Origin of the sequence: Microcystis viridis FACHB-1342, from assembly GCF_014698335.1 — a bacterium.
In the GTDB taxonomy this organism is placed as follows: Bacteria; Cyanobacteriota; Cyanobacteriia; order Cyanobacteriales; family Microcystaceae; genus Microcystis; species Microcystis ichthyoblabe_A.
Map to the genome: position 1 here is coordinate 1 of NZ_JACJSV010000001.1, position 57671 is coordinate 57671.

Annotated in this window: 50 protein-coding genes and 2 pseudogenes (1 of these 52 running past the window's edge); 34 read left to right on the forward strand and 18 right to left on the reverse strand. The window is 40.4% G+C overall.

Translation table 11 applies throughout. The features are described from left to right. From H6G40_RS00005 to H6G40_RS00025, 5 genes are all read left to right on the forward strand, one after another. Nucleotides 1-718, forward strand: a 718-nt coding sequence (locus H6G40_RS00005; RefSeq protein WP_242028685.1) for a hypothetical protein, incomplete at its 5' end; no start/stop codon positions are given. Then, complete coding sequence (locus H6G40_RS00010; protein WP_069474771.1) at nt 711-1532, forward strand: hypothetical protein; 822 nt, start codon at nt 711-713, stop codon at nt 1530-1532. The genes H6G40_RS00005 and H6G40_RS00010, both read left to right, overlap by 8 nt. A 9-nt stretch (nt 1533-1541) precedes the next feature. Continuing rightward, a complete protein-coding gene (locus tag H6G40_RS00015) occupies nt 1542-1754 on the forward strand; it encodes a type II toxin-antitoxin system HicB family antitoxin (protein WP_002753241.1) in 213 nt (70 codons plus the stop codon). A gap of 22 nt (nt 1755-1776) precedes the next feature. Continuing rightward, a complete protein-coding gene (locus H6G40_RS00020) occupies nt 1777-2016 on the forward strand; it encodes an antitoxin (protein ID WP_002793069.1) in 240 nt (79 codons plus the stop codon). Between the two features lie 9 nt (nt 2017-2025). After that, complete coding sequence (locus tag H6G40_RS00025) at nt 2026-2454, forward strand: type II toxin-antitoxin system VapC family toxin (RefSeq protein ID WP_069474772.1); 429 nt, start codon at nt 2026-2028, stop codon at nt 2452-2454. Between the two features lie 4 nt (nt 2455-2458). Here the strand turns inward: H6G40_RS00025 and H6G40_RS00030 are convergent, their stop codons facing one another. Then, nucleotides 2459-2725, reverse strand: coding sequence for a hypothetical protein (locus H6G40_RS00030; RefSeq protein WP_002753235.1), 267 nt, complete (start codon nt 2723-2725; stop codon nt 2459-2461). Between the two features lie 240 nt (nt 2726-2965). Continuing rightward, complete coding sequence (locus H6G40_RS00035) at nt 2966-5062, reverse strand: caspase family protein (RefSeq protein WP_069474773.1); 2097 nt, start codon at nt 5060-5062, stop codon at nt 2966-2968. Between the two features lie 534 nt (nt 5063-5596). Between H6G40_RS00035 and H6G40_RS00040 the strand changes: the two genes are divergently transcribed. Together H6G40_RS00040 and H6G40_RS00045 are read left to right on the forward strand one after the other, a co-directional pair. After that, complete coding sequence (locus tag H6G40_RS00040; RefSeq protein WP_069474774.1) at nt 5597-9373, forward strand: CHAT domain-containing protein; 3777 nt, start codon at nt 5597-5599, stop codon at nt 9371-9373. A 154-nt stretch (nt 9374-9527) separates the two neighbouring features. Then, a pseudogene (locus tag H6G40_RS00045) lies at nt 9528-10289 on the forward strand (CHAT domain-containing protein); the annotation flags it as partial. Nucleotides 10290-10543: 254 nt separating this feature from the next. Here the strand turns inward: H6G40_RS00045 and H6G40_RS00050 are convergent. Further along, the gene (locus H6G40_RS00050; RefSeq protein WP_069474775.1) at nt 10544-11731 is read right to left on the reverse strand and encodes a glycosyltransferase; all 1188 of its coding nucleotides are present in this window, start codon (nt 11729-11731) and stop codon (nt 10544-10546) included. 152 nt (nt 11732-11883) lie between these two features. On the opposite strand from H6G40_RS00050, the pseudogene H6G40_RS00055 reads away from it, so the two are divergent. The 5 genes and pseudogenes from H6G40_RS00055 (at nt 11884) to H6G40_RS00075 (ending at nt 19207) form a co-directional block, all read left to right on the forward strand. Then, nucleotides 11884-13106 (forward strand): annotated as a pseudogene (locus H6G40_RS00055) (NAD(P)/FAD-dependent oxidoreductase). A gap of 30 nt (nt 13107-13136) precedes the next feature. After that, the gene (locus H6G40_RS00060) at nt 13137-14351 is read left to right on the forward strand and encodes an S-layer homology domain-containing protein (protein WP_069474776.1); all 1215 of its coding nucleotides are present in this window, start codon (nt 13137-13139) and stop codon (nt 14349-14351) included. Between the two features lie 417 nt (nt 14352-14768). Beyond that, on the forward strand, nt 14769-16997 hold the full coding sequence (locus H6G40_RS00065; RefSeq protein WP_190537096.1) for a heavy metal translocating P-type ATPase: 2229 nt from the start codon (nt 14769-14771) through the stop codon (nt 16995-16997). A gap of 80 nt (nt 16998-17077) precedes the next feature. Continuing rightward, nucleotides 17078-18130: a uroporphyrinogen decarboxylase gene (gene hemE / locus H6G40_RS00070; RefSeq protein WP_069474777.1), complete on the forward strand. Its 1053-nt coding sequence runs from the start codon at nt 17078-17080 to the stop codon at nt 18128-18130. 129 nt (nt 18131-18259) lie between these two features. Next, nucleotides 18260-19207 (forward strand): NAD-dependent epimerase/dehydratase family protein, encoded by a 948-nt coding sequence (locus H6G40_RS00075; protein ID WP_123231035.1) that lies wholly within the window; start codon nt 18260-18262, stop codon nt 19205-19207. Nucleotides 19208-19503: 296 nt separating this feature from the next. Here H6G40_RS00075 and H6G40_RS00080 read toward each other — a convergent pair whose 3' ends face one another. Next, on the reverse strand, nt 19504-21231 hold the full coding sequence (locus tag H6G40_RS00080; protein ID WP_024969003.1) for an ABC transporter ATP-binding protein: 1728 nt from the start codon (nt 21229-21231) through the stop codon (nt 19504-19506). A 432-nt stretch (nt 21232-21663) separates the two neighbouring features. Then, nucleotides 21664-22209 carry an adenylyl-sulfate kinase gene (gene cysC / locus H6G40_RS00085; RefSeq protein WP_043999288.1) on the reverse strand — a complete coding sequence of 182 codons (546 nt, stop codon included), beginning with the start codon at nt 22207-22209 and terminating at the stop codon, nt 21664-21666. Nucleotides 22210-22525: 316 nt separating this feature from the next. Here cysC and H6G40_RS00090 point away from each other — a divergent pair, with 316 nt between their 5' ends. Next, the gene (locus H6G40_RS00090) at nt 22526-24694 is read left to right on the forward strand and encodes a lytic transglycosylase domain-containing protein (protein WP_069474779.1); all 2169 of its coding nucleotides are present in this window, start codon (nt 22526-22528) and stop codon (nt 24692-24694) included. 407 nt (nt 24695-25101) lie between these two features. Then, complete coding sequence (locus H6G40_RS00095) at nt 25102-25932, forward strand: energy-coupling factor transporter transmembrane component T family protein (protein WP_016514550.1); 831 nt, start codon at nt 25102-25104, stop codon at nt 25930-25932. A 9-nt stretch (nt 25933-25941) separates the two neighbouring features. Here the strand turns inward: H6G40_RS00095 and coaE are convergent, their stop codons facing one another. Together coaE and purC are read right to left on the reverse strand one after the other, a co-directional pair. Next, on the reverse strand, nt 25942-26523 hold the full coding sequence (coaE, locus tag H6G40_RS00100; protein ID WP_002739784.1) for a dephospho-CoA kinase: 582 nt from the start codon (nt 26521-26523) through the stop codon (nt 25942-25944). Nucleotides 26524-26584: 61 nt separating this feature from the next. Next, nucleotides 26585-27310 (reverse strand): phosphoribosylaminoimidazolesuccinocarboxamide synthase, encoded by a 726-nt coding sequence (purC, locus tag H6G40_RS00105; protein WP_002743721.1) that lies wholly within the window; start codon nt 27308-27310, stop codon nt 26585-26587. A 337-nt stretch (nt 27311-27647) separates the two neighbouring features. Here purC and H6G40_RS00110 point away from each other — a divergent pair, with 337 nt between their 5' ends. Next, nucleotides 27648-27944, forward strand: a complete 297-nt coding sequence (locus H6G40_RS00110; protein WP_002743720.1) for a DUF7219 family protein — start codon at nt 27648-27650, stop codon at nt 27942-27944. Nucleotides 27945-28205: 261 nt separating this feature from the next. On the opposite strand, the gene thrS is transcribed toward H6G40_RS00110, so the two are convergent. Further along, complete coding sequence (gene thrS / locus H6G40_RS00115) at nt 28206-30005, reverse strand: threonine--tRNA ligase (protein ID WP_002740114.1); 1800 nt, start codon at nt 30003-30005, stop codon at nt 28206-28208. 134 nt (nt 30006-30139) lie between these two features. Here thrS and H6G40_RS00120 point away from each other — a divergent pair, with 134 nt between their 5' ends. Further along, entirely contained in the window at nt 30140-31060 is a 921-nt protein-coding gene (locus H6G40_RS00120; protein ID WP_042791092.1) for a metal ABC transporter solute-binding protein, Zn/Mn family, read from the forward strand. Between the two features lie 302 nt (nt 31061-31362). On the opposite strand, the gene H6G40_RS00125 is transcribed toward H6G40_RS00120, so the two are convergent. Next, the gene (locus H6G40_RS00125; RefSeq protein ID WP_069474780.1) at nt 31363-32466 is read right to left on the reverse strand and encodes a CobW family GTP-binding protein; all 1104 of its coding nucleotides are present in this window, start codon (nt 32464-32466) and stop codon (nt 31363-31365) included. A 102-nt stretch (nt 32467-32568) separates the two neighbouring features. Then, nucleotides 32569-33006 carry a DUF4079 domain-containing protein gene (locus tag H6G40_RS00130; RefSeq protein WP_069474781.1) on the reverse strand — a complete coding sequence of 146 codons (438 nt, stop codon included), beginning with the start codon at nt 33004-33006 and terminating at the stop codon, nt 32569-32571. 4 nt (nt 33007-33010) lie between these two features. Here H6G40_RS00130 and H6G40_RS00135 point away from each other — a divergent pair, with 4 nt between their 5' ends. Beyond that, nucleotides 33011-35647, forward strand: coding sequence for a M1 family metallopeptidase (locus H6G40_RS00135; RefSeq protein ID WP_081330868.1), 2637 nt, complete (start codon nt 33011-33013; stop codon nt 35645-35647). A gap of 31 nt (nt 35648-35678) precedes the next feature. Here the strand turns inward: H6G40_RS00135 and H6G40_RS00140 are convergent, their stop codons facing one another. Continuing rightward, nucleotides 35679-36296 (reverse strand): 7-carboxy-7-deazaguanine synthase QueE, encoded by a 618-nt coding sequence (locus tag H6G40_RS00140; RefSeq protein ID WP_036400770.1) that lies wholly within the window; start codon nt 36294-36296, stop codon nt 35679-35681. On the opposite strand from H6G40_RS00140, the gene H6G40_RS00145 reads away from it, so the two are divergent. The 8 genes from H6G40_RS00145 to H6G40_RS00180 all read left to right on the forward strand — a co-directional run bounded on the left by H6G40_RS00145 (nt 36273) and on the right by H6G40_RS00180 (nt 41826). Further along, entirely contained in the window at nt 36273-36830 is a 558-nt protein-coding gene (locus H6G40_RS00145; protein WP_080601666.1) for a Ycf51 family protein, read from the forward strand. The genes H6G40_RS00140 and H6G40_RS00145 overlap by 24 nt on opposite strands. Nucleotides 36831-36849: 19 nt before the next feature. After that, complete coding sequence (locus tag H6G40_RS00150) at nt 36850-37959, forward strand: iron-containing alcohol dehydrogenase family protein (RefSeq protein WP_002740090.1); 1110 nt, start codon at nt 36850-36852, stop codon at nt 37957-37959. Nucleotides 37960-38237: 278 nt separating this feature from the next. Further along, on the forward strand, nt 38238-38435 hold the full coding sequence (locus H6G40_RS00155) for a type II toxin-antitoxin system HicA family toxin (RefSeq protein ID WP_024968900.1): 198 nt from the start codon (nt 38238-38240) through the stop codon (nt 38433-38435). Next, nucleotides 38435-38644, forward strand: a complete 210-nt coding sequence (locus H6G40_RS00160; protein ID WP_002739801.1) for a type II toxin-antitoxin system HicB family antitoxin — start codon at nt 38435-38437, stop codon at nt 38642-38644. The genes H6G40_RS00155 and H6G40_RS00160 overlap by 1 nt, the downstream gene beginning before the upstream one ends. Nucleotides 38645-38684: 40 nt before the next feature. After that, complete coding sequence (locus H6G40_RS00165) at nt 38685-38765, forward strand: type II toxin-antitoxin system HigB family toxin (RefSeq protein WP_370445040.1); 81 nt, start codon at nt 38685-38687, stop codon at nt 38763-38765. 4 nt (nt 38766-38769) lie between these two features. Next, the gene (locus tag H6G40_RS00170) at nt 38770-38991 is read left to right on the forward strand and encodes a hypothetical protein (RefSeq protein ID WP_002739743.1); all 222 of its coding nucleotides are present in this window, start codon (nt 38770-38772) and stop codon (nt 38989-38991) included. A gap of 91 nt (nt 38992-39082) precedes the next feature. After that, complete coding sequence (locus H6G40_RS00175; RefSeq protein WP_002740048.1) at nt 39083-39382, forward strand: hypothetical protein; 300 nt, start codon at nt 39083-39085, stop codon at nt 39380-39382. 1526 nt (nt 39383-40908) lie between these two features. Further along, complete coding sequence (locus H6G40_RS00180; RefSeq protein ID WP_002740064.1) at nt 40909-41826, forward strand: hypothetical protein; 918 nt, start codon at nt 40909-40911, stop codon at nt 41824-41826. Between the two features lie 67 nt (nt 41827-41893). Here the strand turns inward: H6G40_RS00180 and H6G40_RS00185 are convergent, their stop codons facing one another. From H6G40_RS00185 to H6G40_RS00200, 4 genes are all read right to left on the reverse strand, one after another. Beyond that, the gene (locus tag H6G40_RS00185) at nt 41894-42760 is read right to left on the reverse strand and encodes a hypothetical protein (protein ID WP_002739646.1); all 867 of its coding nucleotides are present in this window, start codon (nt 42758-42760) and stop codon (nt 41894-41896) included. A gap of 18 nt (nt 42761-42778) precedes the next feature. Further along, nucleotides 42779-43423, reverse strand: coding sequence for a hypothetical protein (locus H6G40_RS00190; RefSeq protein ID WP_002739853.1), 645 nt, complete (start codon nt 43421-43423; stop codon nt 42779-42781). Between the two features lie 3 nt (nt 43424-43426). Beyond that, entirely contained in the window at nt 43427-44455 is a 1029-nt protein-coding gene (locus tag H6G40_RS00195) for a GUN4 domain-containing protein (protein WP_002739598.1), read from the reverse strand. 73 nt (nt 44456-44528) lie between these two features. Beyond that, on the reverse strand, nt 44529-45737 hold the full coding sequence (locus H6G40_RS00200) for a hypothetical protein (RefSeq protein WP_002739520.1): 1209 nt from the start codon (nt 45735-45737) through the stop codon (nt 44529-44531). A 373-nt stretch (nt 45738-46110) separates the two neighbouring features. Here H6G40_RS00200 and H6G40_RS00205 point away from each other — a divergent pair, with 373 nt between their 5' ends. Beyond that, the gene (locus H6G40_RS00205) at nt 46111-46251 is read left to right on the forward strand and encodes a hypothetical protein (RefSeq protein WP_002740097.1); all 141 of its coding nucleotides are present in this window, start codon (nt 46111-46113) and stop codon (nt 46249-46251) included. A gap of 34 nt (nt 46252-46285) precedes the next feature. On the opposite strand, the gene H6G40_RS22950 is transcribed toward H6G40_RS00205, so the two are convergent. Next, nucleotides 46286-46522, reverse strand: a complete 237-nt coding sequence (locus tag H6G40_RS22950; protein WP_238560625.1) for a hypothetical protein — start codon at nt 46520-46522, stop codon at nt 46286-46288. Between the two features lie 82 nt (nt 46523-46604). On the opposite strand from H6G40_RS22950, the gene H6G40_RS00210 reads away from it, so the two are divergent. From H6G40_RS00210 to H6G40_RS00230, 5 genes are all read left to right on the forward strand, one after another. Continuing rightward, nucleotides 46605-47738 (forward strand): HetZ-related protein 2, encoded by a 1134-nt coding sequence (locus H6G40_RS00210; RefSeq protein WP_190537097.1) that lies wholly within the window; start codon nt 46605-46607, stop codon nt 47736-47738. A 110-nt stretch (nt 47739-47848) separates the two neighbouring features. After that, on the forward strand, nt 47849-48007 hold the full coding sequence (locus tag H6G40_RS00215; RefSeq protein WP_002776561.1) for a hypothetical protein: 159 nt from the start codon (nt 47849-47851) through the stop codon (nt 48005-48007). 2 nt (nt 48008-48009) lie between these two features. Next, a complete protein-coding gene (locus tag H6G40_RS00220) occupies nt 48010-49524 on the forward strand; it encodes a cryptochrome/photolyase family protein (RefSeq protein WP_190537098.1) in 1515 nt (504 codons plus the stop codon). A 108-nt stretch (nt 49525-49632) separates the two neighbouring features. Further along, nucleotides 49633-49974, forward strand: a complete 342-nt coding sequence (locus H6G40_RS00225) for a translation initiation factor (protein ID WP_002750167.1) — start codon at nt 49633-49635, stop codon at nt 49972-49974. A gap of 9 nt (nt 49975-49983) precedes the next feature. Further along, nucleotides 49984-50451, forward strand: coding sequence for a TspO/MBR family protein (locus H6G40_RS00230; protein WP_002739978.1), 468 nt, complete (start codon nt 49984-49986; stop codon nt 50449-50451). Nucleotides 50452-51202: 751 nt separating this feature from the next. On the opposite strand, the gene cobM is transcribed toward H6G40_RS00230, so the two are convergent. Beyond that, on the reverse strand, nt 51203-51991 hold the full coding sequence (gene cobM / locus H6G40_RS00235; protein WP_069474783.1) for a precorrin-4 C(11)-methyltransferase: 789 nt from the start codon (nt 51989-51991) through the stop codon (nt 51203-51205). A gap of 185 nt (nt 51992-52176) precedes the next feature. On the opposite strand from cobM, the gene dnaB reads away from it, so the two are divergent. From dnaB to H6G40_RS00250, 3 genes are all read left to right on the forward strand, one after another. Then, nucleotides 52177-53508 carry a replicative DNA helicase gene (gene dnaB, locus H6G40_RS00240; protein ID WP_069474784.1) on the forward strand — a complete coding sequence of 444 codons (1332 nt, stop codon included), beginning with the start codon at nt 52177-52179 and terminating at the stop codon, nt 53506-53508. Between the two features lies 1 nt (nt 53509). After that, nucleotides 53510-55087, forward strand: a complete 1578-nt coding sequence (locus H6G40_RS00245; protein WP_069474785.1) for a glycosyltransferase family 39 protein — start codon at nt 53510-53512, stop codon at nt 55085-55087. Between the two features lie 92 nt (nt 55088-55179). Then, on the forward strand, nt 55180-56496 hold the full coding sequence (locus H6G40_RS00250) for a family 10 glycosylhydrolase (protein ID WP_069474786.1): 1317 nt from the start codon (nt 55180-55182) through the stop codon (nt 56494-56496). A 371-nt stretch (nt 56497-56867) separates the two neighbouring features. Here H6G40_RS00250 and H6G40_RS00255 read toward each other — a convergent pair whose 3' ends face one another. Continuing rightward, nucleotides 56868-57671 carry the 3' end of a phosphoketolase family protein gene (locus H6G40_RS00255; protein WP_002739607.1) on the reverse strand. The gene runs 1617 nt beyond the window's last position, so 804 of the gene's 2421 nt are visible here — the last part of the coding sequence; its start codon lies off the right edge, out of view — the gene reads right to left on this strand; its stop codon occupies nt 56868-56870.

The window sequence follows — 57671 nt, forward strand, 5'->3', positions numbered from 1 at the left end:
TTGTAATGGGAGACTCTTTGTTTTCCTAGACAAAAATAATTACTTTTTCAAAAAAACACTTTTCTATTTTTTTGTTGGGTATTTTATTCTCTGGAAGTCCCTATCGGTGCGGATTATTTTTAATCAGCAGTGGCTTGATTTTCGCTTTGGACGGGTTAAGTTTGGTTTGCGGGGGGGAGAGTTACGCTTAAAACTGGAGAATGGCCAAATGCCTTCTGAGTTGAGAAATGAAGCGTTGAAAAAGATTTTAGCAAGGGAGTTGGAGATTGAACGTCAGTTAGGAGGAGAACAGGAAAGCAAGTCTCAACTAGAAGGCTCTATAACTCCTGATTTATCGAAAGCAAACTTAAAGGGAGTTAGAGAAAAGCGTCAAAAAAAGTCCCAGGGGGATAAGTTTCAGCTTAAAATAGCGCAAATTAGTCACAAGGGAGCAAATAATCAGCCTGTGTGGGTGTTCGAGAATAGGACAGGTGAGCCTGTTTTGATTGGGGAATTAGCGGATTCCCTGGGTAAAATGTTAATTGCGGGTGTTCCCTGGAGCGTTGAAGCGACATTTACTCATGAAATGCGTCAGGTTGTGATTACGGGTTTAGAAAATTTATTTAAAGATGATATTTCTGGACACAAATTAAACGTATTTGAGTTAGCAGTAGCTAAGTTATTTTTAAAGCATAAAACCCAACCCTATCTAAGTCGTCAGGTATTACGTTATGAGTGATGCAGATTTTATTCGAGAAGTTGAAGAACTGTACCTGCGTCTTGCTAATGCAGATACAGATGATCTGGTTGAGTTAGCTAAACTTGCGGGTTTAGACCCTAAAACAGATTTAGCCGACTCTGTTTGGGTTCCCTATCCCAGCTTTGGGGAATTTCGCCAAAACACCTTAGCGGCGGCGGTGCTGACAGATTATCTAAAAGAGCATGGGATAGAGGTAGATGCTGCGGCGGCTGATAATGCTCAAGTGGTACTACCCAAGCTAGGTAAACTGGAAGCTGTATTGATTCCTCAAGACTCTGGTGAAGAACTGTTAGATTTAAGCCAAATTAGGGTCGAAATTGACCTAAATCCGGCAACATTGGCCTATATTTTAGTCGAGTTAGGGGAAGGAGGAGCTTGGTTAACTGGGGTTCTGTTGAGTTCGGACCTGCGTCAGGATTTCCCAGAAGGCGGTGCGGTGTCTTTGTCCATGAGGAAACCTATATCGGCACTGTGGGAGGCTTACCGTCGGTGGGAAAACTGTCAGCAAATCATGGCGCAGTATATCGATAAACAAGGCTGGTCAGTGGAACAGCGATCGGAGGTAATCACAGTGTTAAACTGGGTATTGGACTATCGGCAGGACTATGAGCGTCCGACGCTATTAAAGGAGTTTTTAGAAGAGAAGGCCAGCGAGAATCATGAGAATTTTAAACCCTTAGTCTCGCGTCCGGAAGGGGTAAAGGAAGCAACGCCTGAGCCGTCTTCAGAGGGTGCGGTGGACTGGCTAGAGGTGGCGATGGATTTGCTTGATGAATTGGGAAAATGTATTTAAAAAATAATCATGAAAAGTATTAAAATAATTGTCGAAAAACACCCAGATGGCTATATTGCTTATCCTTTAGGTATTGAAGGTGTTGTCATTGGCGAAGGCGAATCATATCAAGAAGTGCTAGAAGATGCGAAATCAGCACTCCGTTTTCATATTGAAACCTTTGGAGTAGAAGTTTTAGATACTGAATATTCTGTCTTAGAAGCGTCTATTATAGTAAGGTGATCATTAAAAAAGAGGTCAACAGATGCAAAACTTACGTCAGGTTTCTTTACTAACAAGTGGACAAGAGCAAGTCTTAACTATTCCTCCTGAACTTGCCCTATCAAGCACAGAGGTTTTGTTACGCAAAGAAGGTCATCGCTTAATCATTGAGCCGATTTCTTCCGGTTCTCTAATTTCTTTGCTGACTACTTTGCCAGACATTACAGACAATTTTCCTGATATAGATGAAGGGTTGCTTCCCCTTGATGACATTACATTTTAGTACCACCCAATGACCTATCAATATCTGCTTGATACTAACATCCTATCACATTTGATCAGGTATCCCCAAGGTCAGGTTTTCCAGCATATTGTGGATGTCGGCGAAGAAAGCGTTTGTACGAGCATCATTGTGGCGTGTGAATTAAGATTTGGAGTGGTTAAAAGTGGTTCCTCCCGTCTGGTGCAGCAACTAGAACGCATCCTGGAGTTCTTGACAGTTTTGCCATTAGAATCAACTGTAGATAAGCACTATGCCCTAATTCGTAAACATTTGGAGCAAGCAGGAACCCCAATCGGTCCAAATGATTTACTGATTGCTGCTCATTCTCTAGCGCTTGATTTGACTCTTGTTACCGCAAATACTCGTGAATTTGAGCGTGTTCCTGGTTTAAAGTTAGAGAATTGGTTGATTGATTCTGTAATAATTTTTGGGGGATAATTTGTCATAAATGATCTTGCTGATGATGGTTTTGTATATATTCTGCCACTACTTTTTTGCGGTTTTCTCGCAATGACAAATCAGGTGGAGCATTTTCTAAAAGATGCTGAGGATGACCTCCCCGGCGTTGTAATAAAGTTTTACGCGGTTTTAAGCTTTGCCAATGTTCGTAAATGAGTTTTTTCAGAAGTTCTTCTGAGCTAATATTCTCTTCGGAAATGATGTCTGCTAGATAGCTCTCGGTTTCTCGATCTAGATTAATCGATAACATTGTTACTTCATGGGATAAATCAATATCTTTGATTATAGCTTAAAATCCATGATCGCACTCACCCCCCATCCCCAATTGAGTTTGCTAGAGAAAAATTCGGGGTACGGGCGAAGCATTCGGATAGGAAATCTAGGGTTTCAGTAATAGGTTATTGTCCGAATGCTTCGCCCCTACTAAATCATCTAACAATCCGTCGTAACGCACCACATCTATCATTAATTTAACTTTAATATCTAATCTTTAATCCCTAATCACCGTCACTTTTTTTTGTGTTGTTATCCATTTTTGACTAGGATAATTAGCCGGTTTTAAATTACGAATAGAGCTACCATTTTCATTAATAGTAGTTAGTAATACTTCCAAGGGGTTTTTAGCTTCTTCTAAATTTCTCAATTGCTTAGAAAAATGTGGCTGATCTAAACAAGGTAATTCTAACCAACGAAAATTAGTCGGATCAATAGTCGCAAAAGCTTTAATAATATCTACACCTTGCTTAAATCCTTCAGGAAGACTGGTTTGAAGTGTAATAATATCTTCTTGTCCTGGTTCAAATTCTTCAAATGAGCTAACTTCATCAGATGGATATATTTGAGAAATACTCCAATCTGGCTGTAAGACTAATAGAGTAACATTGAGACGTTTCGATGAATTATTTTTAATCCTCACAATAAACTGTTCATTAACCTTTATGTTTAACATATCACAAGGATTATGTAAGTCAGGACGGATTCCTGGTTGAAAATCGGGAGGAATTTCAAATAAATCGACTTGTAAAGCTTTTTTTAAAGGATTGAGTGAATCATAATTATTCAGTTCGTAAATTCCTTGATATTTTGCTAAGTGAATGAGACGATTAATGAGGGTAGTCGTAGCATTATGATCATTAAACTTTAGAACAGGTCTTAGATTAATTTTTTCTGTTCCTGAGTCCCAGATTTCATATTCTCCTGATTGATTGATAACTATTTGATAATGAGCATTTTCATTCTGTAAAACTAAATCTAACCAATTGGTTTCAGCTATTTTTTGATTAATCGTTTCTAAAAATGGTTTGAAATTGATACTTGAAAAATGGTAAGATTCTAAAAAAAGTAAGCGAACTTTTCGGACTAGGCTAATAGAGTTAGGATTGAGAAGAACCGCTTGATCTCCCTGAGTGATTTGTCTTAGCTGTTGTGGTTGCTCAGATAGAGGCTTAATTATAGCCCAAGAGGATGTTGCTCCCAAACTGGTAATATCAGCGATCGCTAATCGTTTTTCAATGCTAGTAAAATCTGTTCCTGACGGATAAACAGCTAACTGAGAACCCTGAACTAACCCATGTACTTGTCCTCCATTAATTTTAATTTGTTGTTGTTCCTCCTTCACCTCCATTATGGTAACAGCTTGATGTATAGGTCGTTTTTCATATCCAAATACTAAGCGGGTTCCCTCGCCAAGTAACATCGGTGTTTGTTTGGAAAACTGGCTGTTAATTTTTGCTAAAAGATAGTCATAAAGAACTTTGTAGGTTAACTCTGGATTGGGATGATCTAAAAACTTTAATAACCAATAAGTCAAGACTCCATTACGTTTATTTTCCTCAAAGGCATACTCATAAGCAGACTCAGAGGGACGACAAGCTGCAAGTAAAACATATCCCTTTGCATCAGGTAACATTCCACCATTGGCGGCAAGGTTTCGGGTAGGTGTTGGGCTGAGTTTTTGCCAAGCGGTGATTAATTCTTCTCTAGACGCAACTAAACTCTCACTGGATCGAATGGTCGTATCAATTGCGTTAATTCCTCGAATTTCTGTTTGATTTCCTCTAGTAGCCCCTCCTGAATGACAGCAATCTAGGACAAGTGTAACAATAAGTTGGCGATTGACTAAATTTTCCAGTAGAAAAGCTAGTTCAATATCCCGAATGTATCGGGTGTTAGGATTGCCAATATTAGTAGGCACTAGAGCTTCATCAATACCATCTTTTCCTTTAACCTCTGGATAGAGGGTAGTGGCGCGTCCTCCATGTCCTGAGTAGTGAATATAGACGCTGTCCCCCTGTTGTGCTATGTTAGCAAGCTGCTGAAATTTGGCTACTATATTTTCATAAGTGGGTAACTGTTCTGGTGGTTCAATAGGGTTATTAAATGTGTCCTGAGAAGCAGTAAGCTTGAGTATATTGTCAGACGGTAATTTAAGCTTGTGTTGAAGAAACGCTTCTACCTGATTAATATCTCGGACACATCCTTTTAAGTTCTGATATAAGCTTCCATCTGGGAGTTGATTGGGCAGATAGTGGTCAATTCCGATAAGTAGCCCATATAATTGTGGAGATTTTTGTCTTGAATCTGTCATAGTAAGGTTTGCAAGGCTCTCTTGGTCTTTGGCAATTATAAAATCAAATCTTGACAGAGGGACAGGCTGTTTAAGATATTTACGTCACAGGCTTTTTGGAGCATGGAGCATTCGATCAAAAAAGTTCGATAAGGGTCAGGTCCTACAAAAATCAAAAATCAGTCAAGCCCATGCTGTGTCATAATTTGGTTGAATTATAGCAAAATTATCCTTCTCTGGAAATTCGCATGATCGAAACGCTGAAAGTTTTAATTTTCGTGCTTATTGAGAAGGAAACTGTGAATTTGGCAAGTTCTGAGATTTTATAAGCCCCTCTGTGACTGTTTGAGGCATCTGAATCCTTACAGGTCGAGGTAGCTCCTTGACAATTTTGGAGAAGTTGAATATAATAGCATCCACATAATGGCTCTCTTGGGTTTTGTCTGTAAAATGTATCATTATAATACATTTTGATAGGAAGCCAGATTTTTCAGGTGGCTAAAAAGCCTTTTTTAATTCAACACTACTGACGGATTAAATCCGTTACATAAAAAAATGATTCCTAAGTTTTGGTTAAATATAGGTGGAATTATTGGGATAGCTGTATGTGGGCTGATCTCGATTTTTGCTGAAAGTTTTTCAATATCTCATGCCATTTTGTTGGTAGCTGGGATTTTAGTTTTTATTGTTCATTCTGTTGAACTCATCCCAAGATTTAGAGAGGTTGTTCTAACAAAAAAAATAAATAGCTTACTTAATTTATCATCAATTTTTAATTTAGGGTTGATTCCCTTTTCTCTTCTCTTATGTTACTATCAAATCATAGGCTGGTTATCTCGAAATTGGTATGATATTTATACTGGATTCCATGGGAATTATTCTATTCTGATAATGATGAGTGTCCCATTTGTTGTTTTACAGGTGCTTGTTTACTTATATATAGGTATGTTTGAAGCCAAAGGGGAGTTTCATTGGTCAAGAGGTGAATATCTGCAAGCCCTTAAAGTGACCAACAGTAACATTGAGCGGTGTAAGTGGGTTTATGGCCAAAAGCATTATAATACATCGACATTTATTTTTAACTTAGCTACTGTTTATCAAGAAATTGGAGAACAAGATAGTATAGATGTAAGGAGATTAGAAGAAGCCTTGAATAATTATACTAAAAGTAGTTTAGGTTATCGTAAAGATATATTAAAATTCTTATTATATATAGAAAAAAGATTGGATTTAGCTAATTTTTATATTTTGAGAAATAATGAATTGTATGGAAAACAGTATTTAGAAGAAACACTTCATGTGGTTCAGAAAGCATCTAACAATAAATGGTTGTCTCTCTTTGTTAAATTCGCTGTTATTTCGAGCTTAATTGGTCATTATATAACCCTTAATAATATAGATGATTGTCTAAGATTGATCTTCAACAAAGAAACAATAAAAGTTGAAAATGAGATTGAAGAAACTTTAACGCACTCCAAAAATAATTTATTAAAAAATATTTTATGCAATCCTTTTATAATGAGTTTTAAGGAAATAATTATAGCTTTAACATTAATTCTTCCATGTATTTACCCTTATCTAGATGAGAATGAAACTATTAGCGAACTATATATGTTGATCGTTCTTATACCAACTTTCCTACTTGTTCATATTCTTAATTGTTACTGGGATATAGCATATTTTGAATATCGTTTGAAAGTTCAGTTATTTTCACAATTTTTGAGTTGGATACAATTCAAAAATAACTTGGCTTCTATCGGAGAAAATGCTTCATTAATTGAGAAACAATATCAAAAAATTTCTAGATTTATACAAAAAATATCTAAAACTAAATTATTGTTTTCAGAGGCAATTAAAATCGTTATTCTTGCTGAATTGTATGTAATGATAGCTGAGTTAAAATTGAATCAAATTTCACATATTAATTTGTCTTTTCATGTTGCAGATGGAATGATTTATCCATCAAAAAAAATAGCCGAATTTTATCAAGAAGCCATAGAAAACTATGATAAAGCTCTCAGTTTTTATGAAAAAATTAATCACTCAAATATTGCCGAATTAAACATCAATTTATTTGGTGAGCCGAGCAAGCTTTCTGACAGCAAAATGATTTTCAAAAAACAACAATCTATGTCAGAAAGATATCGTACAGGATACGCCGAATGTCTTATAAACAAAGCTCTAGCTTATGCAGAGTTACAGGGTCTTAATGAGGAGGCAGAATCAATAATTACTACAAACTTTTCTAAAGCAAAGGATGTGTTAGAAATATCAACTAAAACTACCTCTATAGATAGTTATAGTTTTCAGTCTCGATTATCTCTATATGCTCAAGCCTTAAATAAATTAGGTTGGCTCTACTATGGTTTAAAAAGGTATGAAGATGCAGAAATTAAATATCAAGCAGCAGAGGAAATCTGTAACAATTTAGTTTCAATATTCTCTTTCGATTCGTTTTTATCGCCTAAATATTTGCTTGCTTTAAATCAAACATGGCTAGAAATAACGAAAGGCAATGCAGATGTAGCTCTTAACAAGCTTAAAGAGAGTCAAAAAAAGTTTGAGCAACTTGCTTGGCTAATGATTTCTATAAGTAATGAGAGAGTAAGGCTAGATTGTTGGATTCCGGTTCTTAAAGGTTGTGTATATCTTAGATTTAGTATTATCAATCGTTTTTTGCTTGGAGATATCTCAGAGATTAAGACACTCTTTGAAATTATTTTACAGGCTAAAGGAATCAGTGCAGAAATTCTAGCAGCTCAGAAAGATAAACTTTTAGAAAAGAAATATTCAAGATTGCAACCCCAACTTGAGCAACTTAGATTACTCCGCAAACAAATTGCTCATAAAGAAATTAATGGTCTTGCACCATTAGAAACTATAGCTGATTTTGAGAAGACTTTAGAGCTATCTTATCAAGAAAAAGAAAAATTAGAACAACAGTTAGCTGTTGAGATTCCAGAGTTAAATTTAAAATTAAAACTCAAAAATGTAACTTTAACAACAATTAGCAAAGCTCTTCCCAAAAATTATGCTTTGGTTGAATTTACCGTGTTATATGATTCAATAGAAGCGAAGGAAGTCAGAGAAGAATATTCTGATAATCCTCAAATGCTTTTAGAATATCAACCCTACTTTCGTTATGTAGCGTTTGTTTTATCATCGGAAAATCCTGAGAATGTTCAGATGATTGAAATAGGAGGAAGAGATCGAATTAACAAGATGATTGCCAACTTTAGGTCTTCAATTATAGGAGAATATGAAGAACGTAACTTAGAGGTTATTTCTTCTCAAAAAAACGATAAGAAAAAGCAAAATAGCAGAGAAAGTGGAATTGCTTTGCGTAAAGCTGTCTTTGATCCTTTAGTAAAAAATCTTGGAGATTGTCAACATATATTTATCTCACCTGATGGAGACCTAACGCGCTTACCTTTTGAAATTTTACCAACAGATAATGGTCAACGATTAATTGACAATTATTCTATTAGTTATCTAAGTTCGAGTAAAGATATTCTGCGTTTTGGCTTTAAAACTGATAGACAAGCCACAGATGCAATCGTCATAGCTGATCCAGACTTTGATTATGGTTTAGGTCAACATTCATTGGCAATAGATAAAGAACTAAATTCTTCTGGAAGACAATCTCGTGATTTGGATTTAGAGAAGCTAGAATTTAAAAGACTAGATGGAACTCGTCAAGAAGGAATTGAAATTGCTTCTTTGCTAGGTGTAGAGCCTTGGTTAGCAGAAAAAGCAGTCAAAGAAAAACTAGAATCTATTACCTCTCCCCTAATTTTACATATTGCAACTCATGGTTTTTTTGTAGAAGATAAACCAGAAATATTTCATCAAGAACAATTATTGAGTGCAGGTAAATCGCCAATTACTCAACAAGAAAATCCTTTATTACGTTCAGGTTTAGCCTTTGCAGGAGCTAATTGGAAACAGAAACAGTTTCGTCCTCCTTCAGAAGTTGGCAATGGAATTCTAACGGCTGAGGAAGTTTCTAACCTAGACCTTTCAGAAACAGAATTAGTGGTTCTTTCAGCTTGTGAAACAGGGTTAGGAGATGTTAAGACAGGAGAAGGAGTTTTTGGGTTGAGACGAGCCTTTGTCTTAGCAGGAGCAAAAACACTGGTCATGAGTCTCTGGAAAGTTCCCGATCAACAGACACAAGAATTAATGACAGAATTTTATCGTCGTCTGTTGTGGGGTGAAAGACGTGGAGAAGCTTTACGCAATGCTCAGTTAGAAATGAGAAAAAAATATCCAGATCCTTATTATTGGGGTGCTTTTATCTGTCAAGGCGAAATCAGTTCTATTTTGCGTTAAATGTCTATACCTAAACTTTTCTCATATAAATATACTGGTGAATTCACACAGCTAAAATAGTGTAATAGATAAGCTCAACTAAGGAGATCAATCATGGGAAGAGGTAGGCGAGATAAAGTTCATCTGACAGTCGAACAAAGACAAAACTTTGAACAAATCAGTCGCAGAGGATTTGCCCTATACTCCCCTAGAGTGTGAGTGGGTCGCCCAAACCTGGAACGTGCCTCGCCAACGGCGGCTGCAGGGGCGCACAGTCACCCCCGACTCTTATCTGCAATTGCTCAAACAAGTACAGGCTTTGCTCTCCAGCCACCACGCCACCAGCCGCGCCGATGATCCCCTCAACTCCCACCTCGTCCTAGACGGGGAGCAAAAAGTCACCCTCCGGGATTTACTTAGTCCCCTGTGGCGTTTCCCCGAATTGTCGGAAGTGTTTCTCTCCTGTTGTGAAACTGGTCTCAGTTTTGCCGGTTTCCGAGATGAAGAGGGAAACCTGCGACGGGAATTACTGGACGAACCCCTCAGCTTGGGTACAGGCTTTCTGTTGGGGGGCGCTCGTGCTGTGATTAGTAGTCATTGGGCGGTGGCTGATCTAGCGACGGCGCTGTTTTCCCGGGAGTACCATCGCGCCAGGCGGGCGGGAGAGGAACGTTTAACGGCTCTACATCAGGCTCGTCAAGCGCTGCGGGAGACTTGCCAAAAAGACTGGCGGGACCGTTTGACAGTCGATTATCAGCAGGCTTATCAGACTTGGCAACAAATGCGCCAAACTAAGGATCCCAACGTCAATGCTGCTGGGGCTAATTATCAGAAAATCGGCGAATTGATCAAGTGGCTTGGCAATTTTGCTCCCGACGCAGTGCCTTTTCAGGATTATCGTTACTGGGGGGCGTTTTATTGTCTGGGACTTCCTTAAAATTATGAATTATTTCCTTGTTGCAAGCGGGCGAAGCATTCAGATAGGAAATCTACGGTTTCAGCGATAGGTTATGCCCAAATGCTTCGCCCCTACTTTTTCAGCAATCTCTAATTAAGTAGATAAGTATTAAAAACTTTCAGATCACCCCGCCCCCCTTATTAAGGGGGGACTAAGGGGGGATCGGCACCCCCCTTATCAAGGGGGCAGGGGGGATCAAACCTAAAATCCATTTTTAATTTAATTATAACCAGCTAATTAGGATAAACTCGCCCTTTCCAACCTCCCCCTTGGCCGCGCCAATAACGCAGGGCAGAATCCACAGTCATTAAACTATAAAAGAGGGCAATTAGGGGTAAAGTTAAAGCCCGCAGGGGGGATAATTTATATAGTCTTAAAGTCGGGCTATAGGAAAGGGCGATTAGTAATAAAGTGACGGTGCTAATTATGATAATTGATGTTTCTTTTAAGACCAATCCCCAGATTAAGCCCAAGGGGGCGACTAAATAGGTTAAAAACATCCCGAAAATTGTGCCGATTAACCAAAGTGTTGAGTAATTTAGTTGCGTAAATGCGGTGCGGGCTACCATATTCCAAATGCTGGCTAAATCCGGATAGGGACGGAGACTATAGGTGCTTTCTGTTAATCCTAACCAGATGGAATTCTCGGTATTTTCGGGGTGATTTTGCAGATATTTTTTAACCGCAATCGCCAAAGAACAATCATCAATTAAAGCTTGTTTAAGAATCTCAATACCGCCAATTTTTTCTAGGATATCTCGGCGAATTAAAATGCAACCCCCGGCGGCGGCTGCTATCGGGGAATTAGGATTATTAACTAGGGGAAAAGGATAGAGTTTCTCGAAGAAAAAAACAAAGGCAGGAATAAGAAACTTTTCCCAAAAACTGTCACAGCGTAGCAACACCATCAGGGAAACTAAAGCTTGTTTTTCCTGTACTGCTTTAGTAACTAATTGGGTTAAATTATCTGCTGCGTGGGCAATATCAGCATCGGTGAAGAGAAAATAATCGGGTGCAAATTTCTCGGTAGCCTCTTTTATTCCCTGTTTCATTGCCCATAATTTACCCGTCCATCCTATCTCTAAAGGTTGTCCAGAAATAATAGTTATTTGTCCAGATTTATGAGATTGATCAGCAATTTCTTGAGCAACTTTTCCAGTGCCATCACTGCTTTGATCGTCAATTAAAATAATGGAAAATTCGCCTTGATAATCTTGTTTAAAGAGGGAAGCTAAACTGATGGGTAAAACGTCGGCTTCGTTTCGTGCGGGGATAATTGCCGAGACTTTTGGATAATTTTTTAAAGGAGAAGTGACAGGATTAATTTTTTGGTTAGATAGCCAAAATTGTCCCCTGGCTAAGATTAAATATAACCAAATTATCAGCGATAGGAAAGTAACTAATAATAATAAAAATGTCATAAGTTAGTCCGCATTTTGATGAGGGAATAGGGAACAGGTTAAAAAGAGTATCAAATTTAGATGCACAACAGCTTCATAAGTTTGGGGTTTAACAGAGGGCAAATTAGGGTAAAATAGAAGCAAGTTAGTAAGATTAGGCGAGGGAGTAAATCATGGATTATGATGTCGTAATTATTGGGGGCGGACCGGCGGGAGGTCACTGTGGTAGATTATTAAGTGAAAAAGGTTATCGTGTGCTTTTAGTGGAACAACATTCTAGTTGGCAAGATAATAACTTTTCTAGTGCCGCTTCTCCCCTAGAAATTTTAGAACAATTCAATCTCCCCGAAACCGTGGTGGCTAGGTTTTGGAAAAATATCGAAATTATCTCCACTAGCATACATCATTTTTGGTCATCACCGCAACCTTTAGGGGTAGTTTTTGATTTTGCCAAGTTGCGAGAGTTTTTAGCCGCAGAAGTGCTGCGTTGGGGGGTAGAAGTTCGTTTAGGTTGTCGTTATCTGAAATATGAACAAACGGAGAATCAGCTAACTGTTTTCTTGAAATCAAAAGGCGAGGAAATCGAGACAGTTACTACTCGTTTATTGGTTGATGCTACCGGATACGCTAGAGCAGTTATGTATAAATATAGACGAGAAAAACCTGATTTTTTAAAGGGGGTAGGTATTGAATATTTAATTGCTGTGCCAGAAGTAGATTTCAAAAATATCAAGATAATTTAGTATTTTTTATCGGTCATAAATGGAGTCCTAAAGGTTATGGCTGGATTTTTCCTATGGATAATCAGCAATTAAAAATAGGAGCCGCTTGGTTAGAGGGAGAACATCCTTATATTTCTGAAGTTAAGCCTTTAAAAAGTTATATTATCGAGATAATAAAAGACTACATGAACTTAGATAATTATGATCTAGTAGAGCAACACGGTTCCATCGTGGAATATTCCTCTGGACTGCAAGATATTTACTATAAAAAACCAAATATTATCGCCATAGGTGATGCAGTTTCAACTATTAATGCTTTAGGAGGGGAAGGTATTCGCCATGCTATGAAAGGAGCCGAAATTGCTTGTCAATACATGGAAGAATATTTACAGGGAAAATCGAGTAATTTTGCCGCTTATCAACGGAGGATGCAAGAATATTTTCAACCCAAATGGAATTTATCTGCTCGCCTCAGTCGCAAAGTTTATTTAAAATATAGTGATGCGCGTATTGATCAAGGATTATCCTATCTCAAGCACCTTTCCACCCAGGATATAATCGACTTTTTATTTTACTACAAATTTGAAAAATACACAAAAGGGTTAGGAGGATTTCTGCTGGGGAAATTACGTCAATGGTGGCGCAAAATTTTTCCTAGTCAAAAACCTGAGTAAATAGGCTAGGATAAAGCTAAGGAAACAATATTGGTAAAGACCGTGAGTAAGTTTATTCGCTACAGTACAATTATCACTCTGCTGGGCATTTTAGCAGCCTGTAGTGGCAATCCTGCCCTAGAAAATCGTCTGGCTGCCGATCCTAATCTACAAACAAATCCCATACCAGAAAACTCTCCTAATAACCAGCAATTACCCGCAAATTTTCCCGCAGAAATTCCTCGATATAGTCAATCAGAATTATTATCCGTGCAGACAAATCCTGATAATACTGGTGGACAAACCCGTTGGCAATCCAATGATCCCAGCAATGCGATCGAGGCTTTTTATCAACAGGAATTAGTTAATAATAATTGGGAAATTATCACTCCCTTTTCTGGGGAAGGAGTTAATAGTACCCTAACGGCCCGTCGAGATAATTTAGAGTTAACTATCACCATAACTGCCACTTCTCCCAATACCGAATATAGCCTCGATTATCGTCCAATAGGAACCCCGATTGCTTCTCCTAGTCCCTCCCCTAGTCCCTCCCCTATTTCTTCCCCATTGCCAAATCTTAATCCCACCAGTTTTAACGATCTCGAATCCTTACCTAATCCCTTAAAGAGCCACATTCAAGACTTAGCTAAATTAGGAGTATTAACAGGTAATAATAATCAGTTTAACCCTAATAATACCATAACGCGCCGAGAATTTGCTCGCTGGTTGTTACAGGCTAATAATGCCATTTATGCCAATGTAGCGGGTAAACAAATCCGTTTAGCTACTCCCAATAGTTCCCCAGCTTTTAGTGATGTTAAAAATAACGATCCCGATTATATTTATATTCAAGGATTAGCGGAAGCGGGGTTAATTCCCTCTCCTTTAACGGGAGATAGTAGCGCCCTTTTATTCCGTCCCAATGCTCCTTTAACCCGGGAAGATTTAATCGCGTGGAAAGTGCCATTAGATATTAGAAAAGCTTTACCGAGTGCCAATCTTGATACGATTAAAAATACTTGGGGTTTTCAGGATACCAATAAAATTAACCCGCAGCTGGTGCGCGCTCTTTATGCCGATTTTCAAAATGCCGAACAAGCCAATATTCGGCGAGTTTTTGGTTTTACTACCCTATTTCAGCCAAAAAGACCAGTAACTCGCGCTGAAGCTGCCGCTACTTTATGGTATTTTGGTTTTCAGGGTGATGGTGTTTCTGCTGCCGATGCTGTGCAGGGTCAAGATACGCAACAGAGTGGGGTTAATTAGGGTTTGCGGCAAAAAGTTTTTCCTGGGGGCAGGGTGTGGGGTGTGGGGTGTGGGGTGTGGGGTGTGGGGTGTAGGGTTTTACCGATTTTGAGGGGGTCAATTACCTAATTTTCAGGGAAAAAGTCCAGGAATTTTCCCCCCGATCACTCGCATATCCGGTACTTTTTGATTGACAAAAAGTCTAAAAGTCTTACCCAACAAGGTTTTTAGATTTATTCAGCAAGCCCTAATTGAAATTTGTCCATAAAAATTAAGGGTGTGTTAGGAAAATACAAGCACTCTTTTTGACATTTCTTCATATCTATTCAGAAAAATTAACAAAGGATTCTTGACCCGGCAGCTAGGGGAATATTTTATGCTAAAGATATAACTCTGCTGCAGGGGATTTTCTTGCTGACTTCCGCTGCTATTAACATTATGACCCATCAAACTCTCAAACTCGCCGGGATGAGTTGCGCTGGTTGTGCTGATTCGATCGAACGGATAATTAAATCTATCCCCGGAGTGATTCGATGTCAAGTTAATTTTGGCATGGAACAGGTGGATGTGGACTATGATCCCAAGCGTACCGATCTTAACACTATTCAAGCAAAAGTTAGGGATGCCGGTTTCCAAGCTACACCGATAACGGAAATTAATCTCGAATCCAGGCCAGAAAAAGAACTTCTCACTAAACTATCGATCGCTATTGTTATTAGCATTATACTTTTTATCGGTTCTTTGCCGATGATGACGGGTTTATCTCTATCTTTTATTCCCCACTGGTTACACGCTCCCTTATTACAATTAATTCTCGCTACTCCCGTCCAATTTTGGTGTGGTCAAAGTTTTTATAAAAATGCTTGGAAAGCCTTTAAAAATCGCACTGCCACCATGGACACTTTAGTAGTTTTGGGAACCAGTGCCGCCTATTTTTATTCCCTGTTTTTAACCTTCGGGAGCGATTTTATCGAAAAACAGGGGTTTAATTCCCATGTCTATTACGAAGCATCAGCTATCGTCATTACTCTGATTTTACTCGGTCGTTTCCTCGAAAAACGTGCCAGAAAAGAAACGGCCGCCGCTATTAAACAATTAATGGGATTACAGGCAAAAACTGCTAGGGTAATTAGGGAAGAACAGACGCTAGATATACCAATAGAAGAGGTGAAAGTAGGAGATATAATTTTAGTGCGTCCGGGGGAAAAAATTCCCGTCGATGGCATAATTATCCAAGGCAGTTCTAGCATTGATGAATCGATGGTGACAGGGGAAAGTTTACCCGTGCGAAAAACCGTCAATCAACAGGTAATCGGGGCGACAATTAATAAAACCGGTAGCCTACAAATGCAAGCGTTACGGGTGGGAAAAGATACGGTTTTAGCTCAGATTGTCCGATTAGTGCAAACCGCGCAAGCATCAAAAGCACCTATACAAAGATTAGTTGATCGAGTGACTGCTTATTTTGTGCCGGTGGTGATGATTATTGCCGTAATAACTTTCCTATTTTGGATTCTCCGCACGGGTAATCTCACCCTCGCTTTGATTACAATGGTGGAAGTCCTAATTATCGCTTGTCCCTGTGCGCTAGGATTAGCTACACCCACCTCGATTATGGTGGGAACAGGACAGGGAGCAAAACAGGGAATTTTAATTAAAAATGCCGAAAGTTTAGAATTGGCCCAGGGTATTACTACTATTGTTCTCGATAAAACGGGAACTCTCACCCAGGGGAAACCAACGGTGACGGACTTCTTGACTCGCGAGGGGGTGAGGGATGGACGGGAATTATCGCTGCTGCAGTTAGTCGTATCGGTGGAGAATCATTCTGAACACCCGCTAGGAGAAGCAATAGTTAGATATGGGCAGTTAAACCAGATTAAAACCCTAGAAGTAAGCGAATTTGACTCAATAACTGGGTCAGGAGTGCAGGGAAAAGTCGGGTCAGATTTCGTGCAAATCGGGACACAACAATGGTTAGAAAGTCAAGGGATCGAAACAAAAGTTCTTAAAAAAGTCGCCCACGATTGGGAATGGCAGAAAAAAACCGTGGCTTGGATAGCGGTTAACGGGCGTTTAGAGGGGGTGATCGCCATTTCCGACGTTTTAAAACCTTTTTCTTCCTTAGTGGTCGCCAAGCTCAAAAAAATGGGCTTAGAGGTGATGATGATGACGGGGGACAACCTCGAAACCGCAGAAGCGATCGCCAGAGAGTTGGGTATCTGGCGCTTTTTTGCCGCACTCCGTCCCGAACAAAAAGCCGAAAAAATTGAATATTTGCAGAAAAAAGGGAAAATTGTCGCCATGGTTGGCGATGGTATCAATGATGCGATCGCATTGGCGCAAGCGGACTTAGGTATTGCCATTGGCACGGGGACCGATGTAGCGATCGCCGCCAGTGATATAACCTTAATTTCGGGAGATTTAGAGGGAATTGTGACTGCTATTGAGTTAAGTCGGGCAACAATGCGAAATATCAAAGAAAATCTCTTTTTTGCTTTTATTTATAACCTGATTGCCATTCCCATCGCTGCCGGAGTCCTCTATCCTTTTCTGCTCAATCCGATTATTGCCGGTGCTGCCATGGCTTTAAGTTCCCTTTCCGTGGTGACGAATGCTTTACGATTGCGTCGAGTTCGTCCCAGGGTGGGGAATAATTTTCGTTAACAATTCTTAAGGAAAAACCAGAAAAATTAGCTGTACGGGGGATGATACCGTAGAAAAGGCAATAGAATAATCATCCTGATATGACTGACTCCCCTGAAATACCTTATTTATTACGCGCTGCCAAAGGAGAAATCTTACCCCGTCCTCCCGTGTGGATGATGAGACAAGCAGGACGTTATATGCAGATTTATCGGGAATTGCGGGATAAATACCCCAGTTTTCGGGAAAGATCGGAAAATGCCGATTTAGCGATCGAAATCTCCCTGCAACCTTGGCGTGCTTTTCAACCGGATGGGGTGATCATGTTCTCCGATATCCTCACTCCCCTAGCGGGAATTGGTATTCCCTTTGATATTATCGAAAGTAAGGGGCCGATTATCGATTCTCCCATTCGTACTCAAGCGCAGGTGGACCAACTTAATCCCCTCGATCCCGATCAGTCTTTACCTTTTATCAAAACGATTTTAAAAACCCTGCGTCAAGAGGTGGGAAATAAATCCACTGTCCTCGGTTTTGTCGGAGCGCCTTGGACTTTAGCAGCCTATGCAGTGGAAGGGAAAGGTTCTAAAAGTTATTCTGTGATTAAAGGGATGGCTTTTTCGGAACCCTCGGTACTGCACCAATTTTTAGATAAATTAGCGGATATGATTGCCACCTATGTCCGTTATCAAATTGATTGTGGGGCGCAAGTGGTACAAATGTTCGACTCTTGGGCGGGTCAATTAACTCCCCAAGATTACGATGTTTTTGCCTTACCCTATCAACAAAAAGTAGTTCGTTTGGTGAAAGAAACCCATCCCGATACACCGTTAATTCTCTACATTAGTGGCAGCGCCGGCGTTTTGGAAAGAATGGGTAAATCGGGGGTTGATATTATTAGCGTCGATTGGACCGTGGATCTGGCCGAAGCGAGACAGCGTTTAGGTAAATCGATGATGGTTCAAGGTAATATCGATCCGGGGGTTTTATTCGGTTCCCAGTCTTTTATTCGCGAGCGGATTATTGATACTATTCGTAAAGCAGGTAATCAAGGTCATATTCTTAATTTAGGTCATGGTGTTTTGGTGGGAACTCCTGAAGATAACGTGCGTTTCTTCTTTGAAACTGCTAAACAATTTAGTTATCAGGACTAGGGAACATGGGGTGGGGAAATGGGGAAATGGGGGAATTCAACTAAAACCCTAAAACCCTAAAACCCCAACACCCCAACACCCTTTTGACTTTCACACTGTCCCCTAAATTCTGCCGTATCAATTAAAATAATGAAAAAGATATTTCTAACGGGTGTGAGTGGCTGTATTGGGCATTATATCGCCGAGATTTTACTGGAAAATCCCGACTATGAATTATATTTTTTAGTTCGTAATCCAGAGAAGTTAAAATTTACTTATCAAGGGCGATCAAATGTTCATATACTTTTAGGCGATATGCAAAATATTGGGGTATATGCCGAGCTTTTAAAAACAATGAATATAGCGGTTTTAATCGCTACCAGTTGGGGAGGAGAGGAGGAAAGTTATCAAATTAATGTGGTAAAAACCCTAGAATTAATTAGTTATTTAGATGCTCAAATCTGCGAGAAAGTCCTCTACTTTTCCACTGCCAGCATTCTCAATCAAAATAATCAACCTTTGCCCGAAGCTGGGGAAATAGGAACTAATTATATCCGCACTAAATATATTTGTTATAGTAAATTTGCTCACCTAGAAATCGCCGATAAAATTATCACTTTATACCCCACTTTTGTCTTAGGTGGTGACGAAAATAAACCCTATTCTCATATCTATGGGGGTTTACCGGATGTGTTGAAATATATCGGTTTAGTGCGTTGGTTTCAAGCTGATGGCAGTTTTCATTTTATCCATGCCAAAGATATAGCTCAAGTGGTGAATTATTTAATCGAAAATCCCGCACCAGAAAGCAAAATTGTCCTAGGCAATCAACGCACAACAGCTAACCAAGCAGTGGAGGAAATCTGTACTTATTTAAACAAAAAAATCTATTTTCGCATTCCTTTATCTTTAACCATTGCTAACTTTTTTATCAAAGTTTTTAACTTGCAGATGGAAGCATGGGACCGTTTTGCGATGAATTATCGCCACTTCACCCACATTAAAACCTATACTCCTGCTGATTTTGGTTTAAAAAACCATTGTTCCACCCTCGATGATGTTTTAACCCTGCGAGGAATTCCCCGAAAAAAACCCTAAGTAGAGGGGACGGAAAAATATGTGTAATTAATTCTGTCTGGATACTTACAGCGTTTCCCTAAAGATGAAGTCTAACCTAATTCCGCGACTGACTCCCCAAAACGAAAACTTCCCACCTCACCATTAAGATAACTGCTCTATCGGTGATTCTTGAATTAGTACAAGTGTATGAACAACCGCGTGTAAGCATCCCACCGAAAAACTAATGCGCGGGGGGTTTGGGGGGTTCTACCCCCCAAAAACTTGGCTTGAATGATAAAATCAGAAATAACGCCCAACTCTTAACGCCAAATAGACTAATCTTGAAATTGTCTAGCATGAAATTGAGCGTAACGACCATTAAGATTTAATAACTCCTCGTGATTACCCACCTCGATAATTTCACCCTTTTCTAAGACTAAAATACGGTTAGCTTTTCTGACAGTTGCTAATCGGTGAGCAATAACAAATACCGTGCGCTCCGTCATAATTCTTTCTAAAGCTTCCTGCACTAAAGCTTCCGATTCCGAATCGAGCGCTGAAGTCGCTTCATCTAAAATTAAAATTCTCGGATTAGATAAAACCGCTCGCGCGATGGCGATTCTTTGTCTTTGTCCACCCGATAAATTAACACCCCTTTCTCCCACATAGGTATAGTAACCCTGGGAAAGTTCACCGATAAATTGATGAGCGTTGGCAATTTTTGCCGCTTTTTCCACCTCTTGCAGATTAAAATCTCCCTGACCAAAAGCGATATTTTGGGCTATAGTGCCAGAAAAGAGAATATTTTCCTGCAAAACTACGCCAATTTGTCGCCGGAGACTTTTTAAAGTCACATCACGAATATCCACCCCATCGATTAAAATCTTGCCGGCAGTGGGGTCATAAAAACGCAATAAAAGATTAACTAAAGTGGTTTTTCCCGCTCCCGATGCTCCCACTAAAGCAATCATTTCCCCAGCGTGTGCAGTAAAATTAATATTTTTTAAAACCTGTCTGTCCTCATTGTAAGAAAAATTTACTTGACAATATTCAACTTCTTTGCTATGAGGTGGCAACTCGATCGCATTCGGTTTTTCGGTAATTGTTGGCAAAATAGCTAACAATTCAAAAATCCGATCCATGGAGGCTTGACCCTGTTTAAATTGATTATAATTACTGGTAATATGGGCGATGGGATCGATTAACATTGCCACCGCCGCCACATAACTAACAAAGTCAATTCCAGTTAAATTCTTTTGGGAAATTTGCCAACCAGCGAGAAAGAATAAAAAGATGACACCGAGAGCTTGTAAGAATCCCACCACGACGTATTGTAAAGCTTTGGTGGATTCTGATAGGTATTGAGCGCGGCGATTTTCCTCCGCTTCTTGGGCAAAAAGCTCGGTTTGATAATCTTCAGCTGCGAAAGCTTGCACCACGCGAATACCGCCAAAAACTTCGGTTAATAACGAAGAAAGATTAGATATTTTCGCCTGGGCGCGACGAGCATATTGTAATAATTTTTCGCCAAAAAATCCCACCAAAACTCCCAACAAAGGAGCGATAATAATGACAGCGATCGTCAATTGCCAGTTAACAATAAACATATAGGCAAAGACGACAATTAACTGTAAGGCTGAGGGAATAAAATCATGGAAAAATTTGTTAATTACTTCCCCAATGCGATCGATATCTTCCGTTAAACGATAGGATAAATCACCAGTTTTTGCCGTTTCAAAGTAATTTAAGCCGAGGGTTTGCAGGTGTGCATAAACTTTTTTTCTTAATTCCAGGGCAATTTTTAAAGAAGCTTTTGCCATCAGGGAATCTTGCCCATACTGAGACATTCCCCGCAGTAAAAAAACCACTGCCCCCACCCCCGAAAGTGTCGCCAATGCCTGCACATTTCCCTCACCGATATATCTGGCCATTTGTCCGGCTAACCAAGCTAAAATCGGCCAAAATACCGTAAATCCGATCGTACAGATAAACGCCAAAATAATTGTTTGGGTTTGGGGACGGAGATAGGGAATGAGGTTCCAATAACTAGAGCGAGATTTCAAAATAATTTAGCACCTTTAAATATTAAGTATTCCTGCAAAATTAATTTGCTAGTCGAGACAGTTATCAGTTATCAATTATCAGTTATCAGTTATCAGTTATCAATTATCAGTTATCAGATTTAAGTTTTAAGTGAGCAGTATTAAATAGAAGTTTCCTACTGTCTTTTCACTGTTTACTGTTTACTGTTTACTGTTTACTGATCACTGACTACTGTTTACTGTTTACTGTTTACTGATCACTGTTTACTGATTACTGTTTAGGCACTCTTGCACTTTGACCAGAGGGTTAGGGAGAGGTATAATTAACCTTGCTTAGGTACTGAAGAAAAGGAGATTAACTAACAAATTTGCCTAAGGGGTTAATCGGGGTGTAGAGACGTTTTTAGTCCACGTCCCTACGATATTTTCCAATAATACAAAGTTATTCTGGGATTAAACCGCCACAGCTTGATGAATGTAGCCTAATTCCGTCAATTTGTTCCAGACTTTGGCGACACTTTCCTCTAAAGTCTCTAAATCAGTGCGGCATTCCACTTCCGGGTTAAAAGGTGGTTCATAGGGATCATCAATTCCCGTAAAAGACTTGATTTCGCCAGCACGCGCTCTTTTATATAATCCTTTCACATCGCGATCCTCACAGACGTTTAAGGGAGCATTCACGAAAACTTCGACAAAATTGCCGATTTTTCCCCGTACTTCCTCGCGAATCTCACGATAGGGAGAAATAGCCGAAACTAGGACAATCACACCGTGACGGGTGAGCAAATTAGACACAAAACCAATGCGACGGATATTTTCATCGCGATCCTCTTTACTAAATCCTAAACCTTTGGTGAGGTTCGTCCGTACTATATCGCCATCGAGAACTTCAATGGAATAACCTTCAGCGATTAATTTTGCCTGTAATGCCTCGGTAATCGTGCTTTTCCCCGCACCGCTCAATCCCGTTAACCAAACCGTCACGCCGCGCTGTTTCATAGTAATCATTAATAATACTTAAATCCTGTTTAGCGTACCATATCTCAGGGATCAGTGATCAGGAGTCAGGAGATAGGAGTCAGGAGTCAGGAGTCAGGAGTCAGGAGATTATTTTATTTATTCTCCCTACACCCTACACCCTACACCCCACACCCTACACCCCACACCCTACACCCTACACCCCACACCCTACACCCTACACCCCACACCCCACACCCCACACCCCACACCCCACTTCCCCAACCTGATTGAAACAAACAACCTGTCACCACGATCACTGATAATGTATGTTGAGTTACTGTCTTGAATTAAGGTAATGTTTAAGAAATTCCCCCCTCACACCCCGCTCATTCTTGGACTAGGTTCTGGGGTTGCGCTTTTTACTCTCACCAGTCTCTTTCTCTTTCACCCGAAAATTCTCGCTTGGCTCGATCGCAATAGTGCTTCGGTTCCTAGCCAAGATCCTAACCAATCCTCTGCCGTAGTTGATAGCGCTTCCCTACCACAAACCGAGCGAGATGTCAAGTTAAAAGATGTTGCTGATGCCAATGCGCCCTCTTTAGAGCGTAGTCGCGCCCGCTATCTCTTGGCTATGGATTTATTGAGAAAATATGAAGGCGGTCCGGCTTTAAAACAATTAGAAGGCTTAGAAAAACAATATCCTGTCCTCGCTCCCCAGATTCTCCTCAAACAGGGACGCGCCTACGAATTAAGCAATGATAGTGAAAGAGCGCGAGAAATTTGGCAAAAATTACTGGAAACCTATCCCCAATCGCCCGTAGTGGCGGAAGCTTACTACTCTTTGGGCAAATACGACCCCAGTTATCATGAAAAATTGCTCAAGGAATACCCCCGACACCCGCGCACTTTGGCTTTAATTCGCCAACGTCTTCAAGAAAATCCCGATCAATTTCCCTTATGGTTGCAGTTAGCCAAGGCTAATCCTTTTGATCCTACCCTCAATCAGGCCCGCGATCGTTTGGTGAAAGACTACGCCAATCAGTTAACTCCGGCGGATTGGGCAATGATTGGGGCGGGTTATTGGCAGTCGGGATTGTACGAAAAGGCCTATAAAGCCTACGCTAAAGCCACTCCTAGCCCCGAACAAGCCTATCGTTACGCCCGCGGGCTACAAATTGCCAAAAAACTGCCAGAAGCTCGCATCGCTTACCAAAAATTAATTAAAACCTATTCCCAAGCCCCAGAAACCGGTTTAGGATTACTGCGACTCGCCCAAATTTCTCCTAACCGCGATGCCGTAGCATATCTCGATCGCATTGTCAAGCAATTTCCCGATCGCGCTCCGGAAGCTTTGGAGGCGAAAGCCAAATTACTCAACTCAACTAATGCTCAGGCCGCTAGTCAAACATGGCAGACTCTATTAAATAAATACCCAAAATCCGACGAAGCCGCCGATTATCGCTGGTTAATGGCCCAAAGAGCTGCTAAATCCGGTGATTACGCCAAGGCGTGGCAGTGGGCGCAGCCAATTGCGGTTAATAATCCCGATAGTCAAATTGCCCCGAAAGCGGCCTTTTGGGTGGGAAAATGGGCGCAAAAACTGGGCAAAAACCAAGAAGCAAAACAAGCTTTTACCTATACTATTTCTCGTCATCCCCATTCCTATTATGCTTGGCGCTCGGCGGTTTTATTAGGTTGGGACGTGGGGGATTTTACCACTGTCCGCTCCTATAATCCTACCACCGTCAAACCCGCCACTCGTAACGATCCCCCCGCCGGTTCGGAAGCTTTCAAGGAATTATATCGAATTGGTGAAGATACGGACGCTTGGAATCTCTTCCAAGCAGAAATTGTCGATCCTTGGCATTTAACCGTTGACGAACAATTTAACCTCGGTGTCTATAAACTCTCTCGCAATCAAAATTTAGAAGGAATTAACCTGATTTGGCGCTTGCGAGAAAGAGATACCCCAGAGGAAAAGGAAGCCTGGAAAGTCCTGCGACAAAATGATAAATACTGGCACGCTTTATTCCCTTTCCCCTACTACGATAGCATCCTACAATGGTCTAAAGATAGACAATTAAATCCCCTGCTAGTGACGGCTTTAATCCGGCAAGAATCCCGCTTTGAAAAAGAAATTCGTTCTCCTGTGGGGGCAGTGGGATTAATGCAGATTATGCCCGATACAGGTAAATATATCGCGGGTAATACTGGCAATAAAAGTTATTCTTTAACCAATCCCGAAGATAACATTATGATGGGGACATGGTATCTCGATTATACCCATGGCAAATTCGCCGGAAATTCACTTTTTGCCGTGGCTAGTTATAACGCCGGACCTGGGGCAGTTTCTAAATGGAAACAGCGTTTTGATTTTAGCGATCCCGATGAATTTGTCGAGAATATTCCCTTTAGAGAAACTAAGGGTTATATAGAATCGGTGTTTGGTAATTATTGGAATTATCTCCAGATTTATAACCCTGAAATTCAAGAGCAAATGAAGAGAGTTGCTAACCCTTCCTAGGGGATTGATGGGGATGGGTAATTAACTCATTCCCTTAAAGTTATAATTAAATTGAAGATATATCCCCCCTTAATCCCCCCTTAATAAGGGGTGTGCCGATCCCCCCTGCCCCCCTTAATCTATCCCTTATAGGGATCTTTCTTAACAATTTTTGCAGTAAGCACTCCAACCCTTATCCTGACTTGATTTCAGTTTTTTCTTTGTCAGTAAGGGTGTCAACAAGGAATATTACAAATTGTTAACCGAGTCTTGAAAGCCTTGTGCTACAAAGGTTTGAAATGTTAAGAAAGATGTGACTAAAGGACAGCCCCCTTAATAAGGGGGGTGCCGATAGGCGGGGGGATCCCTATAAGGGGGGCATCTGACAGTTTTTAACACCTAGCTACTTACTAACTTTTTTCCTAATTATGCAATCATTTAACTGGCAAACCGTCGATCGAGATTCTCCTTTTACTCGCCTAGATTTTCGGACAAAATTAACCATGATGATCGTGGTTACTCTTATCGCTTTTACTTGGGAAAGTCCCCTCGCTGGCGGTTTGCTAACTCTTATTGTCGCTTTAGCTTGTCTCTGGGCTGGGGTAAAATGGTCTTATCTCCTCACCATTTTAAAATTCATGGCTCCTTTTTATCTATTCTTATTAATTACCATGGGATTTTTTAATGTGGAACAGGTAAAAGCTTTAACAGGAAAAACTGAATTAACTCCCTTATTAACTGTCGGTTCTGCTCAAATGACTGTGGAGGGAACCCTCTACGGTTTAAATGTGATCTTTAAAACTCTCACCATGGTTTTAATTATTCCCCTCGCTATTTTTACCACTGATATAAATCAGATGATGGTGAGTTTAACTAAAGCCAGAATTCCCTACAAAATAGTCTTTATTTTTTCCTCTACCCTGCGTTTATTTCCTCTCCTAGTAGAAGAATCTCGATCGATTATTTCTGCTCAAAGATTACGAGGATTAGCAATAGAAAAAATGGGTTGGCTGCAAAAAGGAAAAATTTACGCTTCTATCGCTGTACCTTTAATTCTAAACGCTATGGCTAAATCGCAAAAATTAGAGGTAGTTCTACAAGCTAAAGCTTTCTCTGGTGATCCCGATCGCACATTTTTACAGGAATCAATCTTAACCAATAAAGACTATTTATTAATTATTGGCTTTCTATTTTTATTGGTTTTGGCAATTATTCTCTATGTAAAATTCGGGGTGGGAAAATTTGCCTGGTTGTTTTAAAATTAATCCCTATTGTATAGCTCGATCGATCTGGGTATATAAAGCTTCTAAATCCCCGGAATTGTCCAAAACAATATCAGCTAAGGCAATTTTTTCGGCTAAAGGCATTTGATTATTAATCCGAGCGATCGCTTGTTCCCTAGTTAAGTTATTTCTAGTCATTAAGCGTTGAATTTGTTGCTCGAAACTGCAAGAAATCACCCAAATCTCTGTGACTAAATGGGTTAATTTGGCTTCAAACAATAAAGGGATAGAAAAAACAACTATCGGGGCTTCTAACTGCTCTAAATGCCGATTAAAACATTCTCTAACGTAGGGATGAATCTGACTTTCTAACCAGATTTTTTCCTGGGGATTATTAAAAATAATCTCTCCTAACTGTTGGCGATTAAGGGAATTATCCTCAGTTTTAACTTTTCTGCCATAACGCACAAAAATTCTCTCTAAAATTGCCGAACCTTTTTCCACTGCTTCCCGGGCATAAATATCCGCATCAAGGACAGGAATTTTGTAGATATTTTCTAAATAATTGGAAACCGTGGATTTACCACAGGCTATTCCCCCTGTTAACCCGATAATTCTTCTTGACATAAATTATTAAATTGCTAATCTCAATTAAGGTGCGTTACGCGCTCGCTAACACACCCCACAGTTATAAACTCTCTATCTGTTGTAAAACTCTTGCTTGTACTTGTTGATAGGCAGTTTCCACATCTCCTAAATCGCGACGAAAACGATCCTTATCGAGAATACGCGCTTGGGCATCCTCTTGGGTTTTATCCCAGAGACGACAGGTATCGGGGCTAATTTCATCACCTAGATAAATTTTGCCCGTTTTATCAACTCCAAATTCTAACTTGAAATCGACGAGAATAATCTGGCACTTATCAAAAAATTCCTGTAGATATTGATTGATTTGCAGGGCTAAATCTCGTAACTGATTGACTTGCTCCTCGCTGGCAATATCAATCACTTTTATGCGATCGGGCGTTAACAAAGGATCGCCCAAAGCGTCATCCTTGAGGTAAAATTCTACAAGAGGAAAAGGTAAAATTTTCCCCTCCTTTAATCCCGTTTGCTTACACAAACTCCCGGCGGCGATATTTCTGACTACTACCTCCAAGGGAATGATTTTAATCGCCTTGACGCGCATTTCCCTAGAACTAGGGCGATCAATATAATGGGTAGGTATTCCTAGGGATTCTAACCATTGAAATAGGGCAGTGGAGACAGTACAGTTAATTTCCCCTTTACCGACAATTTGCCCGCGTTTTTGGGCATTAAAAGCGGTGGCATCGTCTTTGTAATAAGTAAGGAGAATATCGGGATCATCGGTTTGATAGAGAATTTTGGCCTTGCCTTCATAGAGTTTTTCCATAGTTATCATCCTCGGCAATTGATAAACGAAAATCGATGGTTAATCAGATAGCGGCAGCAGCAAATTTTGGCGATCAACCTAGATAAAAAATTTAGATCATCAGGGAGATGATTGTTGAGAAAAAATAATGTATAATTGCTGCTTAAAGATAACTGTCAACATTTTGCGACCGAATCTTAACCTATAACCAAAAAGTGTCACGATTTAAGTGTCAATTTTTGGCGAATCAGCCAAGTTTTTACTTAAATCCTCAATCATAGCCAACAACTGATATTATCTCCCATTACCATTACCGAAAAATCTAAAGAAATTCCGCAAAATTACCCGCCATCGCCCTATGAACCAGAATCCTCCTAACGATGATAACCCGAATCTCCCCGATCGCCGCAAGGAGGATTTTCTCTATCCTCGCGCGCCCTACTATGGGGAATTTAAGCCAGAAAACTTGCTATTTAACGCCAATTTACAGGAATTTGCCCAAAAAGTCAGTTTTATTTGTAATCTGGAAACGGGGGGCAAAATCAGTTCTCTAGAAGCCTACCAAAAAATTAAAGCCCTCTGGAAAGACTTAAAACAGAGCAAAAAAGGACTGGGGATTGGGGAAAATCCCTTTCAAAAAGATGATGATACCTAAAGGATAATCAGGAAAAATCGGGTGCATCTCAATTTTGTAGAAATATCTATATTACAGGGCGCACGCGGTGCGCCCCTACTATTGGCGCAATAATATTATTGTAGGGGCGAATTGCATTCGCCCTCTTTGAATAACTGCTGCTGCTCACCATAAGTGAGAGAAAGTCACAAATATCAGATGCACCCGAAAAATCTCCCGGGTTGATCAAAAATACTGGGACAGAAATATTTTCTGTCCCCATAGAATTAGATAAGCAAACGCTTAAAAATTACCGTGATTTTGGATGGCACTTTCTAATTTTGCCACCACTTCCTCGACGCTAATTACTCCTAAATCGCCCGTGGCACGGGTGCGAATACTTAAACTATTACCTTCCATTTCTTTTGCCCCCACCACTGCCATCACGGGAATTTTTGCGGTTTCAGCATTGCGAATCATTTTACCCAAACGTTCGCCACTGGTATCGGTTTCGGCCCGAATTCCTAACAACTGCATTTTCGCTGTCACCTCTTTAGCGTAATCCAATTGACTATCACTAACCGGTAATAATCGTATCTGGACAGGGGCTAACCAAAGAGGAAAATCCCCCGCGTATTCTTCGATTAAAATACCGATTAAACGTTCCAAAGAACCAAAAGGTGCGCGATGAATCATCACCGGACGTTTACGATTACCATCTTCGGCAACGTATTCTAATTCAAAACGTTCGGGTAAATTATAATCTACCTGTACCGTTCCTAACTGCCATTCTCTTTCGAGGGCATCTTGGAAAATAAAGTCTAATTTTGGACCATAAAAAGCCGCTTCTCCGGGGGCTTCAAAATAATCCATCCCCAAAGTTTGCACCGCTTTTCTAATCGCCGATTGTGCCTTTTCCCAAGCTTCATCGGAACCGATATACTTATCCGATTCGGGGTCACGAAAACTCAATCGCGCCTTAAAATTCTTTAATTGTAAACTCTTAAACACCGTCAAAATTAAATCAACAACGCTTAAAAATTCCTTGTCTAATTGTTCGGGAGTGACAAACAAATGGGAATCATCGACGGTAAAACCGCGAACTCTAGTTAATCCTCCCAATTCTCCCGATTGTTCGTAACGATAAACTGTCCCGAATTCTGCCAAACGCATCGGCAATTCCCGATAGGATCTCAAATCACTTTTATAGATTTGAATATGAAAAGGACAGTTCATCGGTTTGAGGACAAATCCTATTTCTTTACTAGCAGATTCCTCATCGTCTGCCATCATGGGAAACATATCTTCTTTGTACTTTTGCCAGTGACCGGAAATTTTAAACAAATCCACGCGAGCAATATGGGGAGTAACTACGGGTAAATAACCGCGTTTTAACTGTTCTTTTTTGAGAAAATCTTCTAACAAAGAACGAATTAAAGTGCCTTTCGGTGTCCATAAAGGCAACCCCGGCCCGACAGAATCAGAGAAAATAAATAAACCTAATTCTTTGCCTAATTTGCGATGATCCCGTTTCAGTGCTTCTTCCTTACGGCGCTTGTATTCGGCTAATTGTTGGGGATTTTCCCATGCCGTGCCGTAAATGCGCTGTAATTGGGCTTTATTCTCATCCCCGCGCCAATAAGCACCCGCTACCGTCTCTAATTCGATCGCTTTCGGGTCTAGTTCACTTGTATTACTTAGGTGCGGACCGGCGCACAAATCCCACCAAGCGTCACCAAGATGATAAAGGGTGATGGGTTCTTGAATTCCCGCCAGAATTTCCAGCTTATAGGGTTCATTAATCGCTTTAATGCGCTTTTCCGCCTCTTCCCGAGAAACTTGCTCGCGAATCACCGGCAGTTTTTTATTGATAATTTTGACCATCTCTTTTTTGATGTCCTTGAGATCCTTATCGGTAAAAGGTTCCGGCACATCAAAATCGTAGTAAAATCCGGTTTCAGTCCAAGGCCCGATAGTAACTTGGGCTTTCGGGAATAATTTCTGCACCGCCATGGCCATCACATGGGAGGTGGTGTGACGAATGCGCTTGAGGTGGTCGGATTCGCTGGTTTTCGGTAGTTTAATCGGGGCTTGGTTATCCATATCTCTTCAATTTACACCTTCTCTATTCTCTATTTTAATGGTAAAAGGAGTCTTTAGTCAGGAAAAAAATCAAGATAGATATCAATGCCATTTACCCTCATCTCTAACCCCTAAACCCTCATCTCTATTTCTCGATGAAAAAACTAATTTTATCCTGTTTATTTTTGGTATTGGTTGCTTGTCATGCCTCGGTTAATACTACTGATAACCAAAAACCCAAGGTAATCTCCACTAGCACAATTATCGCCGATTTAACCGCACGAGTGGGCGGTGAAGAAATTGACCATCAAGACATTTTAAAACCCGGGGATGATCCCCACGTTTATGAACCAGTTCCCGCCGATAGTGTGGCTTTAGAAAAAGCCGATTTAATTCTCTATAACGGTTATAATCTCGAACCGGGGTTAATTAAAATGATCAATTCTACGGGAATTAAAGCTAAAAAAGTGGCTGTGGGAGAAGCAATCAAGCCTTTACAATTGGAAAAAGAGGGGCAGAAAGTCCCCGATCCCCACGTTTGGGGTTCAGCAAAAAATGGTATAATCATGGTGGAAAAAATCCGAGATCAATTGATTGAATTAAGTCCCGAAGATAAAGAGATTTTTACCCAAAATGCCGCCCAATTAATCGCAGAATTAGAAAATCTTGATCGCTGGATTACTGTGGCTATTGAAACTATCCCCCCTTCCCAAAGACAATTAGTCACCACTCATGACGCTTTTCAGTATTATGCTCATGCCTATGGTTTAAAAGTATCGGGAACTTTAATTGGTATTAGTACCGAAGAACAACCAAGCGCCCAAACGGTGAAAAATTTAGCCGATGCTATTAAAAATCTCAAGGTTGCTGCTATCTTTGCCGAGACGACTATTAATCCCGCTTTAATTACCACTGTAGCCGAAGAAGCGGGGGTGAAATTAGCACCACAACAATTATATTCTGATTCGATCGGTGCGGTGGGTACTAGAGGGGATAGTTATGTAAAAATGCTCAGGGAAAATACTCGCTCGATCGTGGAATCTTTAGGAGGAAAAGTACCTCAAGAAGGTCAATAGACCTCTTGTAAAAATCAAAAAATTGTCCTTAGAGTCAGGAGTTAGGAAGGCAGAAATACCGACAATCAGCAATTATCGGTGACTTTTAGATGATGACAAATAGATCAGCAGCTGCCTGTAAGCATCCCACCGAAAAGCTAATGCGCGGGGGGTTTGGGGGCGGCGCCACGCCCCCAACGGGGGGTTTGGGGGGTAGAACCCCCCAAAAGCTTGGATTGAGGGAAAAAATCGAAAGTAACGCCCGACTTTAGCAGAGAGTTTCCCCTTAAAAATCCCAACTTAGTAGATTTACAAAGCGGGGTTTATTTGCCAAATCCTTTACCGCGATTGACAGCAGGTAAACTGAGACAATTGTTAATCTGTTCTTTTAGGGTTTCATGATCGAGATTTTGACCGATAAGAACTAGCTGATTTTTGGGAGTACCTTTCCATTCGTCATCTTCGAGAGTGAAACGCTTACCACTGAGGTGGAAAATATGACGTTTAGGACTTTCATCAAACCAGATAATACCCTTAGCGCGGAAAACGCTTTCTGGTAACTGATTATCGAGGAAATATTGGAACTTCCGAATCGAAAAAGGTTGGTCACTAGCAAAGGAAATAGAAGTAAATCCATCCACCTCTAAATGATTGGAATGGTCGTGATGATCATGATCGTGATCGTGGTGGTGATCATGGTCGTGATCATGATCGCAATGCTCGTGATCGTGGTCGTGGTGATCATGGTCGTGGTGTTCTTCTTCTGTGTCGAAATATTTATCCGATTCAAATAGTCCGACGCTGAGAATTAAGGGTAAAGGGACTTGACTTTTGCTAGTACGAAGAATTCTCGCTCCTTCCTTCATGTCCCGGATTCTTATTTCTAAAGAATCCACATCCGCTTCATCCACTAGATCGGTTTTATTGAGAACAATAATATCACCGTAGGTGATTTGACTTAAGGCCGCTTGCGAGTTGAATAAATCAAGACTAAAATTGGCACAATCCACCATAGTGACAATGGAATCTAAACGGGTCATTTCCCGTAATTCCGTCCCTAAAAAGGTTAAAGCTACCGGTAAAGGATCGGCTAATCCTGTGGTTTCTACGACTAAATAATCGATTTTTTCGGGACGTTCGAGAATTTTATAAACTGCTTGAATTAAATCCTCGTTAATCGTGCAGCAAATACAGCCATTATTTAATTCTACCATGCTGTCATCACTGCTGATAATCAGTTCGTTATCGATACCGATTTCACCGAATTCATTGACAAGAACAGCAGTTTTTAATCCCTGTTGATTGCTGAGAATATGATTGAGGAGAGTAGTCTTACCACTACCAAGAAACCCAGTAATAATTGTTACCGGTAGCCCTTTTTTTGGCACTGACATCGTGTTAATAGCTTGTGATTCGACGGTTTGCATAATGATTTGGGGGTGAGTATTCTGTCACTAAAAAGTGATTTTTCGGGATGAGATGGCTAGTTTTTCTTGATCAAACAGTCTCCACTCGATCGCCGACTATTTTTATTGTAGATATTTTTGGACCACATCCCATCCTGTTAGGGTAACAAAAAGAAAACCCAGAAACAATAAAAGATTAGTGCCGATGTGGAGAGACCGCGCTAGAGGTGGACGAGTTGTAATGTTCAGGCCGCTAATTGCGGAAACAAAAACCAGAAAAACCACCAATAAACCCGCTATCAGGTGGGAAGAGTGGCCTAAACTGCCATAATGACCGATTGTTCCCACTAATCCGATTCCCAGCAGAATTAAGACCAAAGCAACCATGATCAGGCCGCTGAGGAGATGAAAGGGTCTTAACCATTTTGGTCGAGATTGGCCCGCGAGTCGTCGATAACCCATGTTTCCCCCCGAAACCGCTAGTAAAAAATAGGCAAAGAGGGCAAATCCCATCGACCAAGCGGCAATTTTCCATAACCAGAGAAAGGAGGGGAGATTCATAGGGGTGGGATTATTATTAGCAAGGAAAGGGACGACCGATCGTGTTAATTTAAGTTTACCGGACAAAAATCAGCAAGTTAGGGCTAATATGTCTCATCTAACCATCGACACGGAAAATAATCAGCGTCAACCCTTTGAGTTACCCGGGGCTAAACCCCATTATAACCCCGATCGACCCGGACAAGTTAATCATATTTTTCTCGATTTAATTATTGATATTCCCCGACAAAGTTTTCAGGGCAGCTGTCAGATTACCCTCACCCCCATTCGTCAGGGAATTAGCAGTTTAACTCTGGATGCGGTGGCTCTAAATATTAATTCTGTGTTCATTGAAGATATCAGTCAACCCTTTGACTATGATCGTTCTCTTCTGACCATTCATCTGCTACAACCCACCACCGATAAACCGATTATCCTGACGATTAACTATCAAGTTAACCAACCACAACGGGGATTATATTTTATCGGCCCCGACGAATATTATCCCGATAAACCGATGCAAGTTTGGACCCAGGGAGAAGATGAAGATTCTCGCTTTTGGTTTCCCTGTTTTGATTACCCTGGCCAATTAGCCACCTCCGAAATTCGGGTAAAAATTCCCCAACCCTATATCGCTATTTCTAACGGGGAATTAATCTCAGTGGAACCCGTGGGTGAGGACAGAATTTATCACTGGTCACAAAAGCAAATTCATCCTACCTATTTAATGACTCTTGCGGTGGGAGATTTTGCTGAATTATGCGACTCATGGAATGGTGTTCCCGTTACTTATTATGTGGAAAAAGGACGGGAAGAAGAGGGACAAAGAAGTATGGGTAAAACTCCCCGCATGATCGAGTTTTTTAGCCAAAAGTTTGGTTATCCCTATCCCTATCCCAAATACGCGCAAGTTTGTGTAGATGATTTTATCTTTGGTGGGATGGAAAATACTTCCACCACAATTTTAACTGATCGCTGTTTAATTGATCAAAGAGCCAGCATTGATCATACTTGGACAGAAAGCTTAGTTGCCCATGAATTAGCTCATCAATGGTTCGGTGATTTAGTGGTGATTAAACACTGGTCTCACGCTTGGATTAAAGAGGGAATGGCTTCCTATTCTGAGGTTTTATGGACAGAATCGGAATACGGAAAAGCAGCTGCTAGTTATTATTTATTAGGGGAAGCAAGAAGTTATTTAGAAGAAGATACTTCCCGCTATCGTCGTCCGATTGTTACTCATGTTTATCGAGAAGCGATCGAACTTTATGATCGTCATCTCTACGAAAAAGGTGCTTGTGTTTATCACATGATCCGCTCTATTTTAGGGGAAGATTTATTCGCAAAAGCGATTCAGACTTTTGTGCGGGATAAGGCCCATAAAACCGTAGAAACCGTGGACTTATTACGGGCGATCGAAAAAGCGACCGGGTACAATTTATTATTTCTCTTTGATCAGTACGTTTATCGCGGTGGTCATCCCGATTATAAGGTGGCCTACAGTTGGGACAATCAGAATAATTTAGCCCAATTAACTGTCACCCAAACCCAGGATGAAAAAGAACTATTCGACTTGAAAATTCCCGTCGCTTTTGCCTATCTCAACTCTGACGATCTTACCTACAATCTGCGGATTCACCAAAAAGAACAAAGTTTCTATTTTCCCCTAGCACAAAAGCCAGATTTTGTCAAGTTCGATCGGGGTAATAATTTCCTCAAAACCGTCACTCTTGAGTATCCCATCGCCGAATTAAAAGCGCAATTACAACAGGATCCCGACCCGATTTCCCGTATCTATGCAGCCATAGCCATTGCTAAAAAAGGCGGTTTAGAAGCGATCGAAGCTTTGGGGAGATCCCTAGAAAATGAGCCTTTTTGGGGGGTGCGTGTGGAGGTGGCCAAACAGTTAGCAACTCTTGGTTTAGATCAGGCAGTTACTGCTTTAATTAAAGGTTTAAACGACGAAAAAGCCCAAGTACGTCGGGCAGTGGTCGAGGGATTAAGTGAAATTAAAACCTTAGATAGTTATAACGCGCTTAAATCCCGATTAGAAGCTGGAGACGCTAGTTATTATGTGGAAGCGGCCACAGCGCGAGGATTAGGCTCCATGGCCGTGGGACAATTGCAAAATCAAGAAGGGGAAATTATTGACCTGCTCAATCATATTTTACAGTCAAGAAAGGGGTGGAATGAGGTAGTAAGAGCGGGCGCAATTGGCGGTTTAAGCCAGTTAAAAACCTCGCCGGCGGCTTTAGAGTCAATTTTGACCTACACGGCTTTAGGCACACCTCAACCCCTGAGATTAGGCGCTATCCGCGCCCTAGGAGCGATTTCTTCGGGACAAACCACGGATAAATTAACCGTAATTTTGGAACGTTTAGAAACCATTGCCAAGGAAACTTTTTTCTTGACACAAGTGGCAGTGTGTAACGCTTTAGGACAGATAGAAAATGCCAAAGCTATCGCTATTTTACAAGCTTTGAGCGATCAAACTCCCGATGGTCGCGTTCGTCGTGTAGCGGAGGAAGCAGTACAAAAAGTCCAGAAAAAATTAGGTTCCGACAAAGCAATTCAGGAAATTCGCGAGGAATTAGAAAAAATGAAACAGGAAAATCAGGAACTTAAAAGTCGTTTGACCAAATTAGAGGCGAAAAATAGTTAGTTAACCTGAGTTATCAGTTATCAGTTATCAGTTAGCGGACTCCTAAAAACTTATGGGTTTGGAGACTGAGACGCCATTGGGGATGCCGAAGAACATAATTAAAGACTAACTCTTTGCTTTCTGCTGTATTCCATTCGGGTTGTAGATATTTAATCACCCCTTCCGATAACTTACTTTCCTGCATAGCTGCCCAGTCTAAATCCTCTGGATTAGCCACGACAATTTTTAACTCATTTACCCGTGCATAAATACTAGGATCGGGCATTTTATAAGTTTTAGGAGAAAAAGTCACCCAATCAAAAACCCCAGTAAAAGGATGAGCGCCAGAAGTTTCTAAATGTACCCGTAAACCCTGATTTTTAAATTCCTCGGTCAAAGGAGCAAGATTGTGCATTAAAGGTTCACCCCCGGTAATCACCACCATAGCGGGGTTAGCGTCTTTTGCCATCTCAACCAATTCCCCCAGGGATTTTTGGGGATAACGGTGGGCATTCCAAGACTCTTTTTGGTCGCACCAAGGACAATAGACATCGCAACCTCCCAAACGGAGGAAAAAAGCATTGCTTCCCGTCCAAAAGCCCTCGCCCTGAACAGAATGGAAAGTTTCGACCACAGGATAGGTACAATGGTTTATGCTAAACGTTTTCATAGAATCAGTATTATAGAAAATATGGACATTCCCCTGAACTTTGCCAAATACATCCAATGGTCTGGTATTGCCACGCTGGTTTTTTTGGTACTCACGATTATCGCTTTTCTCGTCGGTTGGGGAATCCGCTTTCGTCTCGTCGGTGTCACTAGCTTTATGGCTGTGTTGACGGTGGGGATTTTCGGTCTTGGGTTAGGATTATTTACCCGTACCGAAATTCCGGGAGCGGTGAGATTCTCCCTTGTCTATGATAACGGAGCTAATCAAGCTGTTATCTCCCTGCCCAATACTGTTACTCCCGAGCAGGTGGAAGCAACCCTAAAACAAGCCGCTAGTGACTTGTTTTCCTCCGGTCGCGCCGGTGCTGGCGGTAATAATCAATTTATCATTAGCGCTCGCACTCTCGTTCATCCTCAGCCCGGTTTATCTGCTCCTTTGTACCTGGGACAGATTAAAAAATCCTTCTCCGCCCCGGGGGATAATACTCCTGAACTACAGCTTTTTCCCGAAAGTTTCGCTAAAATTAGCCAATAATCCTTGAGGTTGTCAAAAAATGTCCAATGCTGTCGCTGTTTTGCCCCTGTTAATCGCCCCCGCACAAGTGATTCGGGGTGACAATGCCCTAGAAGAATCCACCGGCAAGTTAGCGGATTTGGGTAAACGTCCCCTGGTGGTGGGCGGCGATCGCAATTTAGCTTTTTTGTCATCTCCCCTGAAAAATCTCACTCCTAGCTATCACAGTTACGCCCCCGATTGTTCGGAAAATTCCCTAGCATATTTAAAGGCATCTGTCAAGAGTCATGAGGCAGATTTTATCATCGGTGTGGGTGGCGGCAAAGCCCTCGATACGGCCAAATTACTCGCCCATCAGTGCCATTTGTCGATCGCCACGATTCCCACCTCCGCCGCTACCTGTGCGGCTTGGACAGCCCTATCTAACGTCTATTCTGACGCAGGGGCGTTTCTTTACGATCTGTCCCTAGCCCGTTGTCCGGATTTATTAATTCTCGATTACGGTATTATCCAAACTGCCCCGAAAAGAACCTTAATCGCCGGTATTGGCGATGCGATCGCTAAATGGTACGAGGCTTCTGTCAGTAGCGGTCATTGCACAGAAACCCTGATCATTGCCGCTGTCCAACAGGCCCGGGTTTTGCGGGATATTCTTTTCCAAAAATCCCCGGCAGCCCTGGAAAATATCGGCGGGGAGGACTGGAAACAGGTGGTGGATGCCACCGTTTTATTAGCCGGAGTAATTGGTGGTTTAGGGGGCGCTAATTGTCGTACCGTGGCCGCCCATGCGATTCATAATGGTTTAACCCATATTCCCGCTTGCCATCACGCGCTCCACGGGGAAAAAGTCGCCTACGGAATTCTCGCCCAATTGCGTCTAGAGGAAATAGTTTTGGGTAATCAATTGGCAGTATCGGCCCGGGGGCAACTAATCCAGTTTTATGAACAAATTGGTTTACCGAAATCCCTAGAGGATTTAGGATTAAAAGATGTTTCCCTTGCCCAATTGCGCCACGCGGCCGCAATTGCCTGTCAGCCTAATTCGGACATTCATCGTTTACCTTTTACGGTTTCCCCAGAACAAGTTATGGCGGCCATGGTTTCTACTACCACTGCCGATACAATGGTGCAGAAAGTTAAAGCTAATTAACGGGAATATTTTCGGGATTTATGGCTTTGTCTGTTGCGGGTGAGTAGTGATTTGATTGTAGTGGTGATAGCTCAAATCTTTGCTTTGTTGGTCATTGTAGCCAAGAATAAAGTACCTCCCTCAATTACAGGTTGGGTTGACGTAAGGAAACCTAACCCGGAGTGACCCTTCGGGGTGTTGGGTTTCGCTTAGACAATCGAATTGATACGTTTTCGCTCAACCCAAACTACGAGGACACGGCACTGCGAGGCGATGTGATTGTGTTAAAATCCAGAATCATGAAAGTCAAACAAGTGATTAAAGTGTTAGAAGCGGATGGCTGGTATCTTGCTAGAACACGAGGAAGTCATAGGCAGTATAAACATCCTTCAAAATCTGGTACGGTAACGGTATCGGGGAAATCCAGCGTTGATGTTCCTATTGGGACTCTTAAAAATATATGGCGACAAGCTCAAATTGAGGAGGACAAAATATAATGCGATATGCAGTTGTTATTGAAAAAGGAGAAAATAGCTACGGTGCTTATGTTCCCGATCTTCCCGGTTGTGTTGCGGTTGCAGAAACATTAGAAGAAGTTAAACAATTAATTGCTGAGGCAATAATTTTTCATTTGGAAGGCTTAAAAGAAGATGGATTAACTGTTCCTGAATCATTGTCGATCTGTGAGTATGTAGATGTAGCTTAGGGGGTTCCAAGGTGGAAATAAGATTAGACTAATAGCAGCGATTCATTACAATCGACAAAAAATTTATATTCGAGAAGTTTTAACTCATTCTGAATACGACAAAAACAAATGGAAGGAGTAAAAAAATGCCGACGATAGATATAGAGAAAACACGGCAAGCTTGGACAAACTTAAAGCAAATACTCTTTATCCCTCGCAATGAATCAGAATATGAACAATTAGTAATTATGTTAGATAATTTGATAGATGAAATAGGAGAAAATGAAAATCATCCTCTTGCTTCTTTAATGGAAATTTTGGGAATATTAATAGAAAATTATGAACAGGAAAATGTTCCCCAATTATAAATGGTAGGGGTGGTGCATTCCCAAATATTGGTTAACCTTGAAATTGTCATGTTTTCAGGGAACACACCCTAGGAAAGAATGCGATCGCCCTGTGAGAAAATATCTTACCCTCCTGATCGCCTACGAAACCGCCGGCGATCGAGAACGGGCGATATCAGCCCAACTGTCCAATCATGACCTCTTGACCAGGATTACCGAGATAGATTACCGTCTGGGCGGTTCATCCACCGAAACCTATCTAACAAGAATCGCCCAACGAGAACAGTTAGAGATTCAGTTGAACCGTTACCGTCTCGAACGGGAAACCGCTAAACGACAGCTTCTATCCCTGACGGGGTTTTCCACTCCCCAACCCGCCGGAGAAACTTCTAACGAGTCGATAGCTCTATAGACAGTCCATTAATTGCGTCGAATAATTGTAAATTTTTGTGGAGAAGTGCGGTCAGAACTAGAAATCTTAGCTAGTCTTTTAGAAGAGTTCCGTTATTTCAGCTTACTGTCATAAATTTAGTTAATGGGGTGATATACCGAAAGTTTCTACATATAGCAGTTTTCATCAGAATAAGGTATGGGCAAGGGTCTTAAACCCTTTGTTGGCAAAACTTGTCGATACCTCAGTAACGTGAAAAGTGCTATATCGTTACTCTGGAGAGTGTTGTACAGATATTCTCTCGTAAACCCCTGAACATTTACGCATTAAGGAGACTCTCGTGATTCCATATAAACCAAAACAACTGCCCCACGCGCTCAAGGTTTTGCGGCAGGCATTTCTAAGATGGATCGCAGTCGGTTTTAGCAGTGCAATTCTTGCTTCCTGTGGACTCCAAAATCAGACCAGCGGGTTGAGGTTGCTGGATACAGCGAAAAATCGAGTGACGAACGATTTGCAATCCAACGATTTGCAATCCGAACGAGGGGTGGACTACACCCGCCTGCGCGACCTGCTGAAGGAAGCGTACGTTGTAACTGTAACTAACATCGAGACGGGATCTCTGACGAGAGAGAGGAGTGAAAAAATCTTAAACGATTATCATTATCCAGCTCTTGACGAAACTCAAAAGGTAATTGCCCAGTCCGTGGGATTAGAATCGAGCTGCTACGAATCGAATCGAGCCAGAAAAGATCCGACGTGGTCTGCCCTTTGCCCGCGAGATAAATTACTGAACATACCCTGTACTGACCTCAATACCATAGAACGTCTGTGGACAAGCGGCAATCCGGAGCGCTCGCGCTCGGTGAGGGAAAGATGGATAGGCCCGCTACCGGAGCTAACGAGGGCTGCTATCTTCCACTCCTTGAAAACATGTAAACTATAGATTGCCATCGCCGTAGGGTGCGTTCCCTAATAGACATCTTCAAAAATTATAACCCAGTCACAGCTTGCTTTTAGCCTATATACTAATTAAGTAGTTCGATAGCTGAAATGTATATCTATCGTTGCTAATTCAATTTCACTGAAAAAATATGAGGCAATTAAAATAATTTTTATTCGGGTAGATTCCTTAACTAGAAAGACTTTTGGTCTTGAGATAATATTAGGTCGAGGTCTAATGCAAGTCCTACTGCTCCACCGATCGATTTTGGGTAACGCACCACGCACATTCTATCTCCCGATAGCGATCGCTAAGGGTCGAATAATTGTAAATTTTTGTCAAGAGGTGCGGTCAGATTGACGAATAGTTGTTATAACACCAGAAAACTCGTGTTATTTCAGCCTATTGTCAGGAATTTAGTTAAACAAGGTTTTTGGCAATGTGCTATGGCTAACACGCTTTTGGGTATGATATGGGGAAATTTTTCTTGCGATTGCACTAAAATAGATGGATATACAGAAAGTTGACCCATATCGTTACCGTAGAAAGTGTTATACAGAATAATGACAGACATTTATTTTTATTACAATTTAGGGTAAAACTTATGGTTTTGAAGGATGGTTTAAGTGATGATGAGTTTAAAAAATTGATTGAACGACTTTCCTATAGAAAACAGTATAATCAAGAGGTTATCACTCTTGATGCTGTTAAAGAGAGTCTTCAAGAACTAGGATTATCTGACTTGTTAATGGATAATGACATTGAGGAGGTTCGCAGACAAGTGAATAAAGAATTTAAAAAACAACAAAGAAAAAATTACCTAATATTTGCTTCTGTTTTATTAGTTTTAACTATTCCCTTATCTGCTTTTGGCGGCTATAAATTTAAGGAATGGATTTCCAGTTTTTTTCAGCAATCTAGCAATTCCGATTTAGTTCAGTTATCAGAAAAATTAAATACACTTGAGTCGGAAAACAAAGATTTGCAAAGAAAAATAAAAGAGCTTGAAGATGAAAATCAATCTTTAAAAGGTTCAAATGTACCCAGTCCCTCGGCTTCATTCGCACCTGATAATGAAACTGTGTCAGAGCCGTCTTCTTTTAATACGGATAAGATTGTTAAAGTCCAATCTTTAATTTTTCAGTTCAAAGAATGCCAAAGATCAGCAATTTCTTCAACACTTCAAAATATTAAGTGTTCTCTTTTGGTGACAAGTACACAAGATAAAAACAAGCTCTATATACACGGAAATTATAATTCTAACAATAGAAGTCGAATCATTGAGGATGGCAAAGAACTAATTGCAACCAAAGTGGATTTTGGCAGTAATTCTGGCACTTATCAAGCCGACAATATTTTGATTAAAGATACTCCTATTGAGGTTATTATTACTTTTGAAAACGTTCCACAAAGTATTAATAAAGTTGGGGTAATTGAAGTTAGTTCTTATCTAGAAAGTCCTGAATTTAATGATAATGTTAAGGCCGAATTTTATAATAAAACGTTATCAAGTTCTCAATAAGTTTACTGGAGGCCATCGTGCCAGTGAAACTCCAGTTCTCTACCTGATTATGGTTTAACTGTTTATCTCAGTCACTTAAAGTTTGTTTGATAATTTTCCTGAGTTCTTTCCATACTATTTCACCTCTGAAAAACTCCCAAGGTTTAGACTCTAACACTTCTTCGTAAAAATAAACTTGCTTTTCATTAAGAGTGTAAACAATTGGTACAATATACCATAGAAGATCTACCGTTTCTTCAAAGGGATTTGTCTCTGTAATTTGTTGTTTTGTTTTCTCATCTATGAAGTTTGTCATAGAGATAGAAAAACAAATATTTGTAGGTATCTTCAAGTTAAAAACAGTTTGTAAAATACTAGAAAAGTTAGAGTTTTTTTTGGCGTAATTGAAACAATTCGTTGCAAACTCTCTTAATGAGTTATCATTAACAGAAGAAAAATAGGAAAAGATAAAAAAAGCTTCTCCTCTCATTGGCAGACCACCAATTGATGTTTTAAAACTAGCTGCCTTAGCTACTTGTTTAAAAACTTTGCCATCATAGATAATATCATTGTAAATGGATGAGCAACCTTGACTGATAAGTTTTGGTTTGACTTTTACTAAGTATTTAGTGATGCAATCTTCGTTGCTATTGACGTAATCAAAGTTTTGATAAAGTGAATTCCTCGCTTTTCTTAGTGATTCACAGCCTGGATTTTCTTCACATAATTTGGTGAATACTTGTCGTAATTGCAGAATATTAAGAGAATTACATTGACAAATAAAGTCTTGAATGATAATCCGTAAAGTTTGTTCATTCCTCAAATTTGCTGTAGAAAATCCCCCTTCCCAAATGATAGCAATAAAAAGAGAAGGGTTAGATTCATAGAGAGAAATTAAATCTCTAATAATTTGATTTTTGAGAGAGCCTAAATAAGATTCAAAAGGAGTATTCATAAATTAAATGTTTAACTGCTATATTTGGTTTGAGGATTTTTCTTGTAGCAAAGCACTCACCAATTGCAAAACTTTACTATTTGGATTTTCTTTATGTAGTGCTTTAAATATTTTAAACTGATCGTTAAGTTTCAAAGTATAACAACGATTAATAAATTGAAAGACAATAACTTTGGGTGCTTGATTTTGAGGAATTGTTGCTAAAGGAAACCCTGCTGACCCAACAGTTGCTTTAAATAGTTCGCTATCTGCTCCGTAAAGTTCTGACAATTCCTTTACCAAAACATCTTTGGTCAAAAAACCAGCTTCCTCAAGTTTTTCCTTTTGTCGATCAAGTAAAAGTGAAAACTTATCTTCAAAATTTTCAGAATTTTGCAATAATTCTTGATTTTGCATAAGAATAGTAAAACAAAATTGTATTCCTAAAATAAATTGTTCTCGTAATTCTTTTATTTCAGTTTTTGTCTCAAAGATAGCATCAAGAGACTTACGAGTAAGGCTTTGACCTTCGGCAATCATTGCATCTAGTTTGGCCTCACGGGAGTTCTCTATTTGATCATCATAAAGACTCAAGACAAACTCAACAGGAACTCCAAATGGGCCTACTACGGAAGCAAGAGATTTGGCGATCGCTCGAAGGTAATTAGGTATTTTTTGAGACATAATTTAAAATTGTAATAAAGGAATACTGATTACTTTTTGCTGGAGAACTGAAATAAAAGTATCTTCGGCAAAATGTTTGTCACCTAAATTCAATGTCCAAGCACTAAAATGGAAGTCTCTCATTTGCTTTTCTGTGGGATATGCTTTTTTCCCCTGTAGCCAAGGTAAATGACCGATTGGAGCGTCCAAATGCCAAGTCAGATCATTGTAACCTAACCACCGTCCATTTTTTCGCCATCCGACACGATTCGCAAAAGCATAGTAATCTTCCCCTTCTTGTTCATAGATACGAGCTTGAGTGGACAAACCAAATTTGTTGTGGCTATACTTTTTCCAAAGATTATCAAGAATAATTAAGTCATTATCAGATATTCTTTTAAGTTCAGTTGATGATAAGGCCTCATTGGGAATTTTTACAACAGAAAAATGAGAGGTTGATGTAAATTCTGGTTTATCGGTAGCTTTATAAAGAAGCCTGATCGTTTCCTGATCAGCTTCTAGCCAACTTTGTGCTTCTAGGAGTTGGCGAAGTTTGCTATAGCTAACCCCTTTATCAGAAATCAACTTATCTCTGTTTAAAAAATCATTTACGCTTTTTTGATCTTTAAATTTAAGCGTTGTTTTTTCTGACAAGTGAGGTAAAACAGCTTCAATAATTGTATCTGCATTGCCGTTCCAAGTTTGGTATAGTTTATCATTGAGTAACGGTAAACTTTCTAATACCTTTTGTTTTTGTTTATTATCTGAAAATAAGGGAAGTACCTTAGTTTGGTCGGAATAAATTTCCTGATTGAGGACGGCAAAAAGCTCTCGCTTAGGAAAATTTTTGTTTAGAAAAGCTTCGCTCAAGACAACGATCACAAAACGAGAGATTCTTAAACCCTCATTTACTTTGGCTGTAATACTATCTCCCCATTTAATTTCAGCCCGATCATACCAAAAAGTAATGTCAGCTTTTTCTAAGCCTGAAACTAAAGGTTCCACAATCAGGAGTTTGTCTTCACTGGTATGACAAATAAATACGTCTTTCATAGTCTCTTTTACAAATGATTCTGGATTATTCAATTAGAAAAAAAATTGTTAACAGATAACGAATTAGATTGCTTTAAGCTTCTGATTCAGCCTCCTGTTTTATGTCAGAGTTTGATAGGTTTTTTGAGAAAATCCATAATAAACCTAAGATTATTGCCAAACTTATCAAGAAAATGACGACTCCCATTATTAGTTGTGAGCTTAGATAATTATTCGATACAAAAGCAATACTTGATGGTATGTTATAACTTCTATGATGAGAGAGACTATCCTCAACAGGAACCTCAATTAAAACAGACTTTGATGAGCCATCAAAAGCTGATTGATTAATTTGGAAAAATTTAGAATATCGCAATACCCAAAAAAGTGAATTCTTATTATTAGTCATACTGGTTACACCAGTCCCATATTTAGGCTCAGCAATCATTGATGGATTTTGTCCATCAAAATCAGAACGAACAATTCCGTCGCCATAATTAGGATTAAGTAAACCAATAGTAAAGTATAAAAACTTACCATCTGTTAATAAAGTATCCTCATAATTATTAATGGACAAAACTCCTTCACCTGTCCAGTTTCGTAAAATCGACAGTGCATCAATGGCTAATAAAACGGGATTGCTTATTTCTATTTTTAATAGAAGTTCGGTTGGCTTCCCGAAGCCGCCAGATTGATTACGAAGATTGCCGTCAATATGTGTATAAATAAATTTTCCATCTGTTGTTAAATGTTTTATCTGAGGTTTAAATGTTGTAGATTCATAGGGAAATTCAAAAAGCATGGAAAAATTATCCCCGTTGATATCTGATCTATAAATAAAAGGCTTTCCCTCTAAATTTTGTCCTAACCAAAAAAGAAACTTCCCGTCTGTCGTTAAAGAACTAGGAAGCCATCGTACTATTTGAGACCCGGCTTTTTGAGAAAGATCAACAACAACAGATGGTTTAGAACTATCAATGTCCATCTTATAAACATACATGGAAATGTTATTGTCATTACCTTCTTTAAACTCATAATCATAATCCAGCCAAAAAATAGATTTCCCACTACTAACCAGATTGATTCCTGTCTCATATTTCTCCTCAATATTAAATGTTTTTGGAATATCAAGAAATATAGATGGTTCAGTGTTATTACTTCTTAAAATATAAAATATGTCTTCTTTTTTCGTCGTCCAAATTAAATTACCTTCCTTTAGTTGTCCAAAAGCAGGGTACGCAGTTATAACTAGCGACAGTATGAAGATGAATAAAATAGTCAGTAATCTTAGTGTTTTTTTCATATTTAAGCCAGATGCGAATCAATTTAGCTTTCTTGGGTTTCTTGTGATCTATAGCTTTTCAAATGGAGTCTGGACAAGGCTTTCATGGCTTAGTTACCCAAGAAACTGTTCACAATACCCTTTGTCACAAATCGCCGAGAAGAACGTTACTGAGCGTTCGGTCGAACCGTAATCAAACTTAAGGACTTAACCTCCGCATCCGCATGAATGGCTCACTGAAAAAACCTATCCTTATAATATTCCATCACCCCCTAAGCGATCAAGTCCTTACACCGAAGATTGTGTTCTATAGTCATTTCAATTAAGATTGAGAATATTAATGCCAGAGTTCATAAGGGTTTAACTGGTCTAGAGTGTATCAGACTTATCTGAAATGACTATAATTCGCTTCTTATATAACACTTGCCGATTCCTCGCCGAACATTTCTCAGGCAACTTCGCCAGTTGGCTGCTGAAAGAGACTGTCATGATGGCGAAACTCAAACCATCGGAACTTTCCCTCGATCCGATTTGAGCCGATGCGATGATTGTACTCTAATCCGAGGATTCTATTCTTCACATCCAGTTCCAAACGTTGCCAAAGGAGGAAATCCCATTTCGGATGTTAGATTGCCGAGTTCGAGGTTTGCAGGGCTTGCTTTAGGGTGGCTCTTCGTTACTTGGTATGGTTTGATCGGGGGGCATAAATCGACTAAATCCTGATCTGGCCAAAGACTTAATTGATTAGTTCGTTCTAGTCGGGTGTTGGATAAAATTAGCAGCGATCGGCTTTCTCCATGGCTCAGGTTTTAGCATATATCGTGTAAATGCGCTAATATTCAAACTAAAGCCGTCCTAAAAAGACGGGGTTTGGAACTCAATTTTTCGATGACGACAATAATCGACGAGTTAAGGCAACAATGGCAAGATCGCCTCTCTCAAACAGAGGATTCCTTAACCGATCGCCAACGGGATACCATTATCAATTGGTTACTCGGTGAAGATAGCCAACGTTGGGAAAATTTAGATGAGAGAGATTTAGAAATCGCTAAACGGGGATTAGTCTATCTTTGGCAAATTTTACGGCAACGCTATCTGAAAGTTAATCCCACCCGCGCCTATCGTAACCTGATCGATCGTCTCGGTGCTTGTGTCACTCTCCGGCAAAAAATTCGCACTTGGGTTTCCTTAAGTCGCGATCGTCGGCAAGCGGTGGCCGATGTCTTGCAAGAAATTATTCAAGAAATGTTAAATAGCGATCGCTATCTGCAATCCCAGTTAGCATGGATCGCTCGTTGTACCAACGATCAAGCTACTCGTGATCAGCTGCTGTTAGCCACCCTGGAGGAATACGCTCTGCGTCCGATCCGCAATCAACCCCTGTTAGCCTATCGTTTTGTTAATTATCTCCGTCGTCAATCGAGAAGCGGTATTACTAATGTGCCTCAGGAAGAAATGATCCGGATTCTCTCCGATGAAATTAGTGGCGATGAGGGGGAAACTAGCTTAAGTTTACTGGATCAAAATGCGATCGCTACCTACGAAGATCAACGCACTTGTCAAGAAGCGCAAATTCAACGGGCAAAAGTTCAAGAGAGTTTTGCCAAGTATCTAGAGGAAAATGTTAGTCCGGAGGCGGTGACTTGGTTTAATCTCTATCTAGGAGGCGAAAGCCAAGATGAGATCGCCTTGGCGATGAATATTCCCGTCCAACGGATTTATCGTCTCCGGGAAAAAGTTGGCTATCATGCGATTAAGGTTTTTGCCCTCAAGGAAGGGACAGAATTAATCGCTGAATGGTTAGAAATCAGCCCGAAAGAGCATAATTTTGGCTTAACTCTCAGTCAATGGCAAAGTTACTATGCTTGCCTTTCTCCCACGGGTAAAAGCGTTATCGATGGCTTAAAAGCGGGTAAAACCCTTGAGGAAATCGCTGGCGAATTAAACTGTAAACGCACACAAGTGGTCAAAGAATGGACGCAACTTTATCTAAGCGCCCAAAGTCTTAGGACAAAAACCTAATCAGTTATCAGTTATCAGTTATCAGTTATCAGTTATCAGTTCACTGAGAAAACACCCCACACCCCACACCCCACTTCCCATCCCCTTTTTGATTTTTGACTTCAAGAAATATGTGGATTATTAGCAAAAAAGTCGGGGTATTTACCCATTATTTAACCCCTACGGGTACATTTACCCCCAGCATCGACAAAGCCAGTAAATTTTCTGCTCGGGAAATGGCGGATATTATGGCTAAAAAATACGGGGGAATAGTCGAGGCAATGAAATAATTATGACCATTGGTATTTGGATTTTAGGTGATCAATTATGGACAGGACAAGCGGCCTTAGCTAATCGTCAAGCCTATGCACAGGAAACGCCGGTTATTTTAATTGAATCCCACAATCATATTCGACAAAGACCCTATCATCAGCAAAAATTAGTTTTAATCTGGTCGGCGATGCGTCATTTTGCCGAAGAATTAAAAACTTTAGGATGGTCTGTAACCTACGAAGTTACTGAAGATTTTGAGCCGATTTTATCTGCTTGGATTAAACGATTAGGTATTAAAGAATTACAGATTATGATGCCTAATGATTTACCTTTTCTTAGATTAATCAAAAATCTTAATTTAGACTGTGCTATAACCCTAATTGATAATAATCACTTTCTCTGGACTAGGACAGATTTTAATAATTGGGCTAAATCTCGTAAAAGACTATTACTAGAGGATTTCTATCGAGAAAGTCGCAAAAAATGGCAGATTTTAATCGAGGATAATCAACCCATAGGAGGACAATGGAACTTTGATAAACAAAACCGCAAACCGCCCAAGGATGGATTAAAAACTGCTGCTCCTCTTTGGTTTGAACCCGATGAAATTACCCTTCAGGTTATCGCTGATGTGGAAGCTTTAGATATTCCTAAATATGGAAAAATCAAACCTTTTCCCTGGGCAGTAAACCGCAGACAAGCTTTACAGGTTTTGGAGCATTTTATTACTAATTGTCTGCCCAACTTTGGACCATACCAAGATGCGATGGTAACGGGAGAAGAAACCCTCTGGCATTCCCTATTATCTCCCTATCTTAATCTAGGATTACTAACGCCGTTGGAAGTGATTCAAGGGGCAGAAATTGCCTATAAAAAAGATAATTTAGCCCTAAATAGCATCGAAGGATTTATCCGTCAGGTGTTGGGATGGCGGGAATATATGCAGGGGATTTATCATTATTTGGGAGAAGATTACGCTAATCATAATTGGTTTGAGCATCAACAACCCTTACCGGCTTTCTTTTGGGATAGTAACCAAACCGAGATGAATTGCCTCAAACAAGTATTATCACAGGTGGAAAATACCGGTTATGCCCATCATATTCAAAGATTAATGATTTTGAGCAATTTTGCCTTAATTTTTGGTTGCTCTCCCCAAGAGATTGAAAACTGGTTTCATAGTGTTTTTATCGATGCCTACGATTGGGTAATGCAGACTAATGTACTGGGAATGGGACAATTTGCCGATGGGGGAATTCTCGCTTCCAAACCCTACGCTTCCTCGGCCAACTATATTGATAAAATGAGTGATTATTGTCGGGGTTGTCTGTATAAAAAAAATGAACGAGTCGGGGAGTTTGCCTGTCCTTTTAATTTTCTTTACTGGGATTTTTTGGCACGACATCGAGAAAAATTAAAATCCCAAGGTCGAGTTAATATGATTTTAGGTCATCTCGATCGAATGTCGGCAGCTGAACTTAATCAAATGCGCTGCCAGTCCAACCAATTAAGAGCTATCAGCAGTCAGCTTTGAATCAGTTATCAGTTATCAGTTATCAGATGCTGGTTTTCAGTTCACTGATTACTGTTTACTGTTTACTGGTCACTGAAAAACCCCCAAACCCAGTATGATAATTGCTATATGAGTAAATCTAAGGAAAAAAACCGGATTGCCTATCAGGAATTTGGAGATAAAAGCAATTCTCAAGCTTTTGAGCGTTCCATCCCTGAATTACCCCCAAATCAGCAGAATTTGCGAGTACAAACCTCCCGCTCTGGTCGTGCGGGAAAAACCGTTACCATGGTTACAGGTTTTCAATGCCAAACCGAAACTCTGACGAAATTATTAAAACAGTTAAAAACTGCTTGCGGGACGGGTGGTACAGTTAAAGAAAATGCCATTGAGATCCAAGGAGATCATCGCCAAAAAATTCTACAAATTCTCATTGAATCGGGTTACAAAGCCAAAATTAGCGGAGGATAGCTTAAAATCATGATTCCCTCTTGGTTGCTTATCGGTGTCGTGGGATTTTTGGTAGCGTTAGCTGGGGGATTACTCAATTCTCGCGATGTGCGTTGGTTTGCGCGTTTGCGTCGTCCCGATTGGTTAAGCTTTGAAAGATTAATCCCTCTTATCTGGACAATTATCTATATTTGTGGCGCAATTTCTGCTTATTTAGTCTGGGAAGCTCAACCGGCTAATCGCTGGTTTTTGATGGCTTTTTATCTGTTGGTGGAATTGACTATTAGTGCCTATACTCCCGTCACCTGTAAACTACGCAGTCTCAAAGCGGGAACGATTATCGGAGGTACGGGTTTTTTCTTGGGTTGTCTTCTGGCGCTCTTGGTTTTCCCTGTTTCTTCTTGGGCGGGCATCCTACTCCTACCCTACCTGATTTGGAGTCCGATCGGTACCTATGTGACTTGGGAAATGAGCCATCTCAATCCTCGGGATGTCTAGACAGGGTTTGCGGCAAAAAGTTTCTCGTGGGGGTAGGGTGTAGGGTGTGGGGTGTAGGGTGTAGGGTGTAGGGTGTAGGGTTTTACCGATTTTGAGGGGGTCAATTACCTAATTTTCAGGGAAAAAGTCCCGGAATTTTCCCCCCGATCACTCCCATCGCAGGTACTTTTTGATTTCAAAAAAGTCTAAAGATATTATCCAACAAGGTTTTTAGATTTATTCAGAGAACCCTAGACAGGTAAAGTGGGGTGGGTTAAAAATTAACCCATCCCACAGATATTATTGCCATCTACCAACTTAAAAATCTAGACTGTTTTTTCCGCTCTAACTCGATCTACCCTGCGAGGAATGGGGCTCTTCTAGGTTCTGTGTGATAAGTTTAACTTACATAGGATTGATCAGTCTTTGTGTCCTTTGTGTCTTTGTGGTTCGTTCCACCCCCTCGCTAGGAAGAATGTATCTTAGAATACATTTTACCCACCAAACCCAAGAGAGCCGGAATGGAGCAATCAAGGAAGTTAGGAACCTCCTGACGACAGTGAGGACAATACCAGTAGGCACGACTAGCTACAAGGTGACGAAGGGTAATTCCCGAACAAATCGGGCAGCTGTGCATGGATTGTTAGAGGAATTTTAAACGTTTTTAAAATTGCCCTACCTCCCACTGCGATTTTAAACAAAATCGCCGCTCTTTAAATCTATCTTTAGGTAGAAACCCAGTGTTTCTTTCGATAGACTTCCCAGAAAATACCTAAGGATGAGGACGGAAAAGATGGGAATGTTGCGGGTGATAAAGTTGCGATCGAGTTCCTGTAATCTGGTTTAAAGCGGGACTAATGAGATAAAGGGTAGTTCTAGTTAAATTTTCCCGATGGGTTAGTTTGGCCATCTCTGACAGGGGGACAACCCAGATTTTTTCGTCGGGCCAACCGAGACGGAAACAAACGGCCACCTGTTGCTCTGGCTGGTAGTATCGTAGGAGTTTTTCCTGGGCTTTGTCAACATGACGGGCGGCTAAATATAGGCATAAACTGGCTTTATGGGCGGCTAAAGAGGCTAATTCTTCACTTTCTGGCATGGGAGATGCTTTTCCTTCCACCCGGGTTAGAATAATTGTCTGGACTAATTCCGGAATCGTTAATTCTAGGGCCAATTTGGCCGCTAATCCTTGGAAGGCACTAATTCCGGGGATTAGCTGAAAGGGGATATCTGCTGCTGTCAAAAGCTCAATTTGCTCTTGGATGGCACTATAGAGACTTAAATCCCCCGATTGCAGTCGCACCACCGCTAAACCCCGACGCACGCGATCGATCATTAAAGGGATAATTTCCTCTAGGGTGATGCTACTGGTGGGAATTAACTCAGCATCTTTAGGAGTGTCCTCAAGAATTTGTTTGGGGACGAGGGAATCAGCAAAGACGATAACATCGGCTTTTTGGAGAATTTTATAGGCTTTTACCGTCAATAATTCCGGATCTCCGGGGCCCGCACCAATAAAATAGACGGCCGGGGAGAGCGCCGAGGAGTCAATTAAAGTCATACTAAATCCTGTTTAAAAGGGGTGTGGGGTGTGGGGTGTGGGGTGTGGGGATGTGGGGATGTGGGGAGAATAAATAAAAATAATCTCCTGACTCCTGAATACTGAATCCTATCATTAACCTGAACATTTGTATTTAATTAGGGTGAATGACTATAATTAATGATAAAGCACAGTCAGCATTGACAATGATTAGCGATCAATCCCTCCCCCCCCAAAATATTGAAGCGGAAGAATCTATCTTAGGTGGTATTTTACTAGATCCAAAAGCGTTAGGTAGAATCAGTGATTTTTTAATTCCAGAAGCTTTCTATGTAAAAACCCATCAAGATATTTATCGTGCGGCGCTTGCTTTACAAGGGAAGGGAAAACCGACGGATTTAATGACGGTTAGCAGTTGGTTACAGGATAATCATCTGCTGGAAGAAATCGGGGGAATGCCGCGATTGTTACAATTAATTGAGCGCACTGTCTCGGCTGCCAACATCGATCGCTATGCTGAATTAGTGATGGATAAATATATGCGTCGTCAGTTAATTTCCACGGGGGGAGAAATTATCGAGTTAGCCAGAGATACGACACTAGAATTAGAAAATGTTTTCGATGAATCGGAACAAAAGATTTTTCGTCTCACCCAAAAACGACCCCAGGAGGGTTTAATTTTTCTGGGGGATACTTTAATTGAAACTTTTAACGAAATTGAGAAGATGCAGGAGACCACCACTCTACCCGGTATCGAAACTCAATTTTATGATCTCGATGCGATGACCAGTGGTTTACAACCCTCGGATTTAATTATTATCGCGGGGAGGCCTTCCATGGGAAAAACTTCTTTTGCTCTTAATATTGCCTATAATATCGCTCAACAGAATTTACCCGTGGCTGTCTTTAGTTTGGAGATGTCTAAGGAACAATTAGCCCAACGTTTGTTATCGAATGAGGCTAAAATCGAAAGTAATCGGATTCGATCGGGCCGTTTGGGACAAAATGATTTAGAGAAGGTTCTTGGGGGACTAGAAAAGTTATTAAATTTGCCCATATATATCGATGACAGTGCCAATTTAAGTGTGATTCAAATGCGTTCCCAAGTGCGGCGTTTACAGGCAGAAAAAAAAGGACAAATGGGATTAGTTTTAATCGATTATCTGCAATTAATGGAAGGTGGAGGTGATAATCGCGTTCAGGAAATTTCTAAAATTACCCGCAGTCTTAAGGGTTTAGCGAGAGAAATTCATGCTCCAGTAATTGCTCTTTCTCAGTTAAGTCGCGCTGTGGAATCTCGCAATAATAAAAGACCGATGATGTCCGATTTACGCGAGTCAGGATCGATCGAACAGGATGCGGATTTAATTATGATGTTATACCGAGATGAATATTATAACCCCGATAGTCCCGATCGAGGTGTGGCCGAAGTAATTATTACTAAACACCGTAACGGTCCCACTGGCACAATTAAGCTACTTTTTCAACCAGAATTTACCAAGTTTCTCAATCTTAAACAAAGTCGCTCTAATTATTAAAATGAAAGCAAATATTAATTATACAAAGACCAATTGGCTCTTAATACTTTTGGTAATTATCCTAACTCTCGGTGTCGTTTTTCGTTGGGCAAATATCGATAAAAAAATCTATTGGCATGATGAATCCTACACCACCATTAGAACCACTGGTTATCAAGCAAAGGAAATCGCTGATACTATCTTTCAAAACCGTCTTTTATCTACCACAGAATTAGGAAAATTTCAACAACTGAAACCCGAAAGCAATGTTTTTGATACGATTCAATCTCTCGCTAAAGAAGACCCTCAACACCCACCTTTATACTTTATGATCTCTCGCTATTGGGAAAAAATATTCGGTTTTTCTCCCGTTTCTTCCCGCAGTTTAGCGATTGTTTTTAGTCTTCTCTCTCTGCCATTTATTTACTATCTATCCCTAGAATTATTTACATCAAAGTTAACGGCAATTTTAGCAGTAATTTTCTTGGCACTCTCTCCAGTTGATATAATATTTGCTCAAATGTCTCGCCAGTATAGTCTTTTAGTTTTGTTAACGATAATCAGTCAATTAATGCTGTTAAAATGCCTCAAAAAAAGAACTCTTGTTAATTGGTCTTTATACACCTTATCTAATACTCTCGGACTCTACACCCATCTCTTTTTTATTCTCAACTTATTTGCTCAAGCAGCCTTGATAATTTGGTATCTTGTTATGAAACCAGAGCGAAAAAATAACTTGATATTTTTCCTGTTATCTGGGTTAACGATGATGATTTTATATATACCCTGGTTACAGGTTTTTTTAACTAACTCTCAAAGGGCATTTAACTCCACCAGTTGGGCTGCCGTTAACTATCTCGATTGGGGATTGTTCGGTAAATTATGGCTCTTAACTTTTACTTCTCTATTTAGCGATAGCGATTTTGGTTTTAATAACATCTTCACCTATATATATAGAATGATTTTTTTAATCTTAATTATCTATGCTTTTGAGCGAGTTTATCGCTACAATAACCCGATAGTTTTTACTTTTCTGATTACCTCAACCCTAGTACCTTTCCTAGCTTTAGTCATTCCCGATCTAATTTTGACCACCACTAGATCAACTGTCACCCGTTATCTAATTGCCTCCTTTCCCACTATCTATATAACTGTAGCTTTTTTCTTGTCACAATTGCTTAATCAAGGTAAATTTTCAGGTAAAATTATCTTGACTTTTTTGTTAACTGCTAGTATAGTATCGAACTTTAATAATGCTCTTTCCGAAACCAGTTGGGCAAAAGTTCCTAGTTATTGGAATGGCGAAGTTGCCAGAAAAATTAATGCTGTACCCAATGCCATTATTATCAGCGACGAAGGTAATGACTGGACTAACTTAGGTGATTTGCTTTCCCTTAATTATCGTCTTAATGCTGATGTACAATACTTCCTGACTACCACTAACCCCGATACCGATAAGTTAAAAGAAGTTCTAGAAATTCCCCAGGCCAACTTATTTCTTTTTCGTCCTTCCAATCGGTTATTAGTGGCCATAGATCAATTCGATATTCGTCTTGATTATTTCTATCCTCAAGGCCAATTGTCGCGAGTGAAGAAATAGGTAAATATATATTTCGGGTCAATCTAGCCTCAAAGAGTTGAGCAAAGCTGTTATTATAACCAGTTAAAACCGTTAATTCTCACCCTAAAGAAATGACTTTTCTAATTCCGACTAGCGTTTGGCGGCAAATTCTTAAAAAGTTCCCTATACTACTATTCTTAGCATCTTTTCTGATAGTCGTATTCTTAGGCTATTTTTCTACCGCTTTCTCTCAAAGTCGAGATCCTGATATTCGCGGTGTTTGGATTACCACCAACGATACTGCGATGCTGATGGACAGGGATAAACGACAACAGGCGATCGAGCAATTAGTTAATCTTAATTTTAATGCTATCTATCCCGTGGTCTGGAATTCCGGTTATGCTCTCTATCCTAGCGCGATCGCGAAACGGGAAGGAATACAGCCTTTTGTGCCTACGGGAGCGCAGGGACAAGATATCTTGGCAGAATTGGTGGAACAAACCCGTGGCAGGGGATTATTGGTCATTCCTTGGTTTGAATTCGGATTTATGGCCCCTCCCACCTCAGAATTAGCCTTAAAACATCAGAACTGGTTAACTCAAAAACGCGACGGGGGGACCACTTGGGTGGGGGCAGCCGGTGAGGTGGTGTGGTTGAATCCTTTCCGTCCCGAGGTGCAGAATTTTCTGCGGGAGTTAGTCTTGGAAGTGGTGGGACAATACGATATTAACGGCATCCAATTCGACGATCATCTGAGTTTACCGAATGAATTCGGCTATGATCCCTATACTATCGCTCTTTATCAACAGGAAACCGAAAAAACACCTCCGGCTAACCCCCGGGATCCCGAATGGACAAAATGGCGGGCCGATAAAATCACCGCTTTTCTGGCTAATCTCAAAGAATCAATTCAGGCAATTAAACCGAATATACTGCTTTCGATCGCCCCTAATCCCTACGAATTCGCCTATAATGGTCATTTACAGGATTGGCTCGGTTGGGTGCGGCAAGGATTAGTCGATGAGTTAATCGTACAGGTTTATCGTCCCGATCTGCCCAGTTTTCTCAAACAATTAGAGCGTCCCGAAATTCAAGAAACCCAGCAAACTATCCCCACCGGTGTGGGGGTTTTAACCGGTTTACGCAATCGACCGATTGCCCTACCCTTGATTGAAGAAAAGGTATTGGCTGCTCGTCAACGGGGTTTAGGGGTGATTTTCTTCTTTTATGAAAGTCTCTGGCAGCAAGCTTTGGAACCTCCAGAAACCAGAAAAGCGGCAATTCAAGCAATGTTTTCGCAACCCATTACTCCCCGTCTTCCCGTGGTGGACAATCTCCCCTTAGTTAGTACGCCTGAACCTGTTTATCAGCCAGAACTAACCCCCACACCTCCCCCCTTAGCGCCGGACGGTATCGAAATTCCTGTAATTCCCCCTCCGGGTAGTTAATAGCAATTTTTGCCCAGAGAAATTACAGATCAAATCATCGAATTTAAGTCCCCCTTTTTCCCTTTTTTTAACAGGGATGGAGATGCTGGGGGGATGAAAATTTTTTTAGTCAGATTTTGGAGAATTGGTATGAGTTAGACTTACTCATTCTCCGTATTGACATCTCAAACTGAATTGCTATGGTAAATCCCTTGATAGATAGGCATTTCAGTGTTTCAATCGGGACTCACTTCTGTGAAAACCGCTATATACAAACTCTATTAATTGCACCATAATTAAACTCAAATAATATTTTATTTAGGTGGAATAGGAAGATGAAATTTATCGATAAACTAATAAATTATCATCACCTAAACCACTTTCTAGCCTAATTAATAGGGCCATTTCCAGTTAGTAATCTCGTCCTTATCGATGCCATTGGTAAAAGCATAATCGAGATTATCGATAATGGCATTTTTCATTCGTTCTTTCACATGACCGGCAGCAGAACCTAATTTTGGCACGCGATCAATCACATCAATTACTAGATGAAAACGATCAACTTGGTTACGAATCGCTAATTCTAGGGGAGTATTAATATTCCCTTCTTCCTTGTAACCACGCACATGAATACGTTCCTGATTACTGCGACGGTAGGTAAGTTTATGAATCAGCCAAGGATAACCGTGGAAATTAAAGATAATTGGCTTATCAGTGGTAAATAAACTATCAAAATCCCGTTCCGATAAACCGTGGGGGTGTTCACTTTCCGACTGTAATTTAAACAGATCAACCACATTGATAAAGCGAACTTTTAAGTAGGGGAATTCCTCCCGCAGAATTGCCGTGGCCGCTAAAGATTCTTTAGTGATAATATCCCCACAGCAAGCCATAATTACATCTGGTTCATCGGGATTTGTTCCGTCATCATCGTTACTTGCCCAATCCCAAATACCGATACCTTTAGTGCAGTGTTTAATTGCTTCTTCAATGGTCAAGTATTGCAGGTGTTTCTGTTTATCAGCAACGATAATATTAGTGTAATCCTTGCTCTTGAGACAGTGATTAGTCACACTTAATAAACAATTCCCATCGGGGGGAAGATAAACCCGCACCACGTCGGCACTTTTATTGGTTACTAAATCGATAAAACCGGGGTCTTGGTGACTAAAACCATTGTGATCCTGCCGCCAAAC

Excerpts from the sequence above, each read along its gene's own strand:
- H6G40_RS00010 (WP_069474771.1), top strand. The coding sequence starts at position 711 with ATGAGTGATGCAGATTTTATTCGAGAAGTTGAAGAACTGTACCTGCGT.
- H6G40_RS00015 (WP_002753241.1), top strand. The coding sequence starts at position 1,542 with ATGAAAAGTATTAAAATAATTGTCGAAAAACACCCAGATGGCTATATT.
- H6G40_RS00020 (WP_002793069.1), top strand. The coding sequence starts at position 1,777 with ATGCAAAACTTACGTCAGGTTTCTTTACTAACAAGTGGACAAGAGCAA.
- H6G40_RS00025 (WP_069474772.1), top strand. The coding sequence starts at position 2,026 with ATGACCTATCAATATCTGCTTGATACTAACATCCTATCACATTTGATC.
- H6G40_RS00030 (WP_002753235.1), bottom strand. The coding sequence starts at position 2,725 with ATGTTATCGATTAATCTAGATCGAGAAACCGAGAGCTATCTAGCAGAC.
- H6G40_RS00035 (WP_069474773.1), bottom strand. The coding sequence starts at position 5,062 with ATGACAGATTCAAGACAAAAATCTCCACAATTATATGGGCTACTTATC.
- H6G40_RS00040 (WP_069474774.1), top strand. The coding sequence starts at position 5,597 with ATGATTCCTAAGTTTTGGTTAAATATAGGTGGAATTATTGGGATAGCT.
- H6G40_RS00050 (WP_069474775.1), bottom strand. The coding sequence starts at position 11,731 with ATGACATTTTTATTATTATTAGTTACTTTCCTATCGCTGATAATTTGG.
- H6G40_RS00065 (WP_190537096.1), top strand. The coding sequence starts at position 14,769 with ATGACCCATCAAACTCTCAAACTCGCCGGGATGAGTTGCGCTGGTTGT.
- hemE (WP_069474777.1), top strand. The coding sequence starts at position 17,078 with ATGACTGACTCCCCTGAAATACCTTATTTATTACGCGCTGCCAAAGGA.
- H6G40_RS00075 (WP_123231035.1), top strand. The coding sequence starts at position 18,260 with ATGAAAAAGATATTTCTAACGGGTGTGAGTGGCTGTATTGGGCATTAT.
- cysC (WP_043999288.1), bottom strand. The coding sequence starts at position 22,209 with ATGAAACAGCGCGGCGTGACGGTTTGGTTAACGGGATTGAGCGGTGCG.
- H6G40_RS00090 (WP_069474779.1), top strand. The coding sequence starts at position 22,526 with ATGTTTAAGAAATTCCCCCCTCACACCCCGCTCATTCTTGGACTAGGT.
- H6G40_RS00095 (WP_016514550.1), top strand. The coding sequence starts at position 25,102 with ATGCAATCATTTAACTGGCAAACCGTCGATCGAGATTCTCCTTTTACT.
- coaE (WP_002739784.1), bottom strand. The coding sequence starts at position 26,523 with ATGTCAAGAAGAATTATCGGGTTAACAGGGGGAATAGCCTGTGGTAAA.
- purC (WP_002743721.1), bottom strand. The coding sequence starts at position 27,310 with ATGGAAAAACTCTATGAAGGCAAGGCCAAAATTCTCTATCAAACCGAT.
- H6G40_RS00110 (WP_002743720.1), top strand. The coding sequence starts at position 27,648 with ATGAACCAGAATCCTCCTAACGATGATAACCCGAATCTCCCCGATCGC.
- thrS (WP_002740114.1), bottom strand. The coding sequence starts at position 30,005 with ATGGATAACCAAGCCCCGATTAAACTACCGAAAACCAGCGAATCCGAC.
- H6G40_RS00120 (WP_042791092.1), top strand. The coding sequence starts at position 30,140 with ATGAAAAAACTAATTTTATCCTGTTTATTTTTGGTATTGGTTGCTTGT.
- H6G40_RS00125 (WP_069474780.1), bottom strand. The coding sequence starts at position 32,466 with ATGCAAACCGTCGAATCACAAGCTATTAACACGATGTCAGTGCCAAAA.
- H6G40_RS00130 (WP_069474781.1), bottom strand. The coding sequence starts at position 33,006 with ATGAATCTCCCCTCCTTTCTCTGGTTATGGAAAATTGCCGCTTGGTCG.
- H6G40_RS00145 (WP_080601666.1), top strand. The coding sequence starts at position 36,273 with ATGGTTTATGCTAAACGTTTTCATAGAATCAGTATTATAGAAAATATG.
- H6G40_RS00140 (WP_036400770.1), bottom strand. The coding sequence starts at position 36,296 with ATGAAAACGTTTAGCATAAACCATTGTACCTATCCTGTGGTCGAAACT.
- H6G40_RS00150 (WP_002740090.1), top strand. The coding sequence starts at position 36,850 with ATGTCCAATGCTGTCGCTGTTTTGCCCCTGTTAATCGCCCCCGCACAA.
- H6G40_RS00155 (WP_024968900.1), top strand. The coding sequence starts at position 38,238 with ATGAAAGTCAAACAAGTGATTAAAGTGTTAGAAGCGGATGGCTGGTAT.
- H6G40_RS00160 (WP_002739801.1), top strand. The coding sequence starts at position 38,435 with ATGCGATATGCAGTTGTTATTGAAAAAGGAGAAAATAGCTACGGTGCT.
- H6G40_RS00170 (WP_002739743.1), top strand. The coding sequence starts at position 38,770 with ATGCCGACGATAGATATAGAGAAAACACGGCAAGCTTGGACAAACTTA.
- H6G40_RS00180 (WP_002740064.1), top strand. The coding sequence starts at position 40,909 with ATGGTTTTGAAGGATGGTTTAAGTGATGATGAGTTTAAAAAATTGATT.
- H6G40_RS00185 (WP_002739646.1), bottom strand. The coding sequence starts at position 42,760 with ATGAATACTCCTTTTGAATCTTATTTAGGCTCTCTCAAAAATCAAATT.
- H6G40_RS00190 (WP_002739853.1), bottom strand. The coding sequence starts at position 43,423 with ATGTCTCAAAAAATACCTAATTACCTTCGAGCGATCGCCAAATCTCTT.
- H6G40_RS00195 (WP_002739598.1), bottom strand. The coding sequence starts at position 44,455 with ATGAAAGACGTATTTATTTGTCATACCAGTGAAGACAAACTCCTGATT.
- H6G40_RS00200 (WP_002739520.1), bottom strand. The coding sequence starts at position 45,737 with ATGAAAAAAACACTAAGATTACTGACTATTTTATTCATCTTCATACTG.
- H6G40_RS00205 (WP_002740097.1), top strand. The coding sequence starts at position 46,111 with ATGACTATAATTCGCTTCTTATATAACACTTGCCGATTCCTCGCCGAA.
- H6G40_RS00210 (WP_190537097.1), top strand. The coding sequence starts at position 46,605 with ATGACGACAATAATCGACGAGTTAAGGCAACAATGGCAAGATCGCCTC.
- H6G40_RS00215 (WP_002776561.1), top strand. The coding sequence starts at position 47,849 with ATGTGGATTATTAGCAAAAAAGTCGGGGTATTTACCCATTATTTAACC.
- H6G40_RS00220 (WP_190537098.1), top strand. The coding sequence starts at position 48,010 with ATGACCATTGGTATTTGGATTTTAGGTGATCAATTATGGACAGGACAA.
- H6G40_RS00225 (WP_002750167.1), top strand. The coding sequence starts at position 49,633 with ATGAGTAAATCTAAGGAAAAAAACCGGATTGCCTATCAGGAATTTGGA.
- H6G40_RS00230 (WP_002739978.1), top strand. The coding sequence starts at position 49,984 with ATGATTCCCTCTTGGTTGCTTATCGGTGTCGTGGGATTTTTGGTAGCG.
- cobM (WP_069474783.1), bottom strand. The coding sequence starts at position 51,991 with ATGACTTTAATTGACTCCTCGGCGCTCTCCCCGGCCGTCTATTTTATT.
- dnaB (WP_069474784.1), top strand. The coding sequence starts at position 52,177 with ATGATTAGCGATCAATCCCTCCCCCCCCAAAATATTGAAGCGGAAGAA.
- H6G40_RS00245 (WP_069474785.1), top strand. The coding sequence starts at position 53,510 with ATGAAAGCAAATATTAATTATACAAAGACCAATTGGCTCTTAATACTT.
- H6G40_RS00250 (WP_069474786.1), top strand. The coding sequence starts at position 55,180 with ATGACTTTTCTAATTCCGACTAGCGTTTGGCGGCAAATTCTTAAAAAG.